This window comes from Aquimarina megaterium XH134 (assembly GCF_000520975.1).
In the GTDB taxonomy this organism is placed as follows: Bacteria; Bacteroidota; Bacteroidia; order Flavobacteriales; family Flavobacteriaceae; genus Aquimarina; species Aquimarina megaterium.
In genome coordinates this window covers 1-57,671 of the sequence record NZ_JACB01000044.1, presented here as the reverse complement: position 1 = coordinate 57,671, position 57,671 = coordinate 1, and the positions used below count along the sequence as shown (strand labels likewise).

The 57,671-nt window shown below is 33.1% G+C and carries 64 protein-coding genes; 7 read left to right on the top strand and 57 right to left on the bottom strand.

Features of this window, described 5'->3' with window-relative positions:
* Nucleotides 1–7: 7 nt before the first annotated feature.
* The 5 genes from Z053_RS0122080 to Z053_RS0122060 all read right to left on the bottom strand — a co-directional run bounded on the left by Z053_RS0122080 (nt 8) and on the right by Z053_RS0122060 (nt 2,563).
* A complete protein-coding gene (locus Z053_RS0122080) occupies nt 8–301 on the bottom strand; it encodes a hypothetical protein (RefSeq protein WP_025667141.1) in 294 nt (97 codons plus the stop codon).
* 10 nt (nt 302–311) lie between these two features.
* On the bottom strand, nt 312–1,157 hold the full coding sequence (locus Z053_RS0122075; RefSeq protein ID WP_025667140.1) for a DUF5777 family beta-barrel protein: 846 nt from the start codon (nt 1,155–1,157) through the stop codon (nt 312–314).
* A gap of 10 nt (nt 1,158–1,167) precedes the next feature.
* On the bottom strand, nt 1,168–1,560 hold the full coding sequence (locus tag Z053_RS0122070) for a hypothetical protein (protein ID WP_025667139.1): 393 nt from the start codon (nt 1,558–1,560) through the stop codon (nt 1,168–1,170).
* Nucleotides 1,557–2,102, bottom strand: coding sequence for a YceI family protein (locus tag Z053_RS0122065; protein ID WP_025667138.1), 546 nt, complete (start codon nt 2,100–2,102; stop codon nt 1,557–1,559). Before Z053_RS0122065 ends, Z053_RS0122070 begins: the two co-directional genes overlap by 4 nt.
* A gap of 89 nt (nt 2,103–2,191) precedes the next feature.
* Nucleotides 2,192–2,563 carry a hypothetical protein gene (locus tag Z053_RS0122060; protein WP_025667137.1) on the bottom strand — a complete coding sequence of 124 codons (372 nt, stop codon included), beginning with the start codon at nt 2,561–2,563 and terminating at the stop codon, nt 2,192–2,194.
* Between the two features lie 220 nt (nt 2,564–2,783).
* On the opposite strand from Z053_RS0122060, the gene Z053_RS0122055 reads away from it, so the two are divergent.
* Nucleotides 2,784–3,254: a GNAT family N-acetyltransferase gene (locus Z053_RS0122055; RefSeq protein WP_035096566.1), complete on the top strand. Its 471-nt coding sequence runs from the start codon at nt 2,784–2,786 to the stop codon at nt 3,252–3,254.
* A 36-nt stretch (nt 3,255–3,290) separates the two neighbouring features.
* Nucleotides 3,291–3,830: a dihydrofolate reductase family protein gene (locus Z053_RS0122050; RefSeq protein WP_025667135.1), complete on the top strand. Its 540-nt coding sequence runs from the start codon at nt 3,291–3,293 to the stop codon at nt 3,828–3,830.
* A 212-nt stretch (nt 3,831–4,042) separates the two neighbouring features.
* Here the strand turns inward: Z053_RS0122050 and Z053_RS0122045 are convergent, their stop codons facing one another.
* The 3 genes from Z053_RS0122045 to Z053_RS31165 form a co-directional block, all read right to left on the bottom strand.
* Nucleotides 4,043–4,654, bottom strand: a complete 612-nt coding sequence (locus tag Z053_RS0122045) for a DUF4230 domain-containing protein (protein ID WP_025667134.1) — start codon at nt 4,652–4,654, stop codon at nt 4,043–4,045.
* A gap of 94 nt (nt 4,655–4,748) precedes the next feature.
* Nucleotides 4,749–5,279, bottom strand: coding sequence for a DUF4136 domain-containing protein (locus Z053_RS0122040; protein WP_025667133.1), 531 nt, complete (start codon nt 5,277–5,279; stop codon nt 4,749–4,751).
* A gap of 155 nt (nt 5,280–5,434) precedes the next feature.
* Complete coding sequence (locus Z053_RS31165; protein ID WP_159025630.1) at nt 5,435–5,611, bottom strand: DUF5522 domain-containing protein; 177 nt, start codon at nt 5,609–5,611, stop codon at nt 5,435–5,437.
* Nucleotides 5,612–5,639: 28 nt separating this feature from the next.
* Here Z053_RS31165 and Z053_RS0122030 point away from each other — a divergent pair, with 28 nt between their 5' ends.
* The 4 genes from Z053_RS0122030 to hemL are packed head-to-tail and all read left to right on the top strand — an operon-like array spanning nt 5,640 to nt 9,077.
* Nucleotides 5,640–5,966, top strand: coding sequence for a hypothetical protein (locus Z053_RS0122030; protein WP_025667132.1), 327 nt, complete (start codon nt 5,640–5,642; stop codon nt 5,964–5,966).
* On the top strand, nt 5,967–6,914 hold the full coding sequence (locus Z053_RS0122025; RefSeq protein ID WP_025667131.1) for a 1-aminocyclopropane-1-carboxylate deaminase/D-cysteine desulfhydrase: 948 nt from the start codon (nt 5,967–5,969) through the stop codon (nt 6,912–6,914).
* 1 nt (nt 6,915) lies between these two features.
* The gene (locus Z053_RS0122020) at nt 6,916–7,788 is read left to right on the top strand and encodes a glucosaminidase domain-containing protein (protein WP_035096565.1); all 873 of its coding nucleotides are present in this window, start codon (nt 6,916–6,918) and stop codon (nt 7,786–7,788) included.
* Between the two features lie 2 nt (nt 7,789–7,790).
* A complete protein-coding gene (gene hemL / locus Z053_RS0122015) occupies nt 7,791–9,077 on the top strand; it encodes a glutamate-1-semialdehyde 2,1-aminomutase (protein WP_025667129.1) in 1,287 nt (428 codons plus the stop codon).
* A 15-nt stretch (nt 9,078–9,092) separates the two neighbouring features.
* On the opposite strand, the gene Z053_RS0122010 is transcribed toward hemL, so the two are convergent.
* The 26 genes from Z053_RS0122010 to Z053_RS29120 all read right to left on the bottom strand — a co-directional run bounded on the left by Z053_RS0122010 (nt 9,093) and on the right by Z053_RS29120 (nt 33,612).
* Nucleotides 9,093–10,385 (bottom strand): COG3014 family protein, encoded by a 1,293-nt coding sequence (locus Z053_RS0122010; protein ID WP_241459852.1) that lies wholly within the window; start codon nt 10,383–10,385, stop codon nt 9,093–9,095.
* A gap of 188 nt (nt 10,386–10,573) precedes the next feature.
* On the bottom strand, nt 10,574–11,158 hold the full coding sequence (locus Z053_RS0122005; RefSeq protein WP_025667127.1) for a penicillin-binding protein activator LpoB: 585 nt from the start codon (nt 11,156–11,158) through the stop codon (nt 10,574–10,576).
* 45 nt (nt 11,159–11,203) lie between these two features.
* Nucleotides 11,204–11,584, bottom strand: a complete 381-nt coding sequence (locus tag Z053_RS0122000; RefSeq protein ID WP_035096564.1) for a hypothetical protein — start codon at nt 11,582–11,584, stop codon at nt 11,204–11,206.
* 295 nt (nt 11,585–11,879) lie between these two features.
* The gene (locus tag Z053_RS0121995) at nt 11,880–13,295 is read right to left on the bottom strand and encodes a SusD/RagB family nutrient-binding outer membrane lipoprotein (protein WP_035096563.1); all 1,416 of its coding nucleotides are present in this window, start codon (nt 13,293–13,295) and stop codon (nt 11,880–11,882) included.
* An 11-nt stretch (nt 13,296–13,306) separates the two neighbouring features.
* Nucleotides 13,307–16,534 (bottom strand): SusC/RagA family TonB-linked outer membrane protein, encoded by a 3,228-nt coding sequence (locus Z053_RS0121990; protein ID WP_025667124.1) that lies wholly within the window; start codon nt 16,532–16,534, stop codon nt 13,307–13,309.
* A gap of 641 nt (nt 16,535–17,175) precedes the next feature.
* On the bottom strand, nt 17,176–17,736 hold the full coding sequence (locus tag Z053_RS0121985) for a TIR domain-containing protein (protein WP_025667123.1): 561 nt from the start codon (nt 17,734–17,736) through the stop codon (nt 17,176–17,178).
* A 197-nt stretch (nt 17,737–17,933) separates the two neighbouring features.
* Nucleotides 17,934–18,341, bottom strand: coding sequence for a lipocalin-like domain-containing protein (locus Z053_RS0121980; protein WP_035096560.1), 408 nt, complete (start codon nt 18,339–18,341; stop codon nt 17,934–17,936).
* Nucleotides 18,342–18,439: 98 nt separating this feature from the next.
* Nucleotides 18,440–19,567 carry a helix-turn-helix domain-containing protein gene (locus Z053_RS0121975; RefSeq protein WP_025667121.1) on the bottom strand — a complete coding sequence of 376 codons (1,128 nt, stop codon included), beginning with the start codon at nt 19,565–19,567 and terminating at the stop codon, nt 18,440–18,442.
* A gap of 113 nt (nt 19,568–19,680) precedes the next feature.
* A complete protein-coding gene (locus tag Z053_RS0121970; RefSeq protein WP_025667120.1) occupies nt 19,681–20,229 on the bottom strand; it encodes a GNAT family N-acetyltransferase in 549 nt (182 codons plus the stop codon).
* A gap of 29 nt (nt 20,230–20,258) precedes the next feature.
* Entirely contained in the window at nt 20,259–21,023 is a 765-nt protein-coding gene (locus tag Z053_RS0121965) for an arylamine N-acetyltransferase family protein (RefSeq protein ID WP_025667119.1), read from the bottom strand.
* Nucleotides 21,023–21,529 (bottom strand): flavodoxin family protein, encoded by a 507-nt coding sequence (locus Z053_RS0121960; protein WP_025667118.1) that lies wholly within the window; start codon nt 21,527–21,529, stop codon nt 21,023–21,025. The genes Z053_RS0121965 and Z053_RS0121960 overlap by 1 nt, the downstream gene beginning before the upstream one ends.
* Before the next feature lie 207 nt (nt 21,530–21,736).
* Nucleotides 21,737–22,114: a nuclear transport factor 2 family protein gene (locus Z053_RS0121955; protein ID WP_025667117.1), complete on the bottom strand. Its 378-nt coding sequence runs from the start codon at nt 22,112–22,114 to the stop codon at nt 21,737–21,739.
* Nucleotides 22,115–22,281: 167 nt separating this feature from the next.
* Entirely contained in the window at nt 22,282–23,184 is a 903-nt protein-coding gene (locus Z053_RS0121950; RefSeq protein WP_025667116.1) for a DUF1963 domain-containing protein, read from the bottom strand.
* A gap of 110 nt (nt 23,185–23,294) precedes the next feature.
* A complete protein-coding gene (locus tag Z053_RS0121945) occupies nt 23,295–23,807 on the bottom strand; it encodes a GNAT family N-acetyltransferase (protein ID WP_025667115.1) in 513 nt (170 codons plus the stop codon).
* A gap of 172 nt (nt 23,808–23,979) precedes the next feature.
* Nucleotides 23,980–24,771: a leucine-rich repeat domain-containing protein gene (locus Z053_RS29125; protein WP_160170137.1), complete on the bottom strand. Its 792-nt coding sequence runs from the start codon at nt 24,769–24,771 to the stop codon at nt 23,980–23,982.
* A gap of 180 nt (nt 24,772–24,951) precedes the next feature.
* Complete coding sequence (locus Z053_RS0121935) at nt 24,952–25,869, bottom strand: pyridoxal-phosphate dependent enzyme (RefSeq protein ID WP_025667114.1); 918 nt, start codon at nt 25,867–25,869, stop codon at nt 24,952–24,954.
* A gap of 166 nt (nt 25,870–26,035) precedes the next feature.
* Entirely contained in the window at nt 26,036–26,953 is a 918-nt protein-coding gene (locus Z053_RS0121930) for a helix-turn-helix domain-containing protein (RefSeq protein ID WP_025667113.1), read from the bottom strand.
* Between the two features lie 24 nt (nt 26,954–26,977).
* Nucleotides 26,978–27,736: an SDR family NAD(P)-dependent oxidoreductase gene (locus Z053_RS0121925; RefSeq protein WP_025667112.1), complete on the bottom strand. Its 759-nt coding sequence runs from the start codon at nt 27,734–27,736 to the stop codon at nt 26,978–26,980.
* Between the two features lie 507 nt (nt 27,737–28,243).
* Entirely contained in the window at nt 28,244–28,408 is a 165-nt protein-coding gene (locus Z053_RS31640; protein WP_160170136.1) for a hypothetical protein, read from the bottom strand.
* Between the two features lie 104 nt (nt 28,409–28,512).
* On the bottom strand, nt 28,513–29,607 hold the full coding sequence (locus Z053_RS0121915; RefSeq protein WP_025667111.1) for a serine hydrolase domain-containing protein: 1,095 nt from the start codon (nt 29,605–29,607) through the stop codon (nt 28,513–28,515).
* An 83-nt stretch (nt 29,608–29,690) separates the two neighbouring features.
* Entirely contained in the window at nt 29,691–30,122 is a 432-nt protein-coding gene (locus Z053_RS0121910; protein ID WP_025667110.1) for a hypothetical protein, read from the bottom strand.
* Between the two features lie 56 nt (nt 30,123–30,178).
* Nucleotides 30,179–30,664 carry an acyl-CoA thioesterase gene (locus tag Z053_RS0121905; protein ID WP_035096558.1) on the bottom strand — a complete coding sequence of 162 codons (486 nt, stop codon included), beginning with the start codon at nt 30,662–30,664 and terminating at the stop codon, nt 30,179–30,181.
* Nucleotides 30,661–31,146, bottom strand: a complete 486-nt coding sequence (locus tag Z053_RS0121900; RefSeq protein WP_025667108.1) for a pyridoxamine 5'-phosphate oxidase family protein — start codon at nt 31,144–31,146, stop codon at nt 30,661–30,663. Before Z053_RS0121900 ends, Z053_RS0121905 begins: the two co-directional genes overlap by 4 nt.
* 70 nt (nt 31,147–31,216) lie before the next feature.
* Nucleotides 31,217–31,786: a Crp/Fnr family transcriptional regulator gene (locus Z053_RS0121895; RefSeq protein WP_025667107.1), complete on the bottom strand. Its 570-nt coding sequence runs from the start codon at nt 31,784–31,786 to the stop codon at nt 31,217–31,219.
* Nucleotides 31,787–31,970: 184 nt separating this feature from the next.
* A complete protein-coding gene (locus Z053_RS0121890) occupies nt 31,971–33,137 on the bottom strand; it encodes an MBL fold metallo-hydrolase (protein WP_025667106.1) in 1,167 nt (388 codons plus the stop codon).
* Nucleotides 33,138–33,198: 61 nt separating this feature from the next.
* The gene (locus Z053_RS29120; protein ID WP_025667105.1) at nt 33,199–33,612 is read right to left on the bottom strand and encodes a hypothetical protein; all 414 of its coding nucleotides are present in this window, start codon (nt 33,610–33,612) and stop codon (nt 33,199–33,201) included.
* Nucleotides 33,613–34,067: 455 nt separating this feature from the next.
* Here Z053_RS29120 and Z053_RS0121880 point away from each other — a divergent pair, with 455 nt between their 5' ends.
* Entirely contained in the window at nt 34,068–34,742 is a 675-nt protein-coding gene (locus Z053_RS0121880; protein ID WP_025667104.1) for a class I SAM-dependent methyltransferase, read from the top strand.
* A 132-nt stretch (nt 34,743–34,874) separates the two neighbouring features.
* Here the strand turns inward: Z053_RS0121880 and Z053_RS0121875 are convergent, their stop codons facing one another.
* The 23 genes from Z053_RS0121875 to Z053_RS0121765 all read right to left on the bottom strand — a co-directional run bounded on the left by Z053_RS0121875 (nt 34,875) and on the right by Z053_RS0121765 (nt 57,539).
* Nucleotides 34,875–35,408, bottom strand: coding sequence for an SRPBCC family protein (locus Z053_RS0121875; protein ID WP_025667103.1), 534 nt, complete (start codon nt 35,406–35,408; stop codon nt 34,875–34,877).
* A 2-nt stretch (nt 35,409–35,410) separates the two neighbouring features.
* Complete coding sequence (locus Z053_RS0121870; protein WP_025667102.1) at nt 35,411–35,611, bottom strand: hypothetical protein; 201 nt, start codon at nt 35,609–35,611, stop codon at nt 35,411–35,413.
* 11 nt (nt 35,612–35,622) lie between these two features.
* Nucleotides 35,623–35,979, bottom strand: coding sequence for a YciI family protein (locus Z053_RS0121865; RefSeq protein WP_025667101.1), 357 nt, complete (start codon nt 35,977–35,979; stop codon nt 35,623–35,625).
* Nucleotides 35,980–36,069: 90 nt separating this feature from the next.
* The gene (locus Z053_RS0121860) at nt 36,070–37,350 is read right to left on the bottom strand and encodes an RNA polymerase sigma factor (protein ID WP_025667100.1); all 1,281 of its coding nucleotides are present in this window, start codon (nt 37,348–37,350) and stop codon (nt 36,070–36,072) included.
* 158 nt (nt 37,351–37,508) lie between these two features.
* The gene (locus tag Z053_RS0121855) at nt 37,509–38,126 is read right to left on the bottom strand and encodes a hypothetical protein (RefSeq protein WP_025667099.1); all 618 of its coding nucleotides are present in this window, start codon (nt 38,124–38,126) and stop codon (nt 37,509–37,511) included.
* Nucleotides 38,110–38,604, bottom strand: coding sequence for an RNA polymerase sigma factor (locus Z053_RS0121850; protein WP_025667098.1), 495 nt, complete (start codon nt 38,602–38,604; stop codon nt 38,110–38,112). The genes Z053_RS0121855 and Z053_RS0121850 overlap by 17 nt, the downstream gene beginning before the upstream one ends.
* Before the next feature lie 243 nt (nt 38,605–38,847).
* Complete coding sequence (locus tag Z053_RS0121845; RefSeq protein WP_025667097.1) at nt 38,848–39,546, bottom strand: hypothetical protein; 699 nt, start codon at nt 39,544–39,546, stop codon at nt 38,848–38,850.
* Between the two features lie 227 nt (nt 39,547–39,773).
* Nucleotides 39,774–40,658, bottom strand: a complete 885-nt coding sequence (locus Z053_RS0121840; protein WP_025667096.1) for an RNA polymerase sigma factor — start codon at nt 40,656–40,658, stop codon at nt 39,774–39,776.
* Nucleotides 40,659–40,726: 68 nt separating this feature from the next.
* Nucleotides 40,727–41,164, bottom strand: a complete 438-nt coding sequence (locus Z053_RS0121835) for an SRPBCC family protein (protein ID WP_025667095.1) — start codon at nt 41,162–41,164, stop codon at nt 40,727–40,729.
* A 6-nt stretch (nt 41,165–41,170) separates the two neighbouring features.
* On the bottom strand, nt 41,171–41,815 hold the full coding sequence (locus Z053_RS0121830; RefSeq protein ID WP_035096555.1) for a DinB family protein: 645 nt from the start codon (nt 41,813–41,815) through the stop codon (nt 41,171–41,173).
* A gap of 67 nt (nt 41,816–41,882) precedes the next feature.
* The gene (locus tag Z053_RS0121825; RefSeq protein WP_025667093.1) at nt 41,883–42,347 is read right to left on the bottom strand and encodes a hypothetical protein; all 465 of its coding nucleotides are present in this window, start codon (nt 42,345–42,347) and stop codon (nt 41,883–41,885) included.
* A gap of 353 nt (nt 42,348–42,700) precedes the next feature.
* Nucleotides 42,701–44,257, bottom strand: a complete 1,557-nt coding sequence (locus tag Z053_RS0121820; RefSeq protein ID WP_025667092.1) for a protein-tyrosine phosphatase family protein — start codon at nt 44,255–44,257, stop codon at nt 42,701–42,703.
* 8 nt (nt 44,258–44,265) lie between these two features.
* A complete protein-coding gene (locus Z053_RS0121815; RefSeq protein WP_025667091.1) occupies nt 44,266–45,261 on the bottom strand; it encodes a nucleoside hydrolase in 996 nt (331 codons plus the stop codon).
* 378 nt (nt 45,262–45,639) lie between these two features.
* Complete coding sequence (locus tag Z053_RS0121810) at nt 45,640–47,067, bottom strand: SDR family oxidoreductase (RefSeq protein WP_025667090.1); 1,428 nt, start codon at nt 47,065–47,067, stop codon at nt 45,640–45,642.
* Nucleotides 47,068–47,174: 107 nt separating this feature from the next.
* Nucleotides 47,175–47,639, bottom strand: coding sequence for a hypothetical protein (locus tag Z053_RS0121805; protein WP_035096554.1), 465 nt, complete (start codon nt 47,637–47,639; stop codon nt 47,175–47,177).
* Between the two features lie 301 nt (nt 47,640–47,940).
* Nucleotides 47,941–48,627: an aquaporin Z gene (aqpZ, locus tag Z053_RS0121800; protein ID WP_024771865.1), complete on the bottom strand. Its 687-nt coding sequence runs from the start codon at nt 48,625–48,627 to the stop codon at nt 47,941–47,943.
* A 323-nt stretch (nt 48,628–48,950) separates the two neighbouring features.
* Nucleotides 48,951–51,449, bottom strand: a complete 2,499-nt coding sequence (locus Z053_RS0121795; protein WP_025667088.1) for a zinc-dependent metalloprotease — start codon at nt 51,447–51,449, stop codon at nt 48,951–48,953.
* A 440-nt stretch (nt 51,450–51,889) separates the two neighbouring features.
* Nucleotides 51,890–53,536, bottom strand: coding sequence for a serine hydrolase domain-containing protein (locus Z053_RS0121790; protein WP_025667087.1), 1,647 nt, complete (start codon nt 53,534–53,536; stop codon nt 51,890–51,892).
* Between the two features lie 69 nt (nt 53,537–53,605).
* A complete protein-coding gene (locus Z053_RS0121785; protein ID WP_025667086.1) occupies nt 53,606–54,415 on the bottom strand; it encodes a helix-turn-helix domain-containing protein in 810 nt (269 codons plus the stop codon).
* Between the two features lie 182 nt (nt 54,416–54,597).
* Nucleotides 54,598–55,011 (bottom strand): hypothetical protein, encoded by a 414-nt coding sequence (locus Z053_RS0121780; RefSeq protein ID WP_025667085.1) that lies wholly within the window; start codon nt 55,009–55,011, stop codon nt 54,598–54,600.
* Nucleotides 55,012–55,174: 163 nt separating this feature from the next.
* Nucleotides 55,175–55,618: a hypothetical protein gene (locus Z053_RS0121775; protein WP_035096553.1), complete on the bottom strand. Its 444-nt coding sequence runs from the start codon at nt 55,616–55,618 to the stop codon at nt 55,175–55,177.
* Nucleotides 55,619–55,741: 123 nt separating this feature from the next.
* Nucleotides 55,742–56,860 (bottom strand): serine hydrolase domain-containing protein, encoded by a 1,119-nt coding sequence (locus Z053_RS0121770; RefSeq protein WP_025667083.1) that lies wholly within the window; start codon nt 56,858–56,860, stop codon nt 55,742–55,744.
* 136 nt (nt 56,861–56,996) lie between these two features.
* Entirely contained in the window at nt 56,997–57,539 is a 543-nt protein-coding gene (locus Z053_RS0121765) for a DUF4287 domain-containing protein (RefSeq protein ID WP_025667082.1), read from the bottom strand.
* Nucleotides 57,540–57,671 lie beyond the last annotated feature (132 nt).

Below are 57,671 nucleotides of genomic sequence, written 5' to 3'. Positions count from 1 at the left end.
TGTGAGTCTATGCACTGGTTTTTTCGAAAACACAATAATTTCTGGATTGATCTTTACAATAATATCCTGCATTATTCTTTTTTTTAATTTTTTCGCCTACAGGAGGAAACCCTAAAAAAGTTAACATATTTTCAATATTCGATAAATCATTGACCGAAGTATGATTAAAAGAAATATGAGAGTAATCACTGTGGATATACACATCCGAAATGTTTTGAATCTGCAATATTTTCTTTTTTAGAGCTGCAGCACAATTATTACACTTTAGATTTTGAATAGGAATTGTATTTCTAAACACCATAACCGTTATATTAAAAGACTCGTGATAAATTAAATCCAAAGAAAAAGTCTCCGTCACTCCAATCACCAGATCCCTGGCTCAAGAATCCACTTGCATTCATAGGTTGGGCGTTGGTAAAGTGTAACTGAAATACATGTCCGCCAGTTTCTAAATCAAACCCTATAGAAAGCGGATTTTTAAATGGAGAATTGCTAGCCCTGTTAAGATGAAGTCCATAATCAATATTAACAGACCACCTTTTGGTAAGTTTATGTCGCCCCCCAATTCCTATAACATATTGCGTATTATCTTGATCACTAATTTTTACCAGATTCTCATGTAAAAGTGTTGGCATTAGCTGTAGTGAGAGGTTTTTGTTAAATTTTCTGGCGATTAATAACTGTGATACATAAGCTAACCGATGCCTAAACTCGAGGCCGGGTAAATCTTCTTTGTCCAGATCGGTATTTGCAGTTATACTATGATAACCTACTACTGTAAAAGGGAAGCTGCTCTTTTTTTGCCTTAATAACCGGTATTTCAGAGAAACTTCATATGTTTTCTGAAATGAACTACGGGATATACCAATTTGTATTTTATTACTGATACCATACATAAAATTTAACCTGGTAACGGCCTGGTCTAATCCAAAAAAATCTTCAATTCCCGATTTAACAGAACCGAATCTATGAGAAACGACTAAATAAAATAATCCTTTGTCGGCTAGTTTGGTAGATTCGAAATTCACAATTTTTAATCCTTTAAAAACAGCACTCGCATATTGATTGTCATCTTTTTCAGTAGTAATTTCCTGAAGTAAATCATCTTGCGAGAATGACAATAGAGGAATTAAAAACAATAGAAATATTTTTTTCATAATAATACATTTATTGGGTACTTGTAACTGTAGCCTGATCTATTTTTAGGTGTTCTAAGAGGTCATCAAATCCTACATACCTTCCTTTGATCGTTATTTTTTTGTTGATTTTTAACGCTGTTAGATCACTTTCTAAAGTCACTGCTATTTTTTGATCCAAAACAATACGATTAGACTCTATTGCAGTAATCAGACCTTTTAATTCTACTGCATTGTCAAGATGAATGGCATTAAAAACTGCTTTGTCTTTAATAAATGCCGAATAGAATGCAATAGCCGTAGTGTTGGTATCAACTTTTTCGGTATGTATGGTTCTATGCTCTTTATGTATATAGCTTAACAAAACAATACCTGTAGCTGCTATAAACGCCAGAGAGAGAAAGATAAAGTTCTTGGTTTTCATTGTTGTTGTAATTTAAAATCAACGAACACCTTTACTTGTTTGGCTATTTTATTCCTTACGATTTTTGGAATAGAGATATCAAAATCCTGTGGAGCAACCACAAAGTCCCCACGTATAGAGATGCATTTATCTTTTTTTGATATGTATAGTATCGATTCGATACTTTTTTCTTTGCCATGTAGTTTAAGCCGTCCGTCGATTTTAAACTCTTTTTCTTGTTCGGATAATTCAAAAAAATTAAAAGCTATAATTTTTCCTCTAAAAATAGCTTTAGAGTAGGTGTCTGATTCGATATAATTTTCATTAAAATGCTCTTCCATTAATGCATTTCTAAACCTAAATTCTTTCATCAAAGCCAATGAGGCTATTTCGCCAGTGTTTATATTTAGAATTGCAGTAACAGATGTATTTTTTGCTTTAACAGGTTCAAATGTTTTTTCAGAAGCTTCAAAAGCAATAGTTCCCTTTTTTTCTATATATTTTTCTTGAGAACGAGAAATACCAGAGATCAAAAAGCAAAATATGATTATGAATATTTTCATGTGTTTATATTATTGTTTTAGAGGTCACATGGAACTCGCCAAATAATCACTTTTGGTGTGTGTCAAAAATTTTGTCATGACTTGTTTCATCATTCTAATAATCCATCTTCAATCCATTTACCAATATTATCTATTGTTCCCTGTGGTAATCTTCCCGAGGGCGGCATGGCTGCTGATTCTCCTGTTTGTTTTGAAACAGCATTAAGTATAGCAGAGGCTTGGCTACTAACATTTTGAAAAGTGATTAAAGGAAAAGGAGCTCCATTTACAGGAGGGTTTGCATGACACCCTATACAATTAGAATCAATTATACTTTTGATATTTGCGGTATACGTAAGTTTTTCACCCATAGGAGGCGGCGGAGGTGGAGCAATATCGTCTTCGTTGTCACTAGAACAACTATATCCGATTATGACTATAACTACAACCAGAACCTTGTTGATGTTTGATATTGATTTCATAACTTGTGTGTTTGGTTTATATTTATTTTAAATTTTGTTTTATGCTTTTGCCTTTTGATAATTTTTTTAGAAAAAGGTTACAAAATCTGGTAACTTTTTTATGAGTAGCATCTCTATAAAGGGAAAAGTGGTTTGTGATAGTGATAAAAAGGAGTATTCTTATATGTTAATGTATAATTTGTAGTGCAAAATGATATTGTTTGAGACAAAGAGACTATTTGTGAGACGCTTAGAGGATAGCGATTTAGAATCTTTTTATGATATGCAGGGTAATCCCAATGTAATGAGATATATCAAAAAAACGATGAATTTTGAAGAGAGTAAACAAGAATTAAATCGTTTTATTAAGTATTATAAAGATGTTGATGTTTTTTTTAAAATTTGGGCAGTAATAGAACGCAATAACAATCAATTTGTAGGTATATGTGGAGTATATGAGAATGATAAATCAGAATTTGAAATAGCCTATCGATTAAGAGAATGTTTCTGGGGTAATGGATTTGGAAGAGAAATAGCAAAAGGATTGTTTAGATACTGTTTTGACCAAATTAAATTAAATGAGTTAACCGCATATGCAAGCACAGATAATGTTGGTTCTATACGTATTCTTGAAAAAGAAATGAATTATGTTGAAGAATTTTATGCTGAAAAAGAAAATACTATAGAACGAAAGTACATGCTAAAAAAATGAAACACCTAATGATTCATTTTATAAACTAAGAATGAAATGAGAAAAATCAAGATGTATATTGCCATGAGTCTTAATGGGAAAATAGCAAAATCAGACGGAAGTGTGCATTGGCTAGAATCTATACCGAACCCTGATAACACAGATCATGGTTACTACGAGTTTTACAAAACAATTGATACTACAATCCAAGGGAACAATACATATGAACAGGTGATGAGTTGGGATATTGATTTTCCGTATTCAGATAAAAAAAACTTTGTGTTAACCAGAAATAGGAAAGTAAAGGATACTAAGCATGTTCAGTTTATATCTGAAAATCATATCGATTTTATTAAAAAATTAAAACAACAGAAAGGGGGTGATATTTGGTTAATCGGTGGTGGGCAGGTAAATACAATGTTGTTTAATGAAAATCTTATAGATGAAATTCTGATTTTTGTAATGCCGATAGTCATTTCTGAAGGGGTTGAACTTTTTGAAGGAATCCCGAATGAAACCCGACTGAAGCTTATTGAAACAAAAGAATACACTACAGGAGCGGTTGAATTAAGGTATCAGATAGATGAAATTGCATAACTTTTTACGAGTAGGGAAATTTTTATTTTTTTATTTTTTGAATAAAGGGGTAGGGTATATAGAAAGTAAAGCGTTATAAAGAAGTAACAAATTTGTAAATCTGTAATAACACTAGAGTTTAAGGGACAAAATGAATTCTGTAATTCAGATTTTTTTAAATTTAAAGATGGGAAGAATTCGTTCTTCCCATTTTTTGATTATAGTTAAGGGTTTTAAAATATAGATTCTTTAATACCTATTTGACTGTCTATCGTGGTATCCTTATATTTTAATGTCCAACCCAGAGAATTAGTAAGAATATATAGTTTCTGCAATTCACTAATGAGTCGATTTTGCGAATTGGTAACGAGTGCAGATTTTTGTACTTTTTTATTTAACCCTTCCATTACTATTTTGCGTATAGCATTATGATCTTCTGGATTAAATTTATTGATGATCCCTTCTTCGATATCATGATATTTTATTTCGGGATTAATATTAACCTCTGCAGCAGGGATTTTTGTTATGGTTAGTGTTTTTGTTTCTTGATCAATAATATGCTCAATCTTTCTTAAGTCATAAGAGACTTGCACATTGGCATTAACCATTACAATTATTTTTTTCTTTGATGAGATTACATTAAAATAAGTCTTATCATTTTTATAGGTAATGATATCAGAAAAGTGCCCTTCTGTAACTACCAGTTTACCTACGTTTTTGATTTGATCCAGAATAAGACCAGAAGATGCTACTTCTGTTTTTTGGGTATTAGATTGATCAATAACATATTTGATTCCAAACACCAGGAGTGCTGTTAAAAGTGCACCGAGTAGAAAATTACGCATACATCTATAGTATCAAGTTGAGTATAAATGTACACAAAAAAATAGCCTTCTTATAAAGAAAGGCTATTTGTAATATAAATAAAAGAGTATTTTTTTAATGTTCCTGTGGTGGATATTTTTCTAAGATTGCCGTAACAATCTCATTCATTTTTTCTTGCTTTTTGTTTACATTCTTAGTTAATGCTGCAGAACCCATTCCTTGCCAGACCAATTCCTTTTTAGAAGCATCTATAAGATCTATATAGAGAGTGCCTTCTGTAGTCGTAGAAACAGTATTGTATCCAGTTCCCCAGAACCATGGATTCCATCCCCATCCATAACCCCATCCGAAGTTATTTTGATAGATGTTTACATTTTCCTTAGTTTTTGTAAAAATACTTACGAGTACATCTGGATTTGCTGATTTTGCAAAACCTTTTGAGGTCATATCTGCTTCGATAGCACGCAGGATACGTTTTTTGTCGAGATCGCTAATTTCTGCTTTGTCGATTCCAGGCTTGTAAAATGCAAAGCTTTTATAGGTGTTAAAATCAGCCTGCTTATCATAATCCGAAGCAACACGAACTGTGGAGCAAGAACTAAGAGTTATGATAAGGATTAATGATAAAAGTGAAAAAAGTTTCATAATCCTAGTTTTTTATAATATCAAATATGTCATGATGATCAGAAAATAAAAATACGTTTTTATCAATCATTTTATAAGCATTTGATATTGGTTTAACAATAGCTATTATATACAAATTTAACCACAATAATCATACCATGAGATAGATAGTGAATCTATTTTTTAGAATAACTATTTGTTTTTTTATCATAACCATACGGGCAATGTCTGCAACCACTTTCACAACAATAGCCTCTTCTTAAGTGATATTGTTCTGTAAAACAACGATACCCTTCTGGAGTAATATAATAATCCCCTTCTTTTGGAGTTAATACTTTTTTAGGATTGTCCATAGTTACAAAAATAGTATCTTGCAGTAATATGCCCATTGTTGTTAACAAATATTTGATAGGCCGTCGTTTTGTAGGCATCGCCCTTTGGCCTTTTATTGTGGTTAATAATTCTTTCCTTAAAGAGGATGAAGTCTTTATTAATCACGAAAAAATCCACTTGAGACAGCAGGCAGAACTGTTGGTTATACCTTTTTATGTTTTTTACTTCACAGAATATTTGTTTAGAGTTATCCAATATCGAAATTTACAGCAAGCCTATCGCAATATCTCTTTTGAAAGAGAAGCATATCTTAATGAAGAAGACCTCGATTATCTCAAAACAAGAAAACTCTGGAGTTTTTTTAAATATCGATAAATGCATATCTTTTTTTCGGAAACACAACCTTCAAAAAACCAATCGATTACTCATTCTATTTTGGATAATGCTGGAGTTGTTCTTGATATCAAACGAGAAGACCAGATTCATAGAGACGTTTCGGGTAATAAATTCAGGAAATTAAAATATAACCTTATTGAAGCTAAAAAATCTGGTTATGCTACTATACTAACTTTTGGAGGAGCGTATAGTAACCATATTGCTGCAACAGCAGCAGCGGGAGAAATTATGGGGTTGCAAACCATAGGAATAATTAGAGGAGACGAATTGGCTAAAGACCTTGAGAAGACACTATCAGAAAATGATACTTTACGTTTTGCTCATGCTTCAGGAATGCATTTTAAATTTATTAGTAGAGAGCAATATAGAGAAAAAACATCCTCAGCTTTTTTAGAACAGTTAAAAGATGAGTTTGGTTCGTGCTACATTATTCCCGAAGGAGGGACTAATGATTTGGCTGTTAAAGGTTGCGAAGAAATATTAACTGCACAGGATAATGTCTATGATATTATTTGTTGTGCTGTAGGAACAGGAGGTACAATTTCAGGAATTATTAATAGTGCTAAAGCTCATCAGACGGTTATGGGATTTCCTGCTTTAAAAGGGGATTTTCTTGACAAAGAGATTAAAAAACATACATCAAAAACCAATTGGAAGCTCATTTCTGAATATCATTTTGGGGGATATGGTAAAATAAATCAAGAAGGAGTAGAGTTTATGAATATGTTTAACAATCAGCAACATATTGCGTTAGATCCAGTCTATACAGTTAAGATGGTTTTTGGTATTTTTGACCTGGTGCAAAAAGGTGTTTTTAAGAAAAATACTCGTATTTTAGCCATTCATACTGGTGGTTTGCAAGGGATAGCCGGAATGAACAAAAAATTAAAGAAAAAGAAACTACCCCTTATTACAATTGAATATTAAAATGAGGAAATTTATAGTATTGTTATGTGTTACTATGGTTATGATTTCTTGTGGAGGAAGCAAAAAAGTAACATCTTCAAGACCATCTAAACCAAAGCCAAAACCGACGGTTATAACCAAGGTTGAACGAAGTCCTGAAAAAATAACAGTTGAAGAGCATACTACCAAAAAACCACTTCCTGTATTGTCATACAAGGATAAAGTACAACGTTATATCGATGAGTTCTCGGGTATTGCCAAAAGTGAAATGAAAACATATGGGATTCCGGCAAGTATAACATTAGCACAAGGAATATTAGAATCGGGAGCGGGATATGGAGACCTTACCCAAAGAGCAAAAAATCATTTTGGGATTAAGTGTCATGATTGGGAAGGAGATCGGGTATATCATGATGATGATCGTTCTCAGGAATGTTTTAGAAAATATAATCGGGCAAGCGAATCATTTAGAGATCATTCTTTATTCTTAAAAGATAGAAAACGGTATTCCAGACTATTTACATTTAGCCAAAAAGATTATAAATCTTGGGCACGTGGATTACGTGAAGCAGGTTATGCTACCGATAAGAAATATCCTCAAAAACTTATTGCTATTATTGAGCGTTATGATTTGGATAAATTTGATGATGAGGTACTTGGTAAAAAACCGCGAAGAAAAAACGAAAAAAATAAAGCTGTTGCAGTTATAACTTCCATTTCTAATAAGGATGGCTATACAGTAAAAAAAGGAGACACTCTATATTCGATTTCTAAAAGGTATAAAATTTCTGTAGAGGAACTCAAAGCATTTAATAATCTGGTCAATAATAATATCAAGGTCGGGCAAGTTCTTAAAGTAGCAGCTGCCGACGAAGAGGAAGAAGATTTTAATTAAACATGATCTATAAAAGAAGTAGCGCATTATTTACAGCAGCGCAAAAAGTAATCCCAGGAGGGGTTAATTCACCAGTACGAGCCTTCAAAGCTGTAGGAGGAGATCCCATATTTGTTACAGAGGCCAAAGGAGCATATTTGTACGACGAAGATGGTAACCGATTGATAGATTATATCAACTCATGGGGACCGATGATTTTGGGACACGCACATCCACCAGTGGTAAATGCGGTTATCGATAAAGCTAAAAAGGGAACCAGTTTTGGAATGCCAACAGAAATTGAAACTCAAATTGCAGAACTTGCAGTTTCTATGGTACCTAATATCGATAAAATTCGATTTGTGAATTCTGGTACCGAAGCCTGTATGAGTGCTGTACGATTGGCGCGTGGATATACAAACAAAGATAAGATTATCAAATTTGCAGGATGTTATCATGGGCATAGTGATTCTTTTCTGATTCAGGCAGGGAGTGGTGCAGTTACTTTTGGAAGTCCCAATAGTCCAGGAGTAACCAAAGGAACAGCACAAGATACCTTATTAGCCAGATACAATGATTTGGATCATGTAGAGCGTATTATCATGTCTAATCAAGGAGAGATTGCTTGTATTATTATAGAACCAATTGCCGGAAACATGGGGTGTATCCCACCAGTAAAAGGATTTTTAGAAGGACTTAGATCTCTATGTGATACCCATGGTATACTATTGATTTTTGATGAGGTAATGACTGGTTTTAGACTAGCAAAAGGAGGGGCGCAAGAGCTTACAGGTGTAAATGCCGATATCGTTACTTTTGGTAAAGTAATTGGAGGAGGATTACCTGTTGGTGCTTTTGCAGCACGTGCCGAAATTATGAATCATTTAGCACCGCTTGGACCCGTATACCAAGCAGGAACCTTAAGCGGTAATCCACTAGCGATGGCTGCAGGATTGGCAATGCTAAACGAATTAAATAACAATCCTGAGATATTTAAAAACCTTGCCAGTAAGACTGAATACTTGCATCATGGAATTGCTAATGCTCTGGATGAGCATAATATTACTTATACGATTAATAGAATTGGTTCTATGATTTCGGTTCATTTTGCTGAAGATACTGTAGTAGATTTTGATACTGCCGCAAAGGGTAATAACGATACTTTTAAAAAGTTTTTTCATGGAATGCTAGACAACGGTGTTTATATTGCGCCAAGTGCTTTTGAAACCTGGTTTATAACCGAGGCACTTACCTATGAAGACCTGGATGAAACTATTGCTACAGTACAAAAAGTCGCTAAAACACTTTAGAGGATAAACACGATTTTATTGACTGGGATGAGAAATTCGTGGAGTTGTGATTTTTTCAAATTGAATTCCTCCGGTTCCTTGTATCTGAATATTTTTAGAAGTTAATTCCCCTTGATGTGTACGTAATTTAACGGTCAAGTTATTTTCCCCTTTCTTTAAAGGGATTCGAGTATAAAATATCTTGTTAGGTAAACTTTGCCAATTACGGGTGTCGGCACCTTCTGTTAATGCATTAAATATCCCTAATAAAGCTCCTAAATCGTTATTTTGATTTTTTACTATGCATTCTGAAACTTTCTTTGTTCCTAGTCGCAAAGCAATTTTTCCGATCTCTCTAAACGTTCTGTCTTTTAAAGTTTTAAAAGCAATTTCTTCATAATCTTGTGTTAGTTGAAACGGATATGATAGACTGTCCACTTGTATCTCTGCATTATTGTATAGAGATTGCTGACTCACATATTTAGGGAATGCAACGTTAAAAATATCCAGATCAGAAAAATCAGAATTATTATCCCCTCCGGTTGGTATCGGTAATGGTAAATTTAAAGAGAGATCTTCATTGATGATGGTTAGAAAACCGATTTCGTTACCTGGTAAGATGGTAAACGTATAAAAGGTTTGATCTTTATAAGGAGCCAGTCCGTTTTCCCAAAAAATAATTGCTTCTCCGCCTTCATTAGTTTTTTTAGGAATATAGGTAGTGTTTAATAGGTTTTCATAACGTTCTATTTCATCGGTAAATCCCATAACACTTGCTGTATGAAACATATCCTGGCATAGTTGTTCAGGAATATTAACTCCAATATAAGTACCTTGATTTTCTAGATATAAATCTACAGCATTGCGATATGCAATAAATGCATTGTTTATATCTCCCGAGGCTTCGTATAATAGACCTTGCAATATATGAGCAAATGCATCATCATTATATCTATTCTTTTTCTCGGGAGGATAATTTTCATTTATTCTTTGTAGTTGTAATGAAATGCGTTTTGCTTCAACAATAGCTTCATCATATTGGTTTAAAAATATATAATTAAGCGCTTTGTAATAGTGTATTGCAACTTTTTCAAAATCTTCTCCTTTATATGTTTCTTTTTCGGGATTTAAAAGAATACCCAGAACTTGATTTCCTATAGCTCTTTTATTAGATTCGATAAACAGATCTGCTTCGTTTAAAAGCTCATTACTTAAGGTATAATTGCCCGCCAGGTATGCCAATTTCCCTTTTTCTAATAAATATAGAAGATGATTTCTGGGTTTTCCTAAAAACTTATTTTCTTCGATCACCTCCATGGCACCTTCCATATCCCCCTGTTGTATCTTGGATTGAAAAAGTGTGCTCTTGGTATGATAACTGCCACAGTTACTAAGTAATATTGAAAAACAACACAATAGTACAATGCGAAAGATCATTTTTTTATGGACCATATTCAATTATCAAAAAAGCTTTCCTGAGAAAGCTTGGTGTTTTGTGAATTTAGAGTGCTACAGAATTAGTTTTTTACAAACTTTTTTATTTTTTTATCTCCAATCCATACTTTTTCATTGGTTTGAATATTGGTTAACTCCAGGTCGATTTGATAATATACTACTTTGTTTCTTTTATGTGCATCAACTATAGAATTAATATTGCCTTGAAGCATATAATCTGCCCCTGTTTCTAATCCAAATTTCTTAACGGTAGACATAGAGGCATTATCCTGTTGATCAGCGCGTTCTGCTCTTAGCTCTTCGCGCATTTTACCACCTTGTACTACTCTAACTTTTTGTCGTTGAATAAAAGCTTTTTCTATATCTTTAATAAAGGTCTCGCTTTCTATATGCTCATGTGATTTATTGCGTATTAAACCAACTATAACGACAGGTTTTTTGCCTTTTTCCTGAGTGTGATCGGTTATCCAGTTTCCTGTAAGTACTTCTTGCGTTAGTTCTTCTGCTGCAAAGCGTGAATCAGTATCGTTCCATCGTCCGCTAATATCAATTTGTGTATCTGGAGCTACACGTGTAATTTTTCTTGCGCATGAAGAAGTTAAAGATACTACTAGTAATACTGCTATAGCAGCGATTGATTTTCTCATTTTGTAATTTTATTTAATGTATTTTATAATGTGTTTTTTGTGATATTACCAAAGAATGCATGCGCCTAATATGCCAAGTGTTAGCCAATCATATCCACGCGGTCTGTAACTATAATAAGATCCATAGTCATAATACCTGGTATTTTCGATACGTTTTAATCTTCGTTCATGTCTCCAGTATGCTCTTTGTGATCGGTATTGTCTTCGTAACGAGCGTAGTTCTCTTTTTTCTTCGAGAGGATCAATAGCTTTATAGGTCTCTTGCACAGTAGTACCTTGTTGTATTGTATATTCCTGACTATTTTTTAAAAATCTATTCATCGCCTTTTTGTAATTAGGATTTTGATCTTGTGCAAGTTGTGTCTCTTGTGCAGACCCGATATATCCTATCATAACAAAAACGAATACTGAAAATATATTTCTCATAATGCTTATAGATTAGTTTCTATATAAATATTACCTAATAGTAAATGACAATATAAAAGCCAAAGGGTTGCATCATATGAAAAAAAATATCTTAATATCTATGAAGCTATTTTGACTTCTCAATTTATATACACAACATTTAGTAGTAACATTACCCTATTTTAGAAATGTTAAAATTTATCTAAGTCTTACTTTATTAGAACAGATCAGCTTGTATTCTAATTTTTATATAAAAAAACCTATGAAGTTAACTTCATAGGTTTTTAACCATTCCCAAAAAAATAGAATAATTTAGTTATTGATTTACTGCAGTAGGAGTAAATAAATCAGGAATGGGTCGGGGGATATTTTCATTACTATCTAACTCATCCTGTGGATATAAAAATCGTTGTGGATTGATTGTAGTGGTGGTATTGTTTAAGGGAAAAGGGACAATAACATCACTATCGGATTTGAGTAATCTTCGGGCATCGTTAAATGGCATATAGGTGCTAAACCCTGTCACATAACGTTCTTCGATAATCTCTCTTAAGATAGCTCTATCTACTGCTATATTATCAGTGTTTTCAATTCCTCCTGCTTGAAAATCTGCCAGGACATATGGATCATAATTAAATGTATCTGCTGCATCGATAAGATTAAATGCATTTCCTGAGTCGAGATAAGCTCTTAGTTCATTAAGTTTATCAATGGCGCCCTGATTATCACTATTTACACGCAAGATACATTCTGCCCAGATCAATAAATTTTCTTCGTAGCTTACTAATTTCATAGGAGTAGATGGTCCATCAATACCATCATCCTGATTTCCATCCCCACTAATGTAAGAATAGTTTCTACGAGCAGTCTCATCTGTCTTGGCATTATTTCTGCCAGAAGAATTAGCAGGATCTATAAGGTCTCGGTAAAAAGCATTATCTCCTGTCATATCACCTGCACGACTACTGTTTACAAAATTAAAAAGAATGTTACTGTTTGTATCGACACTACCAATAGGTTTATATGCCATGGTTCCAGATGCACTGTTAATACCATTTACGACATTGTTTAATGCCAGGTCATACTGTTTGGTTTGTAAATAATACCTAGCTTTTAGAGTGTACGCAGCTGCTGCCCAAGAAGCTCCATTCCCAGAAAAATAAATATCTTCACTACCTACATTAGTGGTAGCATTATTTATTTTGGATATAGCCCCATCTAGTAAAGTTTGCAAATTACTATAGATGTCTGGTTGCAGATCTATTGTAGGATCAGGAGATTCTAAACTGGCATTATCAGGTACTGCATTAGAGTAGGGGATATCTCCAAAAAGAGACGTTCCTGTACCAATAGCTAATGCCTCATTAACATCGATAATCCCTTGTAATAAATCTAGGTTAGGAGAAATTCTTCTAATTTCCTTGTTTTGAACTAATATTCCGTTATAGATCAATTCCCAGACGGCATCAGAATCACCAGGAGTATAATCATAATTATAGAGTGTTTGTTGTACCAGGTTTAGCCCGATAAGTCCACCAGAATAATACATAGATGTTCTAGCAAGTTGTCCTTGTTGTACCTGTGCATTGGCCAAGAGTGTTCCTTTTAATAGGAGATCTCCCGATGGAACTTCAACCAGCTGATTTGGATTTTCGTTAACATCCAGATAATCTTCGCAGGAGAACATCGTGATTACGATACAGGATACTATTAGTTTATATATAGTTTTCATGATTTCGTTTTTTAATAATTAAACTTAATACTAAAAGCATAGGTTCTCACTCCTGGATTCGAGAAATAATCCAGCCCTTTTCCTCTACCGACTCCAAATTGATTTATGTCGGGGTCTATACCAACTACATCGGTCCAGATAACCAGGTTTCTTCCAGAGGCTGTAAATTCAATCGAACTTAACCCTGTTGTCTTTTGTAAACCGTCAGAATTAAGTAAATAGGATAATGAAAGTTCTCTAAACCTTGTCCAACTTGCATCTCCAACAGCAAATTCATTTAATTTACCATCTCCAAAACCATATAGGTTTCTATAATAACTCTCGTCTAGTAGTACGTTTCCATTTCCGAAGTTACCTATATTAGCTCTTACGCTTGTACCTGCTGGTACAACATCTCCATTAAAATTCACCAAATCTTCATTTAAAGTAATAGTGTTTCCTACATCTCCGTGAGTTCCGAAGTATGAAGTGATGAAACGAGTTCTTTGCGCCATATCATTACCTTGACTGGTGTCAAACAATGCCGATATCGATAGATCTTTATATGATATACTTAATTGTAAACCTCCTAGCCAATCTGGGTTAGGATCTCCTACTACTTTGTTACCGCTAGTATCTACTATGGGAAAACCATTAGTATCTAGTACTAGGCTTCCATCAGCATTACGTTGAGCACCTTGGGTATACAAAACTCCTAACGGTTCTCCTTCGATAGCTACAGATTGGATAGAACTACCGGGAGTAAAATTAACCACTCCTCCTCCTTCGATCTTAGAAACCAGGTTTTTATTAGTACTAAAATTTATGGCAGCACTAGCTTTCCAATCTCTGTTTTTTATAAAATCGTATTTCAATTCGGCTTCAAACCCTTCATTTTCTATAGTAGCTCCATTTCCATAAATTTCAGAAAACCCTAGTGTTGGAGGTATTGCTATATTAAGCAATACATCTTTAGTTTCGTTTTTGTAATAGGTAGTCGATAATGAAAATCTATTTTTAAAGAAACGAAGATCTAATCCAACTTCGTATTCTGTTTTTATTTCTGGTTTTAGGTTTGGATTTCCAAGGCGTTCGTCGAATTGAAATCCTCCTCCAAAATCTTCGAGTGCGATAGCATCAGAAAAAGTAGAAAAAGACCCTACTTCAAAAACGGTTTCCTCTCTATGTGCCAGAGGAACATTACCTACCTGACCAAAAGCAAGTCTAAGTTTACCAAAGGATAAAGGATCAAAACCATTAATTAATCGACTAAAAGTCCAGCCTAATTCTGCGCTTGGATAAAAGAATGCATTATCACTTTTTGGGAGTACAGAATGTTTTTCATATGCCCCTCCAAGAGTTAAAAACAATTGATCGGCATAATCAAAATTGGCAGTACCATAGAAGCGAATATTCCTTCTCGAGGTTCTGGTAATCTCTGAGGAGATATTTTCTTTTGCCGAAATTTCTACAGGATCTAATGGTTTTCTAAAATTGGCAATGAAGTTATCTGCTTCAATAAAATCTCGTTTTCTTCTCCTGTCATTAATACCATATCCTATAATAACATTAGTGTTTAACTGTTCTGTTAATGCATATCGAAAAGATGTTAGTATATCCATCGTATACTCTTCATTATTTATGGTTTCGTCATTAAGTAAACCAAACCTTCGGGCAGAACTTGCAGTATAGTATGGAAAGAAATATACCCTGTTATCAGAATAAAAATCTGCACCTCCTCTAAGGATAGAGTTGATATTATCGTTCCATTGATATTTTAATTCTGCTGTACCAATAAAACGATTTACTTTGGCAGTACTTCCTTGCTCATTGATGGTCCAAAGAGGATTATTATAAATTACATTATCACTGTTTCCAAGATATCTTCGATAAGAACGATGACGCGATTGTACGATAGTTCCGGCTCCATTATTATAATCTCCTTTATAATCTGTGATATCAAAATCTGGCGATGTACGCAGTAATCCCAGATATAACCCTGCGGTATTAGAACCTTGCTGAATTCTGTTAGAGCTGGTATGTATGTAATTTCCTTTGATATTAGCAGTAAGCCTATCTGTAAAATTCTGAGAAGTAGATAAGGTGAAATTAGTTTTCTTATAATAGCTATTTTTAATCGTTCCGTCCTGATCTACGTGACCTCCACTTAAGAAATAGGTACCTTTTTCACTTCCGGTACTTAAGGTGAAACGATTATCGAGTGTGACCCCGGTACCAAATACTTTGTCAAAATTACTATCTACATACTGATCTGTTCTATTTTTTTGAGTAATCGGATAAATAGTAGTATTGGTTACCAAAGATTCAAAAAATTCTCCTGTAGTATCTACATCATCTGGAGCTCCGCTTCTGTCCGAGATTCTATCCCCCCAAGAGAAGGCAGATGTTGGACTATAGTTACCATTGGTACCTTGTCCGAAAGATCGTTGTAATGGATGCTTATACGAGACTTCATCGATAGAAACACCAGAAGAGAAGGTAACTCTCATTTTACCTTTTTTACCTTTTTTGGTGGTGATTACAATTACACCGTTAAGTGCTCTTGTTCCATACAATGCTCCTGCAGAAGCTCCTTTAAATACTTGAAAAGATTCGATATCATCTGGATTAAGGTCATTAAGCCTGGACTGCTGTGATACTCCTGCAGAGGTATCTCCACTACCAGAACCTTCTATGGTATCATTGTTTAAGGGTACCCCATCTACAATAATTAGAGGTTGGCTAGAACCTCCCAGAGAACTGGTTCCTCTAATTTGAATATTAGAACCAGCTCCGGGATCTCCAGAAGTGGCATTGATACTTACCCCAGCGGCTTTACCAGCTATACCGTCAATGATTTTATTCTCTACAGGTTGTACTAGCTTGTCTGCATCGATTTTAGAATAAGTAGAAGATAGTTTATCTCTTTTTTCTACAAACCCTAAAGAAGTTACAATAACCTCGCCTAAGGCTTCGGCATCTTCCTGTAAGATAACATCGATTGTAGTTTGATTAGCAATTGGTATTTCTTTCGTGACATATCCCAAATACGAAAAGACTAATGTCTGATCAGAGTTTGCGTCGATAGTATATTTACCGTCAAAATCTGTTGTCGTTCCAGTTCTAGTTCCCTGTACTAGAATTGTTGCCCCAGGTAAGGGACCTGCTATGTCCCGAACAGTACCTGTTATTGTAGTTTGGCTATAACCAATACTTGATAGCAGCACTGCACACATTAAAATTAAGAGTTGTTTTCTCATACAATTGTGATTTGATTAGACATGAATTAAAATGCTATTACATTTTAGTTGGTGAATTATAATTTTGAATATTTTGGGGAGTATATAGAATAGGTAGTGTTTTATGAAATACCGAAATAAAAAGAAAATGGATCTTTGATATAGAAAGGAATTGGATATATAGAATATCAAAGTGTTTTATTAACATAGAGGGTAATAAAACATGTAGTATATGTATACTAAATGATTTTTTTAGAAGCATTTTTCGTGTTTTTACTAAGATTTATACCAGAGAGATATACTATAAATAGGTAAGTATACCTACAATTACTAGAAATTGGTTAAGCTTGGGCACTACGTTAATTGTTACTTGTATTGATAATGGCGCCTATTATATAAGACGTGTTATTGGGCATTACCCCCCAATTGGAGTTCGTTTTTTTTAAATAAAAAAATGTAGATAATCAGTAAATTTTTAATTTTTTATGATTTACTATGAAGATATTGAAAAAAAATCAAAAAAATATTTAAAGAAGATAAAAAATGGTTAAGCCCATTAATCATATAAGAATTTGATCTCAGGGTTTTGGTAAACGACAAAACTCTGAATAGTAAATCACTTAACTTGTGATATGGTATTTTCTAAGATTTTAGAAACCAAATTAAGATGCTAACCAGGCACCTAGTTCTATGACATCTCCATTAGGGGATTTAACATCATATCCATCTGGATTGATTTCACTTTTTTGAATGTAAGGAAATTTTAGTAAGTACTCGGCACCACCATAATCTGTATAATCTTCTCGTATAGGGAAAATAGCGATATGATCTTTGGGTTTTTGTGTATTGGCGTATCGTAATTCCCATTTACAACGTTTAGAACTAATGGCATTTTCTGTGGCCAGGAATATAAACTTTTTATTATCCTTTATTTTTTCTTCTGTTTTTTGCTGGATCTCTTTGTCGGTTACCTTACTGGGGTTTTCTGTAGTATCTGGATCAAGCAACAAATAATCTGCATAGATAAGTACACCAAACCCTTTTAAAAAATTAATTGCACTATCGAGTTCTTCTAGCTCGTCGTGTTTATAAGAAAAAAACAAAGAAGTTTTAAGAAATTTTGTTTCTTCTCTAAAGAGCTGCAGACTTTCAGTAATAGACTTACTATATATTCTCGCTGCATTTCTAAACTGCAGTAGCCCGTATTTAGGTAATATATTCATGAGTTCTTTAACATGATCGTGTGTGAATATCTTAACGTACTATCCCTGGGTTTTGTTGTTACGAATATTGTTAAATCTTCATAATACCGAGTGTAATAAAAGGTTTCTTTACTATATATTCAGCTTATAAAATATAGAAATGTCCAGGTTTAAAATGATAATAAACCTAGACATTTTTAACACGAGATATTTTTTGGTTATTTCCTGGTATATGTATTTACAAAAGTATCTGATGAATTTTTGGATGTGAGAATAAGAGTGGCGTTTTCTGGAGTCGAGATTACAAAAGCACTATTGTTGCTAATGGTAAGATTAGTACCGGTAATAGTATAATCATAAGTTGTTTTAGCACCTTCTTCACATACATTGTTTGTATTAAAAGTGTAAAGGGTAATACTTACTTTATTAGAGTTACTAAAAACATAAGTTTCCATAAGATCACAAGTGTCTAAATCAATAGCAGTTCCATTTTTGGTAGAACTAGATAATTGCCATTGACCAATAATAAATGTTTCATTAATTGTACCGACGACATCATCATCGGTATTACATGAAAAAGTAATATTTAATGTTATTAAAACGAATACAATTAGTTTTTTGCTCATAACTTTTCTTTTTTTGTTTTGAGCAAAATTAGTTGAGTTCAAAAAGTTAGAAGTCTCTAAAAGTTAGAATTGAACAATTATGGACTCTTTTTTTATCATTACATCTGTTCTTTGTGCATTTTTTTAAATGTAGTTGGGGTATTGCCGGTTTCTTTCTTGAAATATTTATAAAAAGCAGATTTAGAATTAAATCCAGCTTCAAGTCCTATTGCTACCATATCATAATTATCAAACTCAGGATCTAAAATCATAGTTTTAGCTTCTTTCACTCTGTACGCGTTTAAATAATCAGAAAAATTCTTTTGAGCGACACTATTAATTATTTGAGAAAGGTAACCAATACTTATATTTAACCGAGTTGCAATATCATCTCTACTCAATTGTTGATTTCTATATAACTTTTCAGTTTCTAGAAGTTGTATAAATTTTTTAAAATATGGGTTGTCTTCTCCTTCTTTAAGTTTTACAGGTTCTTTCTGTTTTTCGTTTGTTTTCTTTTTGTTAATCTCTCTTATTTCGAATCTGTTTTTGGCCAAGGTAAACTTGTATATTCCTTGATAACCGATCCAATAAAAAAGAATATTAAGCAATAGCCATATAATGATAGAATAATCACTGTTATAGTAATAATCTACTACACTTGTTAAAATCCAAAAAAAGATGAGTAAAACATGAAAAGTATAAAATAGACGTATCCATTTAAGATCATAGCCGATATCGGGTTGATATTTGATATTGTTTTTAAATAACAAGCGAAATTCTACTACAAGTAGACCTAAATTAAATAGAATCGAAAAGTAATATTCTATTGTATAAAAATGGGGTATCCATGCTTTGTTATGAATAGGGTATAAATCAAAGTAAAATTGCCCACCAATATATAAGTTTAACCCTACTGATATAATAAAAGGAACAAACAATAACCACTCCTTATTTCTAAGCTTTAGTGAGGGATTTAATAATTTTAAGTAATAAAAATATAAGGTTACCGGAAAAGCCAATACTAATTCAATATCTTCTAGTATTCTAAAATTTTGATACTCTTTATACCAATTATAATGTAAGGCCCAATATTGAATATTGATAAAAACTCCGAGTAAAAGACTTATGCCCAGGTATAAATTGGTCTTGTTTTTAAAAAATTTGGAAAATAAAATTATGATTGCAAAGATAAACCCTTGAGTTACCCCTATTAAAATCAAAAAATCTAATATTTCAAAATTCATACTTAATAAAAATGTATTTGATCTTAATTATGTAGTTTGGTTTAGACATTCGTTTAATTAGAGAAACCAATTGCATTACAATAGGACTGATAATAAAATATAGATATTCTTTTTTACTTAGAAGAGGAACTTTTATTTAACATGGCATAAATAGCTACGCTAACATGTTTTCCGTTTTTGATTTCGCAATCGACCATTGTCCCTTCGTATTCAAAATCTAATTTTGCTAGTCCATTTTTGCAATTCGAATTCTCGGCATCTACAAAACCTTCAATTCTATGCAACCCTAGATTTTCAAATCCGAATTTACAAATGAGAGGCATTACTTCTTTCATGATTCCTTTTCCCCAATGCTCGGGAAGAAGCCAGAATCCGATTTCTGCTTTTTTGTTTTCTTTTTCGATAGCATTAAGTCCTCCTGCGCCATAGAAGGTGTTACCATCTTTTGAGCAAACAGCCCACCATATGCCGGTTTCATTTTTCTCTAATTCTGCAAACCATATCATTTGCTCTTTGGTAGCTTCACGACTATTAAAGCTAACCCCATAGTATTTGATTACATCGGGATTCGATAGACCGAGATATACATTCTCTAAATCATGGTTTGTAAACTGTCGTAGTCGTAATCGTTCTGTTTCTATAATAGGAAATGTAATTGCCATTTATTTTTAGTATGATATTATAATTTGATTTAGGAAGGCTTCTGTATTTCGATATCAAAATGTTCTTTTAGAAGCTCGTTAAATTTTGTTTCTTCTGTAAATTCTATGATCTTAGTATCTGCTCCTTGGGTAATTTTACATTGATTGTCATTTAAAGTAATTCTTCCTGTATCAGTTATCCTGGAGATTACTTTTTTTTGTGTAAAATGAGAATCTTTGCTGGTTTGATGAAATATACACATTTCTTGAAATTCATTAAAATTTCGACCTATAGTTTTAAAAATATATTGTGGAGTCGATACTTCATCTACCACTTCGTTTACTCTTAAATAATCATCATCGAATTTATCAAACTCAAAATAACCAAAATCATCAGATAATTTAACTCCGGGTTTAATTAGTAATGGAGTATATGAGAATTTACCAAATCCTACATCTACCAGATAATCATTGTTATGTATAGAAGTTATTATGGCTAAATGATCATATTCTTTCCCGTACCCTTTTGATGTGTTATAAACCCTACCCGAAATCATTTTTACATCAAACCCAATTTCTTTTAGTAAATGATAGAATAACCCGTTTAACTCATAGCAAAATCCTCCTCTTTTTTGAACTACTATTTTATTGTAAATAGTATCAACGTTAAGTGTGATTTCGCTATCGTAATGAATGTCTAGATTCTCGAAAGGCACATTTTTTAAGTGAGATTGCTGAAGTTCGAAAAGCACTTTTTTATTAACACTTAAGTCCTTCTTGTACTTTATTCGTTCTAGATAGAGATCAATATCCATTATTGTATTTGATTTATAAAATCCTTCAATTTTGTTTCTACCAAATCAGGAAGGGTATTGTTTTCGACCCAGCAATGTACATCTCCGATATATTTCATTCCCAGATATTTTGATGTTTCTACAAATGGCATATGAAATCCATCTTTTAGTTGTTTATCCGAACCGCAACTAAGTATTGCCATTTCCATTCCTCTTAGTTTTCGACCTGTATCTTTTTCTATTTTTAAACAATCAGAAATTCTATCTAAAAAAGTTTTCAGAATTCCACTCATGGTATACCAATACACAGGAGTTGCAAAAATAATGAGGTCATATTGATTTACGATTTTATCAATTAAAGGGTGAAAATCATCATCTCTATTGTTGAATTCATAATCAAATTCTGATATATTTTTTGTTTTTAAATCTATTATAGAATAGTTCATTTGCTGGCTAACGAATGAAGCTGCCTTGTATGTATCTCCATTACTATTTGAACTCCCCAGAATTATAATTCCTTTCTTCATCGGGTATGATGTTCTTTTTATATTGTTGATCTGGTTGTTGTTTTCTATAGTTATCTGCTACGATATGCTATGCTGAGACTAAGATAGAAAAAAACCAGCGTGATCATTATGGGTAAACAGCATATGTTTTTGTAATACCAGGTTTTGCGTATTAACTAGATTGATTTCGTTAAGAAGGTTTTAGTAGGATACCGATGGCAGCTTTAATTAGTACATGGTATTTTTATTAGCACTTTTTTCAGGGATTTGCTGGATGGCATCCCAATGCTCTACAATTTTGCCTTTTTCATCAAACCTAAAAAAATCCATAGTTATATATTCATCATTTCCGGGCCAGATTTGATGTGTATGTAATGCTACTAAGTCACCCTCGGCAATACAACGTACAAATTCAATTGATTTCTCGGGGTACTCGACTTGCATTTTTTCGAAGTAATCAATAAACCCCTGGGTACCATCTTTAACATCTGGATTATGTTGAATATACAAATCGCCAACGTAGCGTTCTACCGCTTTTTTAGGATTTCCGGTATAGGCAGTTTTGTAGAATGCGATAGCATTCTTTTTGTTTTCTTCTAAGTTCATCATTTTTAGTCTTATTTTACCCTAATTTTACATAGCCGTTACTAAGATAATTTTATTTCTTCGGTATATCATGATGTAGTGATTGTTTAATCCCTGTTTACATGTTAAAACCTCTTGTGTTTATTAACAATTTTAGACTATATATAATAGGAAATAAAGACAAGGATTTATGTGTTCTGAACTAAGGCAATAACATTACTAAAGTCGTTATTTTTTAGATCTTCTTTATCTATGCAAAGGTAAAGATGAGCACCGTTTGAACTAAATCCATATCCTTCATGACCTTTCATTTCAAAGGAAATCAAGTTGACATAATTTTGGCTCATATCATCATCTTCATGATGTCTTTCGGCCCATTCTTCGGCAATATAATGTTGAACAGAAAAAGGAACACCTAATAACATATTGTGACTAAAAAGCGTGTGTAAATCATTTTTTGGAGTTGGTGGTTTTAAACCAGACTCAAGAGCTATTTTTGTTCGCATTTGGATATTGATAGCTTCGTCCATCATATCGTCTGAAACCTGATCAATTCCGTCAGCATCATCTTCAGAAATATGACCGTCTTCTAGTAATGCAAAATTAAAAGGGTAACGAGGAAGTTGAAAACTATTTTTGAAAGTTATCGTTCTCGTAGCTAGTTTTTGATCATCTGGGATGTTGTTTGGAATATCAACAAGTTCTAGATTTTCTGTATCTGCAAAGAAATAGATTTTAAAAGCATCTTCCAAATCGTCTTCCCACATGATATCATCTGTTACAGAAGCAAAACATAAAAGAATTCCTTTTTTGGGGAATATGTTCTCTACGTCAAATGGTTTTATTTCTTCAAAATTAAGCTGAAAAAAGAAAGCAAGCGGAGCCTTTTGCCCTAAAGATTGTAAAGGCCACGTAAAACCAGAAGGAGCTGCAGGTTTTCCTCCAAATCTTGAATTTAACAAACTTTGAGTAGATTTGTTCTCATCGACCGAGAAAATAATATTAGGGATAATTGATTTTATAACACCATCGATTTTGTCCCATTCATACTCTTTAATCTCTTCTATAATTAAATTTTTTAAGTCACTCATGTGTCAGGTAGAATTACTATTATTTTGTCTCAAATATAGATTACATTTCTGTTTTTTAGTTCCCTGTTTTCAGTGAAATTGATGAGTTACTTTTTTTCTTCTTTAGATTACTAAGATAACTTTATTTCGAATAAACTGGCGGGAGCCTTACCATAATGATCGGGTAATCCTTCTGTGTTTTTTAAATCAAAGAATCCTAAAAAGTCAAAACCAGCCTTTTTATAATGTTCTATAAGCTTTACATTGTTGCCTAGTGTATCTAATCGTATATAGTCCTTATTACTTTTTTTGGCATATTCTTTTGACCACTCTACAATGATTGCCACAAAATTTTGACCTCTATAATCGGGATTGGTTGCAATACGATGAATATAGATAGCAGCATCGCCATTTTTTTCTTCCCAAATTTGCTCATCACTAAATGTGATGGTCCATACACAAGCAATCTTGTTATCAATGGTAAGTTTCCATTGCCTGTTTTCTGAGATACTATCTTCTACAAGTTTTCGCTCAAACTCTGGCCAAACAATAACTCCTTCTTTTGATTTTTGATATGCTGAAGCTATTCTGTACAACCTGTATATTTCATCAATATCATCTATTGTGCAATTTTCAATTTTCATACTCTTTTCATTTAGGAAATGTGTATCCAAATGTCTGACTATTTTTAAAGTGCAACAACCCAAAAATTGCTAATGTTTTGTGAATTTTATCAGATATGATTTTACTAAGTGATTTTTGTTTTTTCAATACAAGACGTTACAATCAATTGATTTTTAAAGTACTAATGTGTCATTACTTCTCAATTTCACAATATTTTAATTTTTCCCTTAGATTTTCTATATCAGCAGGATTAATTTTATTTCCATGAACATCTAAATATCTTAATTTGGTCAACTTCTCGATGGATTGAGGTAAATTCGAAATTTTGTTATCGTAGATAGAAATACTTTGTAATGTTTTAAGATTTCCTATAGCATCAGGGAGTCGTTCCAGAGGATTATTTACAATAAAAAGAATTTCTAAATTTTCTAAGTTGATAAAAGAATCCGGAAGCTCTTTAATTGCGTTATTTCTTAAATATATATTTTGTAGTCGTTTAAGATTCCCTATTGAATTAGGTAATTTTCTTATCGGATTGTTTTGTAGATACAAATCGGTTAAGTTGGATAAATTTCCAAGTGATTCGGGTAATTCGGTTAATAAATTTTCTTGCAGGTCTAAGTCTTTTAATTGTTTTAGACATTCTATAGATTTGGGTAGTTTTTCAAGCATATTTAACCGTAAATCCAGACGTTCTAAATTGGTGAGTTGGCATATTTGCCCTGTTATATTAGACAAATTATTACCATAGAGCCTTAGTACTTTTAAGTTTTTAAAACTCCCGATAATTTTAGGAATACTATCTAATTTTCCGTGGGATAAATCCAGTTCTTCAATATTTTCTTTTTTATCGATTAACTCTTCTAGAAACTCGATAACACTTTGATTACCTTTTCTATCATTTACCAGAGTGTATGAAGATTTTTGAGCATGGATAGAAGTGCTGATGAATAGTGTAAAAAGAAAAATTAAGATTATTTTCATAGGGCTCGATTTGGTACTGGCAACAATAGTATTTGTAATAGAATACATATACTTGTTTGTATTTATTTTAAAACTTCACATGGTCAATATGAGCTTATATCAAAAATACGGTTTTACAAAATAGAATGTGTTGTTTTTGATAGGTATTTATAGCATTTTAGTATTGCTGGTGGGTGGAGTTTATTTTTTACTAAGTAATGTATTTATTTCTGTATTCACTCCACCACATACAATTACTAAAACGGTTTCATTTTCTGTTATCAATTCAGGATGAAAATAAGGAACAGAAAGTGCTGCTCCACATGCCGGTTCAACGATTACATTATATTCATCCAAAAAAATAAATGAAGCATCAATAGCTTCTTTATCACTAACGGTGATTGGTTTAACATTGAAATGAGATGCTAGTTCTAATGATTTATCGGCAATTTTTTTTGCTCCTAAACTGGTTGCAATAGAGGATATTTCTTCTAATTCTATAATTTTTTTTGCTTGCCAACTTTTATAAAATGATGCTGCACCTGTAGTTTCGGTTGTAATTACCTGAGTGTTTTCCCATCCATTTTTTTTCATTCCTTCTAGTATTCCGCAAAGTAAGCCTCCGCCACCAACAGATACTATAATTTTGTCGGGTTGTTTTATTTGTCTTGCACATTCATCGATAATAGTCGAATGGCCTTTCCAAAGTAAAGGATCATCAAACGGAGAAACATAAACAGCACCTGTCTCTTCCGAAATTTTCTGGGCGTATCGATGAGCTTCATCCCAAACATTACCATATACTTCGACTTCGGTCCCTAAATTTGCTATTTTGTTAATCATAAATGCAGAAGTTGTTTTAGGAACGACTACTTTAACTTTTACACCTATATGTTTCCCAACGTATGCTAAAGAATATCCTGCATTTCCGCCTGAAGAAGCAATAAAGTTTTTTTTCCCTTTTTCGAAATGAAAGCGACATAATTCTTCCATACCTCTAATTTTGAAAGAACCGGTTGGTTGATAGCAGTCTAACTTATAATATATATTTTTTTGTTGCTCTCTTTTTAATTTATGTGATCTATAAATTGGGGTTTCTATGTAAAGTTTATGGTCCATCTGTTATTTTAATATTGCCTAGCGATACTATATATATTGAGTATGCACATATTAGTTTGAATTTATTTTAAAAACTCATCTAATAGACTGCATAAGTGTATATCAAAAATAAGGTTTTACAATATAGGATATGATATTTTGAATGTCTTTCATACCCTTGAGATCATTAATTAAACGACTTTCTAAATTCTAAAGGAGACATTTCTGTTTTATTCTTGAAAAGTTTGCTAAAAGATGCTGGATGCTCAAAACCCAAACTGTAGGCAATTTCGCTTATTGAAAGTGGTGTAGTAGATAGTTGTTCTTTTGCTTTTTCTATTAACTTATTATGAATATGTTGCTGCGTACTTTGCCCTGTAAGTGATTTAAGCATACTACTTAAATAATTTGGAGAAAGATTTAAGCAATTAGCAACCCATAAAACTGTTGGCAAACCTTTGTCATCCATGCTTTCATCATTAAAATAATCTAACAAAACTTTTTCGAATTTATTTAGTATTTGATGGTTAGGTATTTTACGAGTAATAAATTGCCTTTCATAGAATCGCTCGGCATAATTGAGTAGTAATTCTAACTGTGAAATAATAATCTTCTGACTAAATTTATCAATATTAGATTGGTATTCATGACGTATAGTATTCAAAAGATTTATCATCATTAGCTCTTCTTTTTCAGAAAGAAAAAGGGCTTCATTTATAGTGTACCCAAAAAAGCCATAGTGTTTGATTTGATGCGCTAAAGGTGAATTCCATAAAAAATTGGGGTGTATCAATAATAGCCAACCAGAAGGTGTATGGTTTTTGATATTTGGATTGTTTCTTAAGCTCATCACTTGATTTGGCGCAACGAAAGTCATTACGCCTTCATCAAAATCATATTCTTGTTGACCGTAAAAAAACTTATGCGCCACATTACGTTTTAACCCAATAGTATAATAATCTTGTCTCCATTGCAAATCATTAATGTCTGATGAGTACTTAACATTACTATAGTCTATTAGACTAATTAATGGGTGTTCAGGAGGATTGATATGAGCTAGTTTATGATAATCACTAACCTTTTTTAAGTGTATTATGTCTTTCATTATTATAAATTTATGGAAAAGATTTTATACCAACATTCCTCCTGACACTTCAATGCGTTGGCCGTTAATCCAACCTGCTTTATCAGAACATAAAAAAGCAACAGTACCTCCTATATCTTCGGCTTCGCCAACGCGACCTAATGCTGTAATATTAGCTATAATGGCTCTTTTTTCTTCATTATCCCGATTACTGCCTCCAGCAAAATTGGTTGCTATAGCTCCGGGAGCAATAACATTGGCCGTAATTTTATGTTGCCCCAATTCTTTTGCTAAATAACGTGTAAATACTTCTATGCCACCTTTCATCATAGCATAAGCAGACATCCCAGGTAAACTAAAACGCGTCAATCCACTAGAAATATTAATAATTCGCCCGCCTTTATTAAGATATGGTAATGCTTTTTGTGTTAAAAAATATACACTTTTGAGGTGTACATTCATCATTTCGTCGAATTGTTCTTCAGTAGTATCAGATGTCAAATTGAAAGTTCCTGTTCCAGCATTATTAATTAAAAAATCAAAGTTAGGATTGCCGTTTTGTTGCTTTAGATAATCTGTGGCTTTAACCATAAATTCTTGCCCACTTTTATAGTTATTCGCATCAAAAGGAAAAGCTACTGCTTTTTGCCCAATGGATTCTATTTCTAAAATAACTTCCTTTGCTTTTTTATCGTTGGTATGATAGGAGAAGATAATGTGTATGCCATCCTTTGCAAGATTAAGTGCCATATCTCTTCCTAAACCTCGACTTGCTCCTGTTATAATTGCTGTTTGTTGACTCATTTTTATATTTGTTTTTAATTACAATACAAAGTTGAGTTAATGCAGAAAATTATAATATTCCAAATCTATGGTTGTCTTATCCAAATCTAATGTGTAAAGATCAATTCCTGCCAATAGTACGATATGCATACCAGTACACATATCTCTGATGATTTTTTAAAACTCGTATAATATGGGTGAGTTTATCCCAAAAATGAGGTTATTGATGTTTTATGCAGGATGTATATCATTATAAGAGAGGTTTTAGTGATAGCAATTATTTTTATCGTAAAAATTTCTTCTAAAAAGTGTGATGTTTTTACATGTAACGATACTAATAGAGTGTATCTAAAATTACATACTTATGAAACAACCCAGCCATAGTTTTGCTTTTTTTCTACGTAAATTCTTCCAGTTTTATAAACGCGAAGTCAAACAGTTTAATGCTATTTTAAGAATTAAACCTGGTAACTCCTCACGTAAATGTTAATGGCTTAATATAATGTTATACCTAAGTGTTGTTTTACGTTATTTGGGTATCACTTCTACTTTGTATCCGTATTTTAAAGATTTGAAAAAAGACTGTTGATTCTCGAATACATATCCGTTTGCTATAAATTTCATTTCATATGTATCGGTTTTTAATTCAAGGCTTGTTTCTTCGATAGCCAGATACCAATGCATCAATTTCATCTTTGGTTGGATAACTATTTAGGTTTTTTAGAATACCCCAAATCTCGTTTAACGATTTTTCTTCTGTATTAGAAAATCATAATAGTTTTAAATGCTATCGATTTTTATTTTTTGTTTGCGAATGTCGGTAAGAAGATGTCTTTCATTATTGCAAAAGGTAACTTATCCTCTTGCGAGTTGTATGCACCTCCTGTAAATACAGCAACCATATCCAGTTCAGGAAAAATCATGATATATTGCCCTCCGTTTCCAGTTGCTGTTTTAGAAACCATCATTTTTTCGCCTACTTTAAATGGAATATTCCACCACAAATAGCCGTAATCAATTCCTGTAATTTTTGTTTTTGGAGTAGTCGATTCCTCAATCCATTTTTTAGAAACAATTTGTCTTTCATTCCACTTTCCATTATTGAGTATCAATTGCCCAATTTTAGCCATATTACGAGAGGTCATATATAACCTTTTTCCCGAAGGAATCACCTTTTTATTCGAAGTATGCTCCCAACTTATATTAGTAATGCCTAGTGGATTGAATAGATATTGTTGAGCAAATGTATCGATTGTCATTTTTGAAGCTAGACTTATTATTTCGGCTATTAATACTACGCCCATAGAGCAATAATTAGAGACTGTTCCTGGTTCGTTAACCATTGGTAAATTAAGTGTATATTGAAGCCAGTCCTTTTTTTTATACACTCTATCCTCTTGCCCTGCTGATTTCTTGTCCCAGTCATTACAATCAAATCCAGGAGACATTGTTAATAGATGTCTGATTGTAATTTTATTTTTTCTCTCGTCAAGATTTTTAGTTGGCACCAGATTTTTGAGATACTTTGATATGGGATCGTCGATACTATCAATGAATCCTTTATCAATTGCAATCCCTAATAAAATTGACCTTATGCTTTTTGTTGAAGAGCGGAGGTCGTGTTGTTTATTTGCAGAATGGTCGTTGAAATATTCCTCAATAACGATTTGATTATTTTTTACTAATAAAATACTGTGCAACTTGTTTTTACTATTCTGTATCTGGTTAAATAATTGATAGATTCTTGTGGTATCTATATTCTGTGAGTGCAGATTGCTTGTTTTCCATCCATCCTCAAGATTTTTTGGCTGAGAATATTTATATGAATTTTGTCCGTAGCAAAATGTACTAATTATGAGAATAAAAAATGTTTGGGTTGCTATGTTTTTCATAGTAAAGAGTAGCCACAATATACGTACCAATTTTTATTTAAAAGTTCATTTTATACATAAGGGCACATTTCAAAAATACGGTTTTAGAAAACATGATTTGATATCTTGGTAGGATTGATTTTGTTATATAGATACGTTATAACTATAGGGAGAATTAAACTTTTTAACGGTTTTAGTCCAGAGTGAATCGAAAGGATCAGCTCATGGTTTGATTGCGATACGATAAAAAATTGAGTAGAAATGAGTGTTCCTATACCTAGCCACATCAATGCTGGCCCTATATTTTTTCTGAAAATAATTAGGGCTAGACTAATAATTATAATACCTCTAAGAATACTCTGTATCGTTATTATGGCCGAAACAGGAATAGCATCTTGAAATGAGTGTAAGAAATTATTTGAGTTTACCATATCATCTTCAAAATAGATGGTATATAGCTTAGATATGTGATAAAATAATAAAAAGAGGATAGGAACTACTATAGCTATTTTTGAAATTTTTGAAGTCGATTTCATATAGGCTTGTAATTAGGTTATAGGTATGTAGATCAATAGACTCAATAGGTATTGTGCTATTTATCATTCTGCTTTATGTTGATTATTCTTTGCTCAAAGCGAAGCGGAGATGGTAACGGATTTTCATATTCACTAAATTTTTCATTTAGATATGCATTATGTTTACTTCTCTTCTGATGAATTAAATCGTAATGCGTAAATGTTGTCCATAATACCGATTTTAATAAGGTCTTTTCTTCATTCCACATTTGCATTTCTACCAGAATATCGCTGGCATTCCATTCTAATATTGTTGATAGTATGATTACTTTTTCCATTAACTGCGCAGGATTAAAATATGCGATTTGATTTTGAGTCACTAACCAGCTTCTACCTGTTTTTTTCGCATACTGATACACATCAAAATCATAATTATTTGCCAAATGATCTTCTCTAGCATTTATAAAATAATCTATATACCTGGAGTTGTTTAAATGATTGAATGGATCACAATCAGGAAAACGAATCACTGCTATACTTTCTGGGGTTTTGGTTATTTTCATAATGCTTCTGTCATTTTTCCAATATTTACTCCTTCTGCCGTGGTAAATTTTATATCACGAACGTATTCCATATCCCCCCATAGGTATGCATTTCCTTTTAATCCTTTTGTTGTCTTCATCCGTCTGTTTAGTCTTGAGATCTCAATATCGGTAGCTTTTCTTTTCTCTCCTAACACTCCATAGAGTCTAATAGCGGGATAAGAATCAAATTTTAATTTGTAAAGTGCTTTTATCCAAAACCATTTGCTGCTATTCACGCCTAAAACACATACGTTTTTATTTGTTTTTACATTATGGGGTATTTTTTTAGGAAATTTCTCAAAATAGAAACCAGTTTGATCTTTGTTTAAAAAAAATGTTCCTATTGGTGTTACCGTTGGTTTGTTATCATTGTCTACAGAAGCTATAGCAACCGATAAGCTGGTCTTATAGGTAGCATTAAAATGCTTTCTGATAAATCTCCAGTTTGCGATACTATTCATTTTATTCCTTTTACATAATGTAAAAGTCAATATTTGGAAACAGAAATCTTTTGATATAGATCAAATTCGACTATTTCTGTGCTCTAATTCGGCTTAGGGTCTCTTGGGTTATACCGATGTACGAAGCAATATCACCTAATGAAATATGTAATTCTATTTTAGGATATTCTTTTAAAAGAAAGTCATATCGTTCTTTTGCCGTAGAGAACTGAAGATATACGACCCTTTTCTGTAGTTGAAGCATTATTTTGGTAATGGCATTTCTTGTAAATCGTTCAAAATCGTGATATTTATTAGAAAGGATATTGATATGTTTCCGGTTAAACTCTAATAAGATACTATCTTCGGTAAGTTCTATATAATGCTCACTAGGATGGCCCAAAAAATAACCGGTAATTGCACAGATAAATTCATGCTCAAAAGAAAACCAGTCTGCTATGGCTTTTCCATCTTTTAAATGATATGCCTTTGCACTCCCTTTATAGATATAAAAAAGCTTATTTGTATAACTACCTTCACGTACCAACTGAGTACCTTTTTCTAATTCTAACATTAAAATATCGCTTTTCCACTCTTCAATGATTTCATTTGACAGCGTATCATATTGGCTTGTTATTTTAGCAATAATTTCATCTAACATTGAATTATTTTTTTGACGCATCAGATATACTTAGGACTACATATAGTTATGATTTGACTATGGAAAGATAATGAATTCGAACCATAAAATAGTTTTTCGAAAGGCCTATTCTGAGTTTGTCTAGGGTACAGCATTACATGGTTTTTATAACATTAGGGACTTCTGCAACAGTGATTATTATTTGTTATTTTCTTTTTGCGATTTGACTTTCTTTTCCATTAAAATAAGTCAATTCTTTTCCATCATTCGAAAAAGAGATATATCTGTAGGGCACTTGTCCTTTGATATGAAATTTGGTATCAGAAAGCGTAGAGAGCTCAAATATATATGCGCCTTTTCTTCGCAGCATTAATTTGTTATCTTGAAAAATTAGTTCATCAATTTCCCCATTTTTATATTGGTACATTCCTTCGTAATTTTTTGCATTCTCTGGAAGCGGAGCACTAGCATTGTAGTCAACAGAAATTGTTTTTTCAATGGTTTGAGCATGTACGGTATTGTTTCCGGTAAAAGTCAAAGCTAATTGTTTAATTTCTTCATCTTGAGTTATTTCATCCGGAGCTTTACCGGCAAGTGATAGTTCTTTGATTCTTTCGATCCATTGTATTGAATTTTTTCTATACGCATTAAGTTCTGTTTTATCAGAAGATAATTTACCGTGACCAGCTACGATAACAGTATTTTCATTTCCAAGAGATAATGCTTTGTCTATGAAATCTATATGCCCCTTACTACCACCTCCGTAATAAAAATGAGGAAAGAAATTAGTCATATATGTATCTCCCATAAAAATAGTGTTGTTTTTAGTGAAATAAATAAGCACGTCGTCAAAAGTGTGTGAAGTAATATGATAAAGCTCAACTCTTTCATTTTCTAAATCGAGTGTATACTCGTTTTTAAAAGTAAGATCATATTTTGCACCGGTATATTTAATGTTTTCTTGAGAAATGATTGTTGCCCCTAATTCTGCAAAGAATGAATTTGCCCCGGTATGATCTTCATGATCATGTGTGTTGATTACATATTTAATAGGTTTATTAGAAAACTCTTTTATTTTTTCTAATAAGGCCTGGTGATTATTAGAGCCTGTCATAGGATCAATTAAAATGATTTCTTTATTTCCTATAAAAACACCAACGTTTGTATTATAATTATTAGACTTTATGACATAAAGGTTATCTGTTATCTTCTGTTGTGTAAAATTAGATTCTTGTTCTAATTTTGTTTCATGTCGAACTACTATTTCACTTTTTTCTTTTGTTTTTTGCTCTAAGCAGGAAGTGAAAAATACACAAAGAAAAATTAGCATCAATTGTTTTATATGGGGTGAGCGTATTAATTGAATATTCATGATTTGTTTTATATATGATGTAAAAACTATTAATTAGCAAGAGAATACAAAACCAAAAGTATTATTTTATTTTAATTATTGCGTCTTTGCATTTTTCAATGGCATCGTATATTTCTAATGTTTTATCCTTTAGATTAACGTTTATATACGAACTACATATGGCCTGAAAATGTTTCGGTTCTAGAGCTATGATTTGTTTTTGATTCACTGTTTTATTTTCAATTTTTAAATGATAATTTTTATTGCTACAAGATTGAAATAATGTAACAAAATAGTTAGTGCTCGAAAAATTTTTAAGGCTAAACTCTTCTAAGTTTTGCGAAACATCATACATCGTATGCGATAATAATGTACTATTCTTTTTTTGCTGGTAAAAAGAAACAACCCTATTATTACTATCTTTTACAGGAGTATAAGTGCTATCTAATAATTGTATTGCATATTTGTGGTTAGGGTGTATAGATTTTTTTTTCAAAATTAAAATTTTGTGACACATAAAACCCCACCCACAATGTTGTGCTATTGCATATTGCGTTCCCAATAACAATAGTATTAAGAAGAGGATGTTTTTTTTCGTATGTAGCGTAATCATTTGTTATTTACATAAAGTTTTCAATTCTAATATTTATTTGATAAACTTTTCTATATGAGTTCTTAATTTAGAACAAAGATAAATTTAGGTATATTTTTATCTCTCACTGTTTTCAGTGAAAATGGTTACAAAATGTTTTTTTATTAAATGAACGTGAATTCGATATAAGGATTTAGTTTTAAAAAGCCGTCAAATTGAGTGATTTTTCTTATGTAGAACTTACGTTAAATGAGTTCATTTATAAGATATGTCATGATATGATTTGTAGGTTTGTTATACAATTACGTTTAAATATATAACTATGCTTTTATAGTGTATATAGGATCAATAGAGTGTTTATGAAAAAGAAAGAAGATAGAGCCAATAGAATAAAAAAGCCCTGGCCAACTAAAGATGCTATGGAGCAGGTTTATAAAATGAAACTTTGGGGAGGTAATACATCTGATTTTTATTCGGGTGCAGGGTCACATCAACCCGAGATTGTAGATCCATATATAGACGTTGTGACTTCATTTTTAACATCTTTTAAATGCCCTCTTACAGTATGTGATTTAGGTTGTGGAGATTTTAATGTAGGAAAAGAATTGGTAAAGCATACGAAACGGTATGTTGCGGTAGATATAGTAACAGATCTTATAACATATAATAAAGAAAATTTTAAAGCAGAAAATTTAGAATTTCATTGTCTGGATATTGCAGTAGATGATCTGCCTTCTGGGGATTGCGCTATAGTAAGACAAGTGTTACAACATCTATCGAATGCAGAAGTACAAAGTGTAGTGAGTAAGTTAACCGATTTTAAATATGTTATTTTAACAGAGCATTTACCTGAAGGCGATTTTGTACCTAATAAAAATATTATTTCTGGACAAGGGATTAGACTAAAAAAACAAAGTGGTTTAAACATATTAGCACCACCATTTAATGTTAAGGTAAAAGAAGAAAAACAATTGGTATCTATTACTTTAAATGATCATCGAGGGGTTATTACAACTACATTGTATAGTTTTTAAACTATAGCTGTTTTTATACCAAGGGTTACATTCATAAGCACTAATTTTTCAGAAAAAAAACTAATTTAAAGATAAAAGCGGTATAGGCGTCAACCCGAACCGCTTTTATTAGATATGTTTTTGCAGCTAGTATTATTCAGAAACTTTTTTAAGATTGGCTAACCCTTTTTCAAAGACAGATCCTACTTTACCTTCCATCATTAAATTACCCATAATTCTTTTTAAAGGATTGTATCCTAAATTTACTTTAACCGTCCATGTAACTGTGGTTGTGTTATGATCCTTATTAAACAACCAGTTACCATTTGCAAAACCGCCATCTTCAAAAGTAATTAGTGTCTTAATGCGTTTATTCAAATCACTTTCAATGATTTCAACACTTCCATCTCCTTTTCCTTGATTATAAATCAATTTTGAACCAACACCAGCAGTTGCCCCCAGTGTTTTTTTAATTACTTTAGTATAGTCCATTCCTTCTTCGTGCCATGGCCCGCCCCATTTTTTCCAGTTTTCCATAGCATTTACATGATTAAAAACATGTTCTACCGGCGCATGAATTACAGTAGATCTGCTTACTTCTTTTTGTGTAGAAAAGAATAGCGATACCACACTTATCAAAAGAATTAGTAGTAGTATTCCTAAACCTATTTTTTTAAATATCTTCATTACTATAAGTCTTTAGAATTCCAGGCGGTATCTGCCTTTTGGATTCGATTGGGTAATAGTTTGAATAAAAATTTTGCTACACCATTAGAAAAAGCATAATGTTTTCCATTTTTAGTTAAAACATATTTAGTACTTGTCTTAACCGTTGTTTTTCCTGTGCTTACGGCAAATGCACAGTTTCCGTTATATTCTAGATTTTTCATTGCTTTGCATTTTAATTTATACCTTCCATTTGTTTAATAGCTCTAACTTCTATAGTACCTTCTGCGTCTTCAAACATTGGGTTTGCTTTTGCAATTTCGATAGCTTCTTCTAAGTTCTTTGCTACTATATGGAAATAGCCTACAATTACTTCTTTAGACTCATTAAAAGGGCCATCTTTAAAAACACCTTTGTTTCCATGAATAATGGCACCTTTCATTTCCAAAGGTTGTGCTCCTTTTAATTTTCCAGCTTCCATTAGTCCTCCAATGTACATTCCTATTTTTTGAACATGAGCTTGTTGTTGCTCTGGCGAAAGCCCTTCTAAATGGTCTCCTTTGGTTTTGATAAAAATCATAAATTCCTGCATAGTTTAATTTTTTGACTAATTAATAATTATTGTCTTATACCCTTAAGTCAAACGAAAGGAGGTAAAAGGGACATTGAAACCTTAAAAAAATTAAATTTTTTTAGAATATTCTTTTAATCTGTTGTTAATCAATGCTTTTGAGTTTTTGTTAAGCGGTAGCTTTAAAGCATTGTTTAATAATTCGATAGCGATTTTTGGTTCATTATTTTTAAAATGAAGCTCTGCCTTGGTGGTGTAATACGGTAAATAAGAGAGAAAGATAGAATCACCCTCTATGTTATTGAGTTGCTCAAGCGCTTCTTGACTATTGGTTAATTTGGCAATAACAACAACTCTATTAAGTAGAACAAGTGGCGAATTATCAATATCTACCAGCAAGTCATAAAGAGCCAAAATACTTTCCCAGTCTGTAGATTCGTAGGTTTTGGCTGTACAATGATGAGCAGATATGGTAGCAAGTATATGGTAAATAGAAATTTCGTTTTGTTTTGCCGAAAATTCTAGATAATAAAGTCCTTTTTTGATTAAAGCTTTATCCCATTTATTTCTGTCTTGATGTTCTAAGTTTAAGAGATTGTTAGATTTGTCTATTCTAGAATCGAAACGAGATGTGTTTAAAGACATTAAGGCCAATAGGGCATAGGTTTGAGACGAATTTATATTAGCATTAGAGGCAATAATCTCGGCAAGTCTTATGGCTTCTTCACATAATTCAAAACGAATTATAGTATCTCCAGAAGTAGCATTGTAGCCTTCGTTAAACAAAAGATAAATAGTTTCCAGAACACTTGATAACCTGTGCTCTAGTTTTTTTCCAACGGGTACTTCGAATGGGATATTGGCTTCCTTAATCGTTTTTCTTGCTCTAACTAATCTTTTGTTGATATTTTCATTAGTTGTCAGAAATGCTTTTGCGATTTCGGGTATACTAAATCCACATAGTGTTTTTAGGGTTAGCGCTATTTGTGAGTCGGTAGAAATAGAAGGATGACAGCAGGTAAATATCATTCGTAATTGGTCATCTGCAATTTCTTTATCGGTAAATATATGTTTTAGAGCGGGCGCTACTGTCCATTCAGATTGTAAGTGACGAGCAATTTCAGAGGCATGTTCTCTCTTGTATTGTTCTCTGTTAACAATATTTACAGCTTTATACTTAGCAACTTTATATATCCATCCTGTAGGGTTATCAGGAATACCTTCATACGACCATTTATTTAGGGCTTCGAGCATAGCCTCCTGTACTACATCTTCGGCAAGTTCTATATTCGAAGTCCCGAATGTTTTAGTGAGTACAGCAACTAATTTGCCATATTCATGTCTGAACAGATGATCTATTTTCTTCCTTATATTTGTTTTACTACCGGTCATTTTTATGTTGACTACAATATTGAGTACAAAATACGTTTTACTTTATTTTTTTACTCCACTCACGTTGCCTTATTTTAATCAGAGAATCAATTTCCTTGTTATATTTTAATTCCCAGCCAATCCCATTTATTTCAGTTAAATATTGATTCATTTGGTCATTATACCTGGTTTAGTTCTTCTATACTTTTTATCAGCTTTACAATCTTTCTTTCGTTTTTATTTTCAGCTTTAACCATAATTTTATAAAAAGGAATTGTTATCATCATAGTGATTGGCAAAATTATAAATAACAATTCATTAGGTAAATCAATATATCCAATCCCTAATATGTTTCCTAGGTTTGTGTCTTTGTTATTGAAATAAGTGTAAATGACTAAAGGAGATAACATGAATCCCACACCCAACACAGTATTTCTGAGGTTAATTCTGTTTATAGCTTTGAGTTTGCTATTAATCGACTTTAAATAATCGTAGCAGTTGGTATTATACTCTATTTTTTTTAATGATAAGAATTGCTTCCTACCGGTATAAAAATATAATAGACAGAATAGAGAAGGCGTGATAGACCACCAAAAACTAATATTGACTGATACCATTACAATTGGAATTAAAATACTCAGAATGATTAAAAAATATAAACTATTCTGAAAGTTGCTGAATAGCTTTTCAACAATATGTTTTGATTTTTGATTATATAGTATTGTTATCTGAGGAACTGCAAGTTCAGGTTTTTTGAGAAAACCTTCTTTCCAAGTTGTTTCAATTGTTTTTTCCATCTAATAGTTTTTTTAATCTGTTTTTAATTCGTTTTATCCTTACTCCTATATTATTGGTATTAGTCCCGATTACCTTAGCTATTTCTTGATAAGATAGCTCATCCAAATAGAGTAAGATTATGGCTCGGTCTACTTCTGAGAGTTTTCTGATAGCATCATAAAGTTGATTTAGAGATTTATCAGAAAAGACATTGTTCTCTTCGATGCTTTCCTGATCTATAGCATTAGGGTAGAAAGATCGTTCCTTTCTTTTCCTTTCTTTTTTTGCCAAGGTCATACAAACATTTAGAGACAGGCGATAAATCCAAGTAGACCAATTAGATTTACCTTTAAAATTATCTTTGCTACGCCAAATCTGTAAACAAACTTCTTGATAGTAATCTTCAAAATCTTCTTGCGAATTACTATATGCCCTGCAAATTTTAATGATGATATTCGCATAAGGAAGAATTGATGTAATATAAAAATCTGTACTCACTAAGAATGTTTTATTTAGTTAGTGATAAAAAATCATATTTATTACACCCTACACATATTTTTATAAAATAACTAAAATAGTAAAGTTTTATCCTTTTAGCTTTTTTATTGATATATAACAACACCGTGATTCATTTTGAGATATGTGATTCTGAGTCATGATATTACTAGAATTGTTTAAGCATTGCTTATAGCTTAGTTTATGGTACATTTTGATGTGTTACATCTTGTTGTAGCATGTTATTTATTCTCCTTTTATTTGTTTTCTAAGATATTTTGCCATCTTATTCATTTCTTTCTCAAACCGATTTTTCACTTCTCTGTTCTGACTAATCCTAAATCTAATTTCATCTTCACCTCCTCCAATTTCATTTAAATGGTCGAAATCTGTATTTCGCAGTTCAATTAATCTCTGTTTACCAATTTCAAAGTTCTCAAAATCATCTAGGCTACTCATTAGGTTTTTATAATGACTTTCTTCAATTAACAAAGCATTCTTTTCTAACGATTCTCTTGTCGATTTGAGTTGAATCGAAAATTTTTTTAATCTTTCTTTTGAGGCTACTTCCCATAAGTCGGCTCCGTTAAGCTTTAAATCACATAAGCTTTGCCATAAGTCGTTATAGATTTGAAACTGATTTTCTCTATACTTTAGAAACAAGATCTTAGATTTTTCTAATTCAATTTTGGTGGATTCAAGTTCTGATTGATATTTCTGTCTTAAAATTTCTAATTTCTCATTCTGAAAGGCTTTTTGAGTTTCTAATTCGGTTAGAAAATTACTTTTAAGAGTTTCTAGTTCTAGAGAATATTTAGCACTGTCTTTTGCTAAAAGTTTTTTTGCAAATAAATTTCCAAACCATTTAGATAACCCTAAAATAATTGCACCCGCTCCTCCAAGACTTAGGACAGATGCTCCTAAAATTTGTAATATATTTTCCATATTTTACTAGTGCTTTTTACAATGTTTAATGTATGGTTTCGAAGTGGGAAAGCAAAAAGTTATAGTTCACATTGTCCTAAAGATAGCAAACATGCACGAAATCCCGTAGAAATTTTCGCTGTTATGAACTTATAGATGTTGTCGTGGTTTTTGTCTATAGGATAAACTATTGGCTTTACACTTATTCTCTAGGACAAATTGTTGGTGGTGGTTATCAGTAATAATAGCTACAAATCCATGAATCTAGCAAAATTCTTATTATTCAGAATCTCTTCATATACTTGCTTTGCTTTCATATTGGTTTTAAATGGGTCTTGTTGATATATTTTTGAATATATTTCATCAGTAGTAATGGCGGTTTCATCTAATTTACTTTCGACATGCTCAAAAATTTTATTTTTATAATTTGATAGCCATTTTGGATTTTCAGGATTAACGATACCCAACTCAATAAACTTTTTGGTTTTATTTCTGCATCTACAAGGATTATTTTCGTTTACTAAACCACATTTTTTATGCATCCATTGGTGTAAATCTTTACGCGTTCTAGAAAGTTTTTTTCTAAAGTTAACCGGGGTAATATCAAAAATTTCGGAAGCTAGATTATGATCTATTTTAAAAATTTCTCCGACTATATATATTAATCGCTGACCTCTATCCAAGCACATAAGCATGCCGGCAGTACAAGCAATTCTTGCCTCTTGAATGGATTGCCCCATAACTTCATTTGTATTCTCTTCCTCGGCAATAAAGATATCTGGGACTGAATCCATAAACCCAAAAAATTTAGTGAATGTTAGCTCTTTTTTTTCTGGAGCACTTTTCTTTAAGTTTAAAATATGATTGAATGTAATTCTATAAAGCCATGTTCTAAAACGAGATTTTGAACTATCGTATTTTGCTAAATTTGTAATCAATTTAATCAATACTTCTTGGGTGGCATCTTCGGCGTCTGTAACATTGTTCAACATTTTTAAAGCAATATTGAAAATGTAATTTTGATGCCTATTTAAAAGTTTATTCAAGCTTTTCTTGCCTCCTTTTTTTGAGTTAGTTATTAATTTTTCATCAGTAGAATCATTATAATTGGCAAGTTTTAAAGGATTTTCCATAAGTAGCGTGTGTGAGTATAAAAATAAGTAAAAGGAGTAAGAATAACTTGCTCCTTTTACCTGTTATTTTATGATGTAGCAACCATTTCTAGTTGTACTAATCCAGATTGTAACAGATCTTTCATTCCATCTTCTAATTCTATATAGAGTTGGTCATCCAATTTTTGTGTAAGATCAAAATTTAGTTTCCAATGCACATAAGTTTCATCGTTTTCGTTTAAAACCTGCATTCTTCCCCATATATTTTTTGTGGGTGTGTCTAAGTTGTGATGGTCTATGATGTATGTAAAGATTTTATCATCTTCATCGATGGTAATGATAGATTCTGCTATGGTATGTCCTTCTTGAGTTTTGCAGATTCTTTTAGCACCAACACCTTCTCCCGTTAAGTCACAGCTAGCAATAAATGGAAACCATTTGTCCACATTATTTCCAGTTTTTAGAATGTCCCAAATATTGTTGCTGGACGTATTATATTTATGCTTAATTTCTATTGTACAATTCATTTTTATTTATTTTATTGGAAAATACTGTTGAGCAGGAGGTGTAATACGATTTAGACGTAGATATACTAATGTTTGGGCACGATGATGTGCTGTATGTTCTCTCATAAAATCCAAATACGCATATTTAGAATAATCAGGTTTGTTTGGCATAAATATCATGGTTCTCTTTTCTTTCAAGTCATTATCAGACATCCCTTTTACAGTTTTTGTTACGGCGTCAAAAGATGCGTTCACAAACTCTTTTATCTCTGATTTAGTTAATCCTGTTTTTTCAAAATCGGATGGAGGAGCTATTGGTGGCTGATCATTTAAAAAAATACTGTTCATGCCTTGAAGAATACCACCTAGATGTTTAAACTGTTGTGCAAATGTTCTTACACTGTCTACCTTTACAGGTTTGTAATTAAATTTGCTAGAAGGCATAGCATCAATTACTTGCAAGGTATAGGTTTTGGAAACTTGCCATGTAGCAAGAAAATTTTCCTTTCTCTCTGATGATTTTTTTTCACTTACTTCAGTGAAATAACAATTTTCTTTAGTGTTAGAATTACCTTTTTCTTTTGCGGTAGTAAAAGAGTACATCATAATACTCAAACCTATAAGTAATATTAGAGCAGTTGAAAACCTTAGTTTTACTATTACATTCTTCATTTTTATTTATTTTTAATTAATATATACTGTTTGTACAATTAGAATTGCCATGTGTGACGGTTAACTATTATTTTTTTAATCGAATATGAGTTGTGCCATAGCCATTATCCCAGGTGCCTTGGGCTTCTCCATTTTTTTCAAATATTAAATTTTGCTCTCCATAAAATCGATTATCGTTCGTTTTATAAAAACCATCAAAACGGTTTTTGCTGGCATTGTATTTACCAGTTAACACACCAGAATGATCCCCATCTCCTTCCCAAAAGGATTCATAATGGATAATTAAAGTTCCATCTTGTAAAAGTTTGGCATACAGTACTTTTCCTTTACTTGTGGGTGTACAGGAAAAAGAATAGTTGGTTGGAGCTTTTAAAAATGGATCTATATTTGATTTCTTAATGACTTCGTTCATAATTTTTTGTTGTTGATTAGCCAATAGGTTTGCTTCGTTAATAAAAAAACTCATAACTGTATATCCTAGAGCAATACCTAGAGTAACTTTGATAAGTTTTCTTGTTTGTTTTTTATTCATTTTTATTCTTTTATATAGTTGTTATACAACAAAACCTGTTGGGTGTGACAGGTTTTTTAGATAAACTTTATGACTATTATGGTATGTTGTCTTAGTAGGAATTTTTTATAAGAGGAATAAAAAAGATGTAGAATACGGGCTTCAATTTTAGCAGGAAAAGAATAATTGGGCAAGAAAGTTTTTTGTAGGAAGGAGAAGTAAGATATTAGGAGTGAGATGTGAGTTTTTAAAGGAACCATTACCAGAATTAATTTAGTTTTATTTGGTATGGTTAAACTTCACATCTCATTCCTTTTGAAAATCAGTTAACGAATTAGTGATATCTATTAAAAAGGGGTATGACATCTATATACTCACTTTGTTGGAGAAGAAAAAGAAACCTGTGGCGAAAAATCATACCCACTTCCCTGGTTAGTTATTGTCACGTCTGTTACAATCCCATTAGTGATTTCGGCAGTAGCTGTAGCTGTCATTCCGCCATTTGATGGAGCTTCGACGGTAACTACTGGTGGCTCGGTATATCCACAACCTCCTACCAATACACCAATTTCTACTACCACTCCTGCTACCATGGTTGCATAGCCTTGAGCTATAAAATCCCAGGGATAGTGCGAGAATACATAAGCTTGTCCTGTATTGTTAATTGCCGGATCACCAGAGACTGCTTTTGATGGTAGCTCTGTTACTGCGGTGCTGTGTAATGTATTGTAAATATTAAGAATCCCGTTATTGTATGTAGGATTCGCCTGGGTACCGGCAACAAAACAACGTGATCGATTTGAATCTATTTCTTTACTTACAAAGTCTTTACAATTGGTTACTAAGTTTCCTCCATAAGAAGCGTTTAATTTATGAATAGTAGTACCCAAAATAAATGCATCGGTTAGTCCTAAACCGTAATGATGCATTAAATACCCCGAAGAAATCATACCGGTACGGTCATGCCCACTAGAGCAGTGAATATAATAAATCACAGGGATGGGATTATGGTTCGCATCTTTATACGGAGAATCGGTGTTCATCCAGGTGCTCAGGTTTTTTATCATTTCTACATCTAATGCTGTAGAAGTCTCTGCGGGTTCGACATTCCAATTTGATACTTGTGCTTTCATACCACTTGAGAAGTTTTTTGGGGATGCCGGGTACCATTTTTGATCTACCTGGCTTAATTCTAAAGCACCAAAGGTGCCTACTTCGGCAAGTAGTATTGGTAATTCACCATTTATATTATGACCTAAGAATGCAATATCACGAAGAATATATTTTCCCATTTCAGGGAAATTATCTAAGCCCGTTTGTAGTTGATACTTTGTTTTAAGGCAATTATGCAAGGTATGAAAATCAATATCCTGGCACTTTAACCCTGGTTTCAATGGTTCATTCCCACGAAACAACATATTTCCATTTACATTCTTATCGAGTAAAAATACAAGTTCGCTATTTAAATTTGGTAATGTACTGGGCAGGCTAGAAGGATTCTGATCGGTTGGAGATTGAATTGTAATGGTCGAGCCAGTACGTTCACCCTGTCCGCCAGGGAAAATACTGTCGTTATCAGCCGTTTGAGCATCTGTCGACCACAACCAGTTTGTACCACTAGGCTTAAAATAGATGTGGCAATAAGATGGTGGATCAATCGGCTTATGTCCTGTTCTGGTTACCGGTTTATATTGAGTTTCGATTAAAGCATACACAAATTCTCCGTTCGAATAGACGGTAAAATTTTCATTAGGATTCTTATTACCGATTGTACCTGTATTGAATGTTTTGGTGCTTTCGGTATTACTAAATGAAGCTCCCTTAGAAATAAGTGTGATAGTAACCTGGCTGGTTCCTGGTTTAAGGTCATAGGCTTGTTGGTAAGCATATGAAGTGATGCTGGCAGACTTGTTTTCTTGTGTAATAGACATAGTGATAGTTATTTAAAAATTAAGGTTTTAAGCTGTGCTACGTAATAGTCATAAAACATATTTACGTTAATGCTTGATGCGATCTCGATAGTAGATTCAAGCGGTTCTATATCCGAAATAAACTCAACTTTCATCGTTCCTTGCTTTACGGGGTCGGGGGAGGTATCTACTTCAACAAAAGCATTTTTAAAGGTGAACAGATCGGGCTTGCCAAGAAAAGATGTTGCTGCGGTATCCCAAAAGCTAAACCCATATTGAAAAGCTACTAATGCATACATTTGTGCAGCAAGTGATAGAGCAGGGAAGGTGTTGCTTTCTGGTAAAAAATACTTTCGGATAATTTCTCCGGATAGTGTAACGCTATTGGTAACATTAAGAGGAAACATTTTGATGTTAATACCCGAATTTAGTACTTCTTGAGTTGCTTGTGGATCCCAGTACACATTCCATTCTGCATTTGGGTTTGCTCCCGGAGCTATTCCGGTATCAATATTTCCAAAGGGCGTTTCTTTTGTAATATAAACTCCTCCCATCCAAACTATTTCTGAAACTTTACCTGCAAAATTTGGATCGTTCTTTAGTGCATTGGCGATATCGGTGACCGGAGAAAGGCAAAGCAAGGTTACAGGTGAGTTATTATTTTCGCGATATACTGTATCAACCATAGTCTCCAGAGGAAAGTCCATTTGAGGTTCTGGGACGACTACATTCTCTTTGTATTGATTCACCACAGGGAAAAGATCTACCATTAGAGAGTATTGGCGATATGTCCAGGGAAATGGATTCCACCCTCTTGCACCCGATACAGCTACATGTACATCCTTAATGTTGATGAGGTCGAGAAGTTTACTGCTAACTTTTGCGGTTGGATAGCCCTGGCAGTCGGCATTAAGTACCATGATTCCTTTGATACTAATATTAGGCATTGATGCGGCAAAAAGAATTGACATTAATTCATCTGTAGCTCCGTCGTGAATAATAATTGTGTTTTTAGTTTGTGTCATGTTTCTTCATTTACTGTTGTTAAATCGAAATTTGTATAATTATTCTTAATTCGTTCTGAGCCTTCGATACGTCTGTTTTTAGTTTATCGAAGGGCTCAGAATAGGATCTGTGGGGGGATTGCTATAGTTATATAATGAATATATATCCTTTATACTTATTGTATATGTATTTGCACGTTTCTTCGTATTGCGATACTTATGTATGGCAGCACTTTTTTTAGTCTTTTAAAGTTACCACTACCTTTTTTAAATGGGTTACGGGAAACCACATGATAGCAGGAGGAAATTTTTTGTATATAGAAAGTAGGTGTTGGGTATGAGGTATGAGATGTTGGATTTTAGGTGTGAGGGTTTTAGAAGTGTTATTATTGCAGTTAGTTAGGTGTTGTTATGGGTACTTATTTTGTTAATTAATCCTGTAAAAATGAAACCATGAAACGGATATACTGCATACCAGTATAATCTACCTGCCAAGCCTAAGGGTCTAAATGTTGCAGTTTGGATCACATCGTTATCTACTATTTTAAATTCGAGCCATGCTTCTCCCGGGAGTTTCATTTCTGCAAAAAGTAACAATCTTCCTTCTTGTTTATTCGCATAAAGCACTCGCCAGAAGTCTAATGAGTCTCCTACAGATATAGTAGATTGATTGGTGCGGCCTCTTCTTAGTCCGACCCCTCCAAATAATTTGTCTAAAAAACCACGAATTCTCCAAAGCCAATTCCCGTAATACCATCCATTCTCGCCCCCAATACTCCAGATTTTCTCTAGTGATGATTCGTAGTTTTTAATTTGTCGAATACGTTTGTCTTTAAAACATCCAAATTCTGGAACTGCTATAAACTCTGATATGTTACTGGTTATCTCGCTACTAGCATAAGAATCTTTCCAGCTAGAAGCAATCTCATTATTCTTAATATTATCAAATGCTCTTAATAGAGCTTCTTTGTAGGATATGGGGTGTATGTTTAGTAGGGTATTGATTTCATGATCTCTACATACAACTTCGACTTTCATGCTATCGACCAGGGATCTAGCCAGTTTGTATGAAGTAGAGGTTACAAAATATAACCAATACGAAGAAAGTCTCGGAGTCATTACAGGAACAGTCCAGATTCTTCTTTTTAAATTTCGAACTTTAGCAAAACCAAGAAGCATTTCTTTATACGATAGAATATCATCACAGCCAATATCAAAATCCCTGTTGTAGGTTTTCTCTTTAAGGATACATTCGATTAAAAAACGTTGTACATCTGCAATCCCTATGGGTTGACATTTGGTAAGAAGCCATTTTGGTGTAATCATAATAGGAAGCTTTTCTACCAAATCACGCATAATCTCAAAGGATGCACTGCCAGACCCAACAATGATTCCGGCTCTGAAACACGTTAGGTTGTAATTGCCTTTTCCTAGTTCTTCTTCAACGGTTTTTCTTGATAACAGATGTTTAGATAGGTTAGATTCATTAACGATACCACTTAAGTATATCACTTGTTTGACAGTTGTATTAGATAGCGCATTTCTAAAATTGACAGCAGATTTTTGTTCTAATGATTTGTAATTGTCAGATGTCGACATCGAGTGCACCAGATAATAGGCTACATCAATATCATCAGGGATTTTTGAGAGTGAAGGAGCATCTAACAAATCAATTTCTAGTACAGAAATACTTGCGCTTAACGACTGGGGAGGATGAAATCTAGAGGTATCCCTAACGCAACATACCACATGATATCCTTTATTTACTAATAAAGGGAGAATTCGTTTACCGATGTAGCCTGTAGCACCTGTTAGGAGTATTTTCATGTATTTAATAGAACTTCTATTGGTAAATATACTTTTTATACTTGTGTGTATTACGTACTTATTTATAAATCAATACTTCTTTTCTTATACTATCCAGAATGTTGTATTTACAATACAGTGATATACGTGATGTAGGTTAAAAAAAGTAATTGAATAACATTAATAAGTAACGCCATTTTAACGATCAGATGCTTTCTTTTTAAGCCTTTTTCCAAATCATTGATTTGACTTTTGATATCTTGTTTTACATCCTCTTTTTTATGGTTATTCGCGATGCCGTTAAAAAATGAAAAAGATTTTTTAGAAGAATTTAAATGTGGGGTGATGGTGTATACCGTAATAAGTATCGAAAAAATCGAAAAAAGAAGTATTAAACTTGTGATCACTTTTAGCGGAGAAAGATGCAATGGAGAGACTAATGTTGCTAATTCTCCTATGAGGGTTATGATGCTAACAATAATGAATATGTTAAGGACTAAAATAAGTATTCCTTTGATATTAATTTCGGTATCATGCCCATCAAACTGTTCTATAGTTTTTATTTTTTTTTCGTAGCCCATTTTATAATTCATTAGTTGTGATTAGCTAAATAAGGATGTTTTAAATGCGATTAGATAAAGCTATTAGTGTAACAATATCTCAGTATCTCTTTTATAAAAGTACAACTACCTTTTGTAAAAAAGTTACGGGAAACCTCATGGTGTCAGAAAGATAGCTTCTTGATAGTTCTGTTGAGCCCTTCGATAAACTCAGGACAGGCACGTCGAAGGGTACATGAAAGACATTCCTTCGGGATCGAATCACACATATCATAATAAACCCTTGCACGAATCATCATACAAGGGTTTTATTATAGGTTTATGGTGTGTTTTATTATGCTTCTTCGGGAGAAATAAATTTGTATACCAGTCCGGCTAAAATAGCTCCTATGATGGGGGCTACCCAAAATAACCATAGTTGCTCTATTGCCCAACCTCCTGCAAATAATGCCTGACTTGTACTTCTGGCAGGATTTACCGAAGTATTGGTCACTGGTATACTTATAAGATGAATAAGGGTTAGTCCTAATCCTATGGCAAGGCCTGCAAAACCTTTTGGAGCTTTAGAATGTGTAGCACCCAAAATGATAATCAAAAACATAAATGTCATTACGATTTCGGTTACTAAAGCCGCAAGCATAGAATAGCCACCCGGAGAATGTTCTTCATATCCATTGGCAGCGAATCCACCGATTTCGAATCCTGATTTTCCTGTGGCAATAAGGTATAAAATCCCGGCACCGGCAATACCGCCCAATACCTGAGCAACAATATACGGGAGCAGTTCTTTTTTATCAAAACGACCGCCTATCCATAACCCAATAGATACTGCAGGATTAAGATGACAACCCGAAATATGTCCAATGGCATAGGCCATGGTTACAACGGTTAAACCAAATGCAAGGGCAACCCCCGCAAATCCAATGCCTAACTCTGGGTATGCTGCCGCTAATACAGCACTTCCACACCCACCTAATACTAACCATAGGGTTCCAATAAATTCTGAAATTAATTTTTTCATGTTGTTTATTCTAGTGTTGATGTTAATAATGAGGGTATGAATTATTACTAAGGTACTTATCTTTTTTTTATGCGTTCTATTCTCGTATGATCTTTTCTTTTAATTTTCGGATTAAATGCAGAATAACAGGATAAGGATACTACAATGACTCGACCGAGATGCTTATGCCGTACCCTTCGATACACTCAGGACAGGCCGGCCGAAGTACTATAGTTACCATTAGCATTACCACAAACTATTCATTAGATCAGACAAATACTTATTAAAACAACCCCTTGCTTGATGATTCAAACAAGGGGTTGTTATAGTACAGGGGTATTATCTTATTTCTTAGGATCAAGAATGGCGGTGATACGTTCTGCGATATCCTGCAGGTGATATTGCGTCATCCTATCTGATGTTCTGCCGATGGCATTTCTAACTGCTCTGCGTAGTGTATTTAATTCTGCACGTACTACTGCTCTGATATCACTTTGCGAGGCATTTACATTAGTTCGTACTACAAAGCGTCTTATATTCTCTGGGATCTTAGGTTGCTCTTTGGTCATTAAAAATTCCAAACGATCGATATACGCTCTCTGTATATTACGGCGATATACATCGATGATACGACCACTTCGCAATTCGCTCCATAGTCCTGATCGCAGTTCGCTCATCATATCGAGTAGGGTATAAGCTTCTTTATTGTTTAAGGCTTCATTCTCGATTAATCGTGCCATACGCCCGTGATCCAATAGATTGTTTAAGGTTCTCACCTGGAAATTACGAATACGCTCTACATTTCCTGCAGATTCTATTTTATCAAAAATAGTCTTGTCGAGTAACCAATCCGGAGTGGTAAACAATTGTTCGTGTAAAAATTTCATGGCACGCTTCTGATTTGCTTTGGTCACATGAGAATATACCGCTCCTTTTTGATCATAGGTTTTATAGTATTCATATACCCCACCAATATTAGAAGATACATGACCCATATATCGATTAAACTGTCCTAACACTTGTCTGTACATAGTACCCAGATCATCATAGTTTTTACCATCTTCGGCAGTCCATGTGATGAGGTTGGGTACAATTCTTTTTAAGTTTTTGATTCCGTAGGTACTAGCCAGTACGGCATCATCACCAAGATCTTCAGTTTGCGAGCTTGGATCAATAACTCCAAACTGTTGTTTCCCGAATCGATACATAGGATCATTTTGATGTTTGAGTATCCAGCTGTCGAGTGTCTTCTTCTCTTCTTCGGCAGTTAGAGTAAGTATTGGTCGATATCCCCATCGTATAGCATGCTTATCATAGATACCAATATTAGGCATTAAGGCGACATCGCCATCTCCCGGTTGAGCAACATAATTAAATCTTGCATAGTCCATTATCGATGGTGCTGTACCATATTTTTTAGTAAACACAGGATCTCTTAGGGACTCTACAGGATAGGCAACACTGCTTCCCATATTATGTGGTAATCCCAAGGTGTGACCTACCTCATGAGCAGATACAAACCGAATTAATCTTCCCATCACTTCATCCTTAAAGGTCACATTTTGTGCCTCTGGATTGATTGCTGCGGTTTGTACAAAAAACCAATTGCGTAATAAGGTCATTACATTATGATACCAGTTGATATCACTCTCCAGGATCTCTCCCGATCTGGGATCACTCACATGAGGTCCATTGGCATTTGGGATAGGAGAGGCCAGGTAGCGCACTACAGAGTAGCGCACATCCTCTGGGCTCCAATCGGGATCTTCTTCTACTGTGGGAGGGTCTTTGGCGATAATAGCGTCTTTAAACCCAGCCTCTTCGAAGGCAACCTGCCAGTCTTCGATCCCTTGCTTAATATAGGTTCTCCATTTTTTTGGGGTCGCACGGTCGATATAGTATACGATTTGCTTTTTGGGTACTACCAATTCGCCTCGTTTAAATTTTGCAAGATCTTCATCTTTTACCTCTAACCTCCATCGATCCAGGTAACGTACGGTTTTACTTTCTTGTGCTGCTAATCCATAATCGGTTTGTCCGCGGGCAAACCATCCAACACGCTGGTCAAAATATCGACGTCTCATAGGTGTTTTAGGAAGCAGGATCATAGAATTACTCATTTCTAATGAGATAGATTCTGTACTGGTGTTAGAAGGTGGCTCGGCAGCACTATAGGTTTTTACATGACGAGTTTCAATATTTAATGGGTAACTTCTAATTGTATCGATATACGATCTGGCGGCATCTAACTTTGAAATCTTATACTGCTTTCGTCTACTACCAGGAAATCCTAGAGGTTTTACGTCTGTTTTAAACAGATCGGTAACCTCGATCACTGTTGCATTCTTTACTGCATTAGTAGAATCTTTATAAAATGCTTTAATCGGAAATGCATATAACACCGGTTCGAAATTAGAATTCTCTACAGCTTCATGAATCGGTAAAGAATCTGAAGCAAAGATCTGATGTGATACGACGCGAAGTAATATCTGCTTGTTTTTTCGTTGCCAACGCAATACTTGGGTATTTTGTTTTCCGCCACCAAAACCAATCCCCGTAGCGGTTTTGGCAATACGCGTTACCATAAGCATCTCCCGATTAAACAACGAATCCGGGATCTCATAATAGTATTTACTGTCTATATTATGAACGGTAAATAAACCTTTGTCGGTTTTGGCCTTTTCGGTAATGACTTCGCTATAAGGCTTAATCTTATCTTTGTCTTTACCAGGTTTTTTGGCATCGGCCATAGGGGTTTTTCCTTTTTTGGGTTGAAGAACAGAACAACCACTAGTGGTGATTACTACTAAGCATAGAAGCAATCTAAATGTATTTTTGAGCATGTGAAGAATTTTTAATCGGCGGAAGGTAATAAAATAAGCAACCGGCATATGTGAAAGTAAGGTTAAAGGTAGATTGGTAAAGGGTGTAACCTCTGTTAATTGTGAATTTGTTATGAATTTTGTTGTCGTTTATATCTTTAAAAACCTATACCGTACCCTTCGAGAACCTCAGGGTACAGTATAACTTGTCACTCCAGACTTGATCTGGGATCCACTTTTTGAAATGCGGGATTCTGGATTCCGGATCAAGTTTAGAATTACAGGATATCTATAGTACGGTACATCACATCCGAGCTAATAAACATGTACCCTTCGGCTACGCTCAGGGTACGTTAAAGATATTCTCTCGGGATTGAGTGCGTGTACACTTCGGTGCATAGGTCGAAATGCATTTTAAATACTATGCTCAATTAATTAATACTTTATTATGTACTGGTCTTTTAATTCAACAACGCAGGAAGAATATACTTTTCAAATATTTCACGTGATTGATTACCTTTCCTATTCCTATAATTTCCTGCTGTTATCACAACTACGGATTCCAGCGCTGGAACTATAAAAATGAATTGCCCTCCTGCGCCTCGTGCTTCAATAGATATAATTGCTTCTTCATTGATGATATAAGTGTCATGCCACCATAGATAACCATATTCATTTTTATCTCTTCTATCCTGCAATCTTGTATGTTTCTTGAAAGACTCTCTTATCCAATTTTCTGAAATAATTCGTTTGCTATTCCATACACCTTCATTTAGATAAAGTTGCCCAAACTTAAGCATATCCCTTGGGGTTAAATGATACCCACCTCCAAAATAAGGTATGGCTTTTGTATCGTCGGTATTCAATATGTAATTTGTAATTCCCAGAGGTGAGAAAAGCTTATCAGCCATATAAAATTCTAAGGGTACATCTAATCGATTACTTAAATAAACGCCAAGTAAAAATGGGTTTGCAGACCCATAATCGGCATAAGTTCCAGGATCTTTTACCATAGGTGCTTCAAGTACTGTTTTTAACCAATTATTTGATTCTTGGTAGTACTCTTCATATGCTTTGTTATTTACATCTAATCCAGAACTCATCGTCAATAAGTCTTTGATGGTAATTTTGGATTTTAAGGCATCTTTTGTATACTGATATTCTTGAGGGATAAAATCATATAGTTTTTTGTCGACACTCTCTATAATTTTATCATCAATAGCTATACCGATGATGGCAGATGAGATACTCTTTGAGGCAGAACGCATACCATGCGGAATATTAACATTGAAACCTCCAAAATATTTTTCATAAGTGATTTTACCATTTTTTGCAATGAGTACTCCCTCTATTCCGACTAGACTATCGTTACGAATACCTTCTTCCATTTTTTGTAGTACTAATCCATTTTTTGATAACTCCCAGCCGTCATTTATTTGAGAATTCTTATCTATTGAAGCAGTCTTTTTATGCTTTGTGATTTTTTTAAATGATGTTTTTGTAATAAAATTCCCTTCTAGACTAATATTTAATACAACTTCAGAGGGTTTTAATAGGCCTTCAAATTCAAGGCCTGTATTAGAATCTGTAAATGAAATAGAATTATTCTTTTTCTTAAAATTATTGCACCAGAGATTTCCAAGAATTGGGTAAGCTCGATATTCATCATCAGATCCACCACCTTCTTTTATAGTTAAACGCAAAGATTGAGGCTGTAGATAATGAATTATTGATAGATTCCACTTCCCTTCAAAACGATCTCCTCTTTTATAGAGTTTAGCAGGGTACAAATATCTCTTTGATTTCATAAAACCGTTTATTTCTGATTGCCCGTCATTAACTATTCCACTAAAAATAAGGTTATCACCTAATGCAAGATTGATTCTATTATCAAATTTGAATTTTTTCGTTATAATTTCTTTGTTATTTGAAAGTGTAAAAACTGCATCTTCTTCACTCAGTTTTTTAACGATTATGTCTAGATTAAGGGCGTCTTTGTTCGTTGTTTTTCCTTCCCATTCTCCTATAAAATCTACTATATTTTGTTGAGCACAGCTTGTAAAAAATGAGAAACATAACAAGAGTGATAACGTTAAATTTTTAAACATAATTTAAGTTTTAATTGGGTTCAAAAGTAACATATCGATATTTACAAAAATTGTATCAGATTAACATTGCTATTTTTTATGCAATTCTTTTCGGTAGAAACTGGGATTCATATTAAAATAGGAGTTAAAGACGCGGTTAAAATGGCTTTGATCAGAAAAACCTGTTTGATATGCAATTTTGGTCAACGAGTTATTTGGGTCGAGCAGTAGAGGTATAGCTTTCTTTAATTTATGTTGCCTTACATACTCTCCAAGACTTGTAGAGAGATATTTTGGGGCTGCCCTTGAGATATGAACGGGATGTATTCCTAGTTGATCCGAAAGGTATTGCAAGCTAAGGTTTGAATTATCGAAATGAAGTAATTCTTTTAGATCATTTATCCAGTTAGGAATATTTTTGAGATTGGTTTCTATTAACCCACTTAATGCTTCACAAATTTGTAATAATAGAACTTCTACTGAAACTTCGCTGTATTGATCAGAGTTTATAAATTCATAATATAATTTTGCAAAAAGAAAATGTACTTGCGGGTTTTGAATTAATAGACTCCCTTCAAGTAAATCCAAATCTATTCCATTAGTATCCAACCATTTTTTTTGAAATTCTAAATGAAAACCATTAGCATTTTTAGAATGTTTAGAGCCATAATGAACTTCTTGCCAATTATTAAACATTAAACTTCCTGATGGGCACAAGGTCTTCACTTTCTTATTACAATCCATCATATCACCATTTAGAACATACCAGAAATATGGGTTTTCGTGGTAGTGCCAGTCTGTTCTATCTTTTTTATAATCGTATTGCGATAGCAGAATCCCACCAAATGATTTTTCAGAATCCTTTATTCCATAATATTTTCCCTTAGTTAATATCTTCATTCTAAGTCGGGCTTGTGCATTACGTTTAATATTTATGTCGTAACAGAGTAAAGTTACAAAACCATAGACAAATCTGTGTTTTTATATAATATAGCGCTCACATTTATCATTTTATGTAGGCGCTGAGTATTGTGTTACACAGATTGCAAATGCACGTTGTCGTTTTTTTTGGTTTGTTATTATTAATGTGAATAGGGGATAGATAGGCGATCCCAATCCAAATTGGTAATTGCATTGAGATTTTCTCTGCTAATAGGTAAAGCATAATTATTCTGAAACCAAACAATTACTAGTGTTGAACTATTTTCTAGATCATTAATTTCTTCATATCTAAACCAACCAATACATACGATTTTGGGTAATTCTTGATGCCTTTCTCCCTTTTTATTGATCCATTCTGATTTGATTTCTTGTTTAGGTTCTATAACATGAACAGGTATTTTTTTCCACCTTTTTCTCAAATCTGTTTTTATCCTTTCTATTTCTCTGTTATTATAACTTTGAGTAGGAACACCTTCTACTAACCTATCATAAATCTCCCACTGCGTTAATCGGAAAAGTCCAGCCTTTCTATTATTTGAGATTTTGAATTTCATAGAGGATATGATATCACCAAATATACGAATCGAAGTAATTAAATATATCTAGACATGTATTGCATGAATTACAAATATACGTTGTCTGAATCAAGTAGAATGCTTTTGAGGGTGTATACATCTCGGTATATACAAAACGAGTTGCAATGTATTATACACGTTTTTAACTGCAGTTCTCCTTTACCTTTTCCAGTGCTTTTGGAAATGTGGTTTTCATAAAGTCCAGATGCTCATCAAGGACATCTATTTCAACATTAAGGGTGTTACTGTCTGCTCCATCGGTAAGGGTATAAATTTCTGTAGCGCCCGACCAGGCTTTTGTTTCATCATCAATAGGTTGTTCCTCTCCCTTTACGACATTTCCGATATGCTTAAATCTCATGATTTTATTAGGAATGTGTGTTTCGATGATGCTGTAGATACCACTTTGATCAGGAGAAAGGAATACTACCTTGCTGCCTTCTTTCCAATTATCGGTAATAGCATAAGAACCTTCAAAAAATACACTAGTCCAATCACGGTAGTAGTTATCCTTCCATAATGCGTCCCAAATCTTCGTTTTCTCTGCCTTAATATCTATTGAAAATTGTAATCTGTTTATCTTCATAATGTAAGATTAAGTTTGAAATTAACGATAGCGAAGCACAAATGTTCGCTAAGATATATGGTTTACACAAGTTAAAGATTAAGTGTTTACACTAAAATAGTTTTTAATCTTGTGGTTTGTTTCTTAATTGTTTTTCAATTTTCTAATCAACTCTAATGATGATGCATTTAGCTTAGTATTACCACGATTGTAATTTCTCATCAGGATCACCCCATATTGACTTTCTTTTTCAAATTGAAGTGAGCAAGTGTACCCGGCAACTCCTCCACCATGTCCAACTGTTGAAATTGTATTATCCTGATACAGGAAAAAGCCTAAGCCGTAATTCCCATTTGGAGTGTGGTTTCTTTGCATTATAGCCAAATTTTTTTGGCTTAGTATTTCTACAAGCCCCATATTGCAAGCAATAAATTTTGCCAAATCAATTGGAGTTGAATAAATACCGCCATTGGGTACTTTATATCCTCGACCCTTATGTTCTAATTTGGATTGAGTATTAATTTCACCTATTGATTTATGCTTCATGCCTTTTGCTAGATTAACAATCTTATTTTTGGGTACAATAAAATAGCTGTTATTCATGTTGAGAGGGTTGAATATTTTATCCTTAACCAATTCGATAAAAGACTTTTTTGCTGCACGGGATAGTGCTAATCCCAATATTCCAAAACCAATATTCGAATAACTATATTTCTCTCCTGGTTTTGATTGAAATGATGTTTTTGGAATAGACTTTAAAACTTTACTTTCCCATTCCCCAATGGGGCCAGAAGCAGCTTTTTCTAAATTGGGTTCTCTAATTAAGCCCGAAGTATGACTAGCTAGTTGTAAGAAAGTGATTTTTGTAGAATCTGAATAACCACTTAACTCACTTATTTCGGGTAAATATTTTTCTATCTGCTCATCTAATTCAATTGTCCCATCTTGAACCAATTGCATCATAAGAAAGGCAGTAAAAGATTTAGAGATTGAACCTATACGATAAATGGTAGTGGAATCAGCCTTTGTATTAGTATTAATGTCTACTAATCCATAAGCACCAGACCAAATAATTGAATCTCCTTTTACTATTGCAATTGAGATATTCCCCTTAACATTATCATCCTCTAGGTCTTTTTTTATTCTGTCTGTAAATTCGTTAATTATAGTTTGAAGATCATTTCCTTCTCGCAACTGTGCATTTGAAAAGGTATAAAATCCAGCTAAAGCAATTGTCAATATTGTCAATAAAATCTTATTCATAGGATTGTTTTAAGCTGATTTAAATTGAACATAACATTGGTATATGCACCAGTACATAGATGCCTTGTATTGCGCAGATTGCAAATCTGCGCTGTCGGGTTAGGCCTATGCTTTATAGGTATTGTTGTACCCCGCTTTATATCGATTTTTCATAAGCTTCAGAGATCCAGTTTTTTAATTCTTTGTCAATTTCTGACTCTTCGGATAACCGAACTCTATGCGTGCACATTGTTCCGAATGGCCCAGAGTTTTCAAGTCTATCTGTAGTTGGTTTGTCTTTTAGTTTAAACCCCAAGTCAATTCTTGTTTTGGTAGCCGGCTTAATTAAAACGAATTGTCTTTTTCTAATAATACTAACACTTCCTTTTTTCGGGGTAATGGTTATATCTGAACCTAATGATGTAACATAGTCAATTAGTTTCTTATAAACCGGAATCAGATTTTCTTTCCCTTTATATTGGGCGCCCACTAAATCATCAGGAGAGTTATTTTCTTCTTTGGATAAAGTTACAATTGTATTAGCAAACCCATGCGTCACACTATGTTCTGTCTTTAAAAACTTAACTCCTTCAGAATGTTTAGTAAAGGATTTTTCTTTAAGAATTGCTTTCCATTCATCTAATGACTTACCTGTTTTTTCAGGCATATTGTCAATCATAGTTTGTAATGCTTTATCCATTTTTAATCTATTAGTTACATGAGTTACAACAAATAGTATGTGTATACCAGTACATGTATACTCGTTTGTGTTTGTTTCTCAATTGTTTACAGGTACTTTATTTGTTTAATTACCCAAAGCTACCATTATCTT

Coding starts and splice junctions, on each gene's coding strand:
- Z053_RS0121840 (WP_025667096.1), bottom strand. CDS start 40,658: ATGGAAAATCCTTTAAAACTTGCCAATTATAATGATTCTACTGATGAA.
- Z053_RS0121810 (WP_025667090.1), bottom strand. CDS start 47,067: ATGAAAATACTCCTAACAGGTGCTACAGGCTACATCGGTAAACGAATT.
- Z053_RS0121930 (WP_025667113.1), bottom strand. CDS start 26,953: ATGAAAGACATAATACACTTAAAAAAGGTTAGTGATTATCATAAACTA.
- Z053_RS31640 (WP_160170136.1), bottom strand. CDS start 28,408: ATGAAATTGATGCATTGGTATCTGGCTATCGAAGAAACAAGCCTTGAA.
- Z053_RS0122075 (WP_025667140.1), bottom strand. CDS start 1,157: ATGAAAAAAATATTTCTATTGTTTTTAATTCCTCTATTGTCATTCTCG.
- Z053_RS0121875 (WP_025667103.1), bottom strand. CDS start 35,408: ATGAAGATATTTAAAAAAATAGGTTTAGGAATACTACTACTAATTCTT.
- Z053_RS0121915 (WP_025667111.1), bottom strand. CDS start 29,607: ATGAAAAACATAGCAACCCAAACATTTTTTATTCTCATAATTAGTACA.
- Z053_RS0121955 (WP_025667117.1), bottom strand. CDS start 22,114: ATGAACTTAGAAGAAAACAAAAAGAATGCTATCGCATTCTACAAAACT.
- Z053_RS0122025 (WP_025667131.1), top strand. CDS start 5,967: ATGCATATCTTTTTTTCGGAAACACAACCTTCAAAAAACCAATCGATT.
- Z053_RS0121945 (WP_025667115.1), bottom strand. CDS start 23,807: ATGAAAATTGAAAATTGCACAATAGATGATATTGATGAAATATACAGG.
- Z053_RS0121830 (WP_035096555.1), bottom strand. CDS start 41,815: ATGAAGAATGTAATAGTAAAACTAAGGTTTTCAACTGCTCTAATATTA.
- Z053_RS0121765 (WP_025667082.1), bottom strand. CDS start 57,539: ATGGATAAAGCATTACAAACTATGATTGACAATATGCCTGAAAAAACA.
- Z053_RS0121970 (WP_025667120.1), bottom strand. CDS start 20,229: ATGGCAATTACATTTCCTATTATAGAAACAGAACGATTACGACTACGA.
- Z053_RS0121980 (WP_035096560.1), bottom strand. CDS start 18,341: ATGAGCAAAAAACTAATTGTATTCGTTTTAATAACATTAAATATTACT.
- Z053_RS0121950 (WP_025667116.1), bottom strand. CDS start 23,184: ATGAGTGACTTAAAAAATTTAATTATAGAAGAGATTAAAGAGTATGAA.
- Z053_RS0121860 (WP_025667100.1), bottom strand. CDS start 37,350: ATGACCGGTAGTAAAACAAATATAAGGAAGAAAATAGATCATCTGTTC.
- Z053_RS0122005 (WP_025667127.1), bottom strand. CDS start 11,158: ATGAGAAAATCAATCGCTGCTATAGCAGTATTACTAGTAGTATCTTTA.
- Z053_RS0121815 (WP_025667091.1), bottom strand. CDS start 45,261: ATGACACAAACTAAAAACACAATTATTATTCACGACGGAGCTACAGAT.
- Z053_RS0121985 (WP_025667123.1), bottom strand. CDS start 17,736: ATGAATATATTACCTAAATACGGGCTACTGCAGTTTAGAAATGCAGCG.
- Z053_RS0121935 (WP_025667114.1), bottom strand. CDS start 25,869: ATGGACCATAAACTTTACATAGAAACCCCAATTTATAGATCACATAAA.
- Z053_RS0122040 (WP_025667133.1), bottom strand. CDS start 5,279: ATGAAACTTTTTTCACTTTTATCATTAATCCTTATCATAACTCTTAGT.
- Z053_RS0121870 (WP_025667102.1), bottom strand. CDS start 35,611: ATGAAAAATCTAGAATATAACGGAAACTGTGCATTTGCCGTAAGCACA.
- Z053_RS0121965 (WP_025667119.1), bottom strand. CDS start 21,023: ATGGATATTGATCTCTATCTAGAACGAATAAAGTACAAGAAGGACTTA.
- Z053_RS31165 (WP_159025630.1), bottom strand. CDS start 5,611: ATGGACAATCCTAAAAAAGTATTAACTCCAAAAGAAGGGGATTATTAT.
- Z053_RS0121995 (WP_035096563.1), bottom strand. CDS start 13,295: ATGAAAACTATATATAAACTAATAGTATCCTGTATCGTAATCACGATG.
- Z053_RS0121855 (WP_025667099.1), bottom strand. CDS start 38,126: ATGGAAAAAACAATTGAAACAACTTGGAAAGAAGGTTTTCTCAAAAAA.
- Z053_RS0121925 (WP_025667112.1), bottom strand. CDS start 27,736: ATGAGTCAACAAACAGCAATTATAACAGGAGCAAGTCGAGGTTTAGGA.
- Z053_RS0121845 (WP_025667097.1), bottom strand. CDS start 39,546: ATGGAAAATATATTACAAATTTTAGGAGCATCTGTCCTAAGTCTTGGA.
- Z053_RS0122020 (WP_035096565.1), top strand. CDS start 6,916: ATGAGGAAATTTATAGTATTGTTATGTGTTACTATGGTTATGATTTCT.
- Z053_RS0121960 (WP_025667118.1), bottom strand. CDS start 21,529: ATGAAGAAAGGAATTATAATTCTGGGGAGTTCAAATAGTAATGGAGAT.
- Z053_RS0122045 (WP_025667134.1), bottom strand. CDS start 4,654: ATGCGTAATTTTCTACTCGGTGCACTTTTAACAGCACTCCTGGTGTTT.
- Z053_RS0121880 (WP_025667104.1), top strand. CDS start 34,068: ATGAAAAAGAAAGAAGATAGAGCCAATAGAATAAAAAAGCCCTGGCCA.
- Z053_RS0121990 (WP_025667124.1), bottom strand. CDS start 16,534: ATGAGAAAACAACTCTTAATTTTAATGTGTGCAGTGCTGCTATCAAGT.
- Z053_RS0121890 (WP_025667106.1), bottom strand. CDS start 33,137: ATGAATATTCAATTAATACGCTCACCCCATATAAAACAATTGATGCTA.
- Z053_RS0121910 (WP_025667110.1), bottom strand. CDS start 30,122: ATGAAATCGACTTCAAAAATTTCAAAAATAGCTATAGTAGTTCCTATC.
- Z053_RS0122070 (WP_025667139.1), bottom strand. CDS start 1,560: ATGAAAACCAAGAACTTTATCTTTCTCTCTCTGGCGTTTATAGCAGCT.
- Z053_RS0121895 (WP_025667107.1), bottom strand. CDS start 31,786: ATGTTAGATGAAATTATTGCTAAAATAACAAGCCAATATGATACGCTG.
- Z053_RS29125 (WP_160170137.1), bottom strand. CDS start 24,771: ATGAAAATAATCTTAATTTTTCTTTTTACACTATTCATCAGCACTTCT.
- Z053_RS0121790 (WP_025667087.1), bottom strand. CDS start 53,536: ATGTTTAAAAATTTAACGTTATCACTCTTGTTATGTTTCTCATTTTTT.
- Z053_RS0121805 (WP_035096554.1), bottom strand. CDS start 47,639: ATGAATTATAAAATGGGCTACGAAAAAAAAATAAAAACTATAGAACAG.
- Z053_RS0122050 (WP_025667135.1), top strand. CDS start 3,291: ATGAGAAAAATCAAGATGTATATTGCCATGAGTCTTAATGGGAAAATA.
- Z053_RS0121820 (WP_025667092.1), bottom strand. CDS start 44,257: ATGTCTATTACACAAGAAAACAAGTCTGCCAGCATCACTTCATATGCT.
- Z053_RS0121780 (WP_025667085.1), bottom strand. CDS start 55,011: ATGAAATTCAAAATCTCAAATAATAGAAAGGCTGGACTTTTCCGATTA.
- Z053_RS0122080 (WP_025667141.1), bottom strand. CDS start 301: ATGGTGTTTAGAAATACAATTCCTATTCAAAATCTAAAGTGTAATAAT.
- Z053_RS0121835 (WP_025667095.1), bottom strand. CDS start 41,164: ATGAATTGTACAATAGAAATTAAGCATAAATATAATACGTCCAGCAAC.
- Z053_RS0122010 (WP_241459852.1), bottom strand. CDS start 10,385: ATGGAAGGTGCCATGGAGGTGATCGAAGAAAATAAGTTTTTAGGAAAA.
- hemL (WP_025667129.1), top strand. CDS start 7,791: ATGATCTATAAAAGAAGTAGCGCATTATTTACAGCAGCGCAAAAAGTA.
- Z053_RS0121785 (WP_025667086.1), bottom strand. CDS start 54,415: ATGAAGATATTAACTAAGGGAAAATATTATGGAATAAAGGATTCTGAA.
- Z053_RS0121770 (WP_025667083.1), bottom strand. CDS start 56,860: ATGAATAAGATTTTATTGACAATATTGACAATTGCTTTAGCTGGATTT.
- Z053_RS0121905 (WP_035096558.1), bottom strand. CDS start 30,664: ATGAAAATAACCAAAACCCCAGAAAGTATAGCAGTGATTCGTTTTCCT.
- Z053_RS0121975 (WP_025667121.1), bottom strand. CDS start 19,567: ATGAATTTTGAAATATTAGATTTTTTGATTTTAATAGGGGTAACTCAA.
- aqpZ (WP_024771865.1), bottom strand. CDS start 48,627: ATGAAAAAATTAATTTCAGAATTTATTGGAACCCTATGGTTAGTATTA.
- Z053_RS0121795 (WP_025667088.1), bottom strand. CDS start 51,449: ATGCTCAAAAATACATTTAGATTGCTTCTATGCTTAGTAGTAATCACC.
- Z053_RS0121865 (WP_025667101.1), bottom strand. CDS start 35,979: ATGCAGGAATTTATGATTTTTATCAAAACCAAAGGAGACCATTTAGAA.
- Z053_RS0122000 (WP_035096564.1), bottom strand. CDS start 11,584: ATGAGAAATATATTTTCAGTATTCGTTTTTGTTATGATAGGATATATC.
- Z053_RS0122060 (WP_025667137.1), bottom strand. CDS start 2,563: ATGAAATCAATATCAAACATCAACAAGGTTCTGGTTGTAGTTATAGTC.
- Z053_RS0122030 (WP_025667132.1), top strand. CDS start 5,640: ATGCCCATTGTTGTTAACAAATATTTGATAGGCCGTCGTTTTGTAGGC.
- Z053_RS0122065 (WP_025667138.1), bottom strand. CDS start 2,102: ATGAAAATATTCATAATCATATTTTGCTTTTTGATCTCTGGTATTTCT.
- Z053_RS0121775 (WP_035096553.1), bottom strand. CDS start 55,618: ATGAAGATAAACAGATTACAATTTTCAATAGATATTAAGGCAGAGAAA.
- Z053_RS0121900 (WP_025667108.1), bottom strand. CDS start 31,146: ATGAATAGTATCGCAAACTGGAGATTTATCAGAAAGCATTTTAATGCT.
- Z053_RS0121825 (WP_025667093.1), bottom strand. CDS start 42,347: ATGAATAAAAAACAAACAAGAAAACTTATCAAAGTTACTCTAGGTATT.